We start from the raw sequence: 57671 nt of genomic DNA, 5'->3' as shown, positions 1-57671 counted from the left end.
GCAGCACGCCGGGCCCGCGCCCGAGTTTCACCGCCGCGAAAATCACGCCGAGCAGATACAGCATGACGAGGTTCGTCAGATCGATGCGCTCGTTCAGTTGGCTCGCCACCGCGGTGATGCCCGCGCATATCGCGAGCGCCCAACCGTACGCACGCGGCGGCGAGCGGCGCTCGCGCGCGGCGCTCAACGCGTCGCGCCATGCGTTGGCCGTCGTGCTCAGCAGGCGGCGCTCGTGGTCGCCGCCGCTATCGGACGAAGCGCGAATCAGCGTGACGTCCGCATGACCGCCGTGTTCGGCGAGACGCTCACCAAGCGGCCGGCGCAGCCAGCGCCGGATGCCGGTGCGTGCCGATGCGCCCGCCACCAGCTTCGACACATTGCGCGCCTGCGCATAACCGGTCAGCGCGGCCACCGCGTCAGCGCCCGCGAGCGTCGCCGTTTCCGCGCCGAGTTCCGCGGCGAGCTTCAATGCGTTGAGCGTGCGTTCGCGGCGCGCGTCGGGCAAACGCTGCAGCGCGGGCGTTTCGACATACACGGCGATCCAGTCGGCCTTGAGGCTCGCGGCAAGACGCGCCGCCGCGCGCACCAGCATCGGCGCTTCGGGACCGGGGCCGACGCACACCAGCAAGCGCTCACGCGCCTGCCAGATTCGCTCGATTGAACGGTCCGCGCGATATTCACGCATTTGCGCGTCGACGCGATCGGCCGTACGTCGCAAGGCAAGCTCGCGCAGCGCGATCAGATTGCCTTTGCGAAAGAAGTTGCGCACCGCGCGCTCGGCCTGCTGCGCGAGATACACCTTGCCGTCGCGCATGCGATCGAGCAATTCCTCGGCGGGCAGATCGACCAGCGTGACTTCGTCGGCGCGATCGAACACGCGGTCGGGCACCGTCTCCCACACGCGAATGCCGGTGATCTGCCCCACCACGTCGTTCAGACTTTCGAGGTGCTGAACGTTGACGGTCGTGTACACATCAATGCCGGCGTCGAGCAGTTCATACACGTCCTGCCAGCGCTTCAGATGCCGCGCGCCTTGCACATTCGAATGCGCGAGTTCGTCGACGAGTATCAGTTGCGGCTTGCGGGCCAGCGCCGCGTCGAGGTCGAACTCGCCGAGCTTGCGGCCGCGATACTCGATGTGCGCGAGCGGCAGCACGTCGAGACCTTCGAGCAGCGCCGCCGTTTCGCCACGCCCATGCGTTTCGGCGATGCCGACGACCACGTCCGCACCTTCGTCGCGACGGCGACGCGCCGCCTGCAACATCGCATACGTCTTGCCGACGCCCGCCGATGCGCCGAAGAAAATCTTCAGCTTGCCGCGCTGACGCTTTTGTTCGTCGCGCTGCAGCTTGTCGAGCAGTTCGTCAGGATCGGGGCGGTTCATGCGTGAATGCTTTGATGTTTTGATGGTGGGCGCGCGGCGGTGCGTGCAATGGTGGCACGGCGGCGGCCCGGCCGCAAATCAGATGCAAATGGGCTTGTGGCCGAAGCCGCGTGCAATCGCCGGCATTGTGCGTCAGCGACGCGCTCAGCCGCGCTTCATCTCATCCAGCGCAAGATTCAGTTGCAGCACGTTCACGCGCCGCTCGCCGAGCATGCCCAATTGCCGCCCGCTCGTATAACGGTCGACCAGCGCCTCTACTTCGTTCGGCGCAAGTCCGCGCGCTTTCGCGACGCGTCCGATCTGATACGCGGCAGCCGCCGGGCTGATCTCAGGATCGAGTCCGCTTCCCGACGATGTCACGAGATCGACCGGCACAGGTGCCGACATGTCGGTGCCCGCTGCCTTCAACGCGTCGATGCGGCCTTTGACTTCATCGAGCAACGCCGGATTCGTCGGCCCGAGGTTCGAGCCGCCCGAAGCCTGCGCGTTATACGGCATCGGGCTCGTCGCCGACAGCCGTCCCCAGAAGTACTGCGGCGCGTCGAACTGCTGACCGATCAGCTTCGAGCCGACGACCTTGCCGTCGCGCTCGATCAGACTGCCGTTCGCCTGGTCGCGAAAGAGCGTTTGACCCACTGCGGTCATCACCGCCGGATAAGCGAGACCGGTCACGGCGCTCAGCACCGCAAAAATAACGAGCAACGGACGCAACAAATTCTTCATGACGATCACTCCTTCAAGACAAGCCGCTTCAAACCCAGCCGAATGCGGCCAGCACCATATCGATCAACTTGATGCCGATGAACGGCACCACGATTCCGCCGAGTCCGTACACGAGCAGATTGCGTCGCAACAGAACGGCCGCGCCGAGCGCGCGATAGCGCACGCCCTTTAGCGCGAGCGGAATCAGCAGCACGATGATCAGCGCATTGAAAATCACCGCCGACATGATCGCGGACGCGGGCGTCGCGAGATGCATGACGTTCAGCGCATTGAGCGCCGGGTAGGTGGTCGCGAACGCGGCCGGAATGATCGCGAAGTACTTCGCGAGATCGTTGGCAATCGAGAACGTGGTGAGCGAGCCGCGCGTCATCAGCATCTGCTTGCCGATCTCGACAATCTCGATCAGCTTGGTCGGATTCGAATCGAGGTCGACCATGTTGCCCGCTTCTTTCGCGGCCTGCGTGCCGGTGTTCATTGCGACGGCGACGTCGGCCTGCGCGAGCGCAGGTGCGTCGTTGGTGCCGTCGCCGGTCATCGCCACGAGCCGGCCTTCGGCCTGGTGCGCGCGAATCGTCGCGAGCTTCGCCTCGGGCGTGGCTTCCGCGAGGAAATCATCGACGCCGGCTTCCGCCGCAATCGCCGCAGCCGTCAGCCGGTTGTCGCCCGTCACCATCACGGTCTTGATGCCCATTTTGCGCAGCTCGGCAAAGCGCTCCTTGATGCCGCCTTTGACCACGTCCTTCAACTCGATCACGCCGAGCACGCGCGCGCCCTGCTCGCCTTTCTCCGCGACCACGAGCGGCGTGCTGCCGCGCCGCGCGACCTCGGCCACCGCCTGACTGACTTCGTTCGGAAAACGGCCGCCGTTGGCTTCGACGTAATGCTTGACCGCGTCCGCGGCGCCCTTGCGAATCTCGCGGCGAGACGCATCGGCAGACGTGCCTTTTGGTGCAAGATCGACGCCGCTCATCCGTGTTTGCGCGGTGAACGCGAGAAACTCCGCGTGCAGCGAGGCCATATCGCGCTGCCGGATATTGAAGCGCTGCTTCGCCAGCACGACGATGCTGCGGCCTTCAGGCGTTTCGTCGGCCAGCGACGAAAGCTGCGCCGCGTCCGCGAGCGCTTCTTCCGTGAGTCCAGGCGCGGGAATGAAGAGCGACGCCTGACGGTTGCCGAGCGTGATCGTGCCGGTCTTGTCGAGCAGCAGCACGTCGACGTCGCCGGCCGCTTCGACCGCGCGGCCCGAGGTCGCGATCACGTTCGCCTGCATCATGCGGCTCATGCCGGCCACGCCGATCGCCGACAACAATCCGCCGATGGTGGTCGGAATCAGGCACACGAGCAGCGCGACCAATGCGGTAATCGTCACCACGTGGCCCGCCGAATTGGTCAGATGCGCGGCTTCCACGGAGAACATCGAGAACGGCAACAGCGTCGCGGTTGCGAGCAGCATCACGATCGTCAGCGCGACCAGCAGGATGGTCAGCGCGATTTCGTTCGGCGTCTTCTGACGCTTCGCGCCTTCGACCATTGCGATCATGCGGTCGAGAAACGCCTCGCCGGGATTCGCCGTGACGCGCACGACGATCCAGTCGGACAGCACGCGCGTGCCGCCCGTCACCGACGAAAAGTCGCCGCCCGACTCGCGAATCACGGGCGCGGATTCGCCCGTAATCGCCGATTCGTCGACGGATGCGACGCCGTCGACCACTTCGCCGTCGGCGGGAATCACGTCGCCGGTTTCGATCAGCACCACGTCGCCGCGGCGCAAGTCCGAGGCCGTGACAATGCGGATCGGCGACTTCGGATGCGGCTCGTTGAGCTTTTTCGCCATCACGTCTTTCTTCGCGCTGCGAAGCGACGCGGCCTGCGCTTTCGAGCGGCCTTCCGCGAGGGCTTCGGCGAAGTTCGCGAACAGCACCGTGAACCACAGCCACAGCGTGACCGCGAGAATGAAACCCGCGGGCGCCTCGGCCTGGCCGGCGAGCGCGGCGATCCAGAGAACCGTCGTCAGAATACTGCCCACGTACACGCAGAACATCACCGGGTTGCGGAATTGCGTGCGCGGCGTGAGCTTCCTGAATGAATCCGCGATCGCCGGGCGCAGCAGCGCCGGGTCGAACATGGACATCGTTGCATTGTGTTCAGTCATTGAATCCTCGAATGTCGCGTTGACTCATGGCCGCGTCAATGCGCGCCCATCATCATCAGATGTTCGACGCCGGGCCCGAGCGCAAGCGCGGGCACGTACGTCAGCGCGCCGACCAGCAGCACCGTGCCGAGCAACAGCACGACGAAAAGCGGCCCATGCGTCGGCAATGTGCCGCCCGTCACGCCGATGCGCTTCTTTGCGGCGAGCGAGCCGGCAATCGCGAGCACGGGAACGATCGTGCCGAAGCGGCCGAACCACATCGCGATGGCGGTCAGCCAGTTGTAGAACGGCGTGCCCACCGTGAGGCCCGCGAACGCGCTGCCGTTGTTGTTCGCCGCCGAGCTGAACGCGTAGAGGATTTCGGAGAAGCCGTGCGGGCCCGGATTGGCGATGCCGGCCTTGCCCGCTTCGCTCAGCACCGCGATCGACGTGCCCACCAGCACGAGCAGCGGCGTCAGCAGCACGACGATGGAGACCATCTTCATCTCATACGCTTCGATCTTCTTGCCGACATACTCGGGCGTGCGGCCGATCATCAAACCCGCGACGAACACCGCGAGCAGCGCGAACACGAGCATGCCGTAAAGACCCGAGCCCACACCGCCGAAGATGACCTCGCCAAGCTGCATCAACAGCAGCGGATAGAGGCCGCCGATCGGCGTCAACGAGTCGTGCGTATTCGCGACTGCGCCGCACGAAGCCGCCGTCGTCGCAATCGTGAAGATGCCGGATTGGGCGATACCGAAGCGCGTTTCCTTGCCCTCGGCGTTGCCGCCCGACTGCATCGCGTTCGCCGACTGATCGACGTGCAACGCGGCGAACGCCGGATTGCCGCTCTGTTCGGCGCCGATTTCACCGAACACGCAGACGCCGAATGCAATCGTCATCGCGGCCAGCACCGCGACGCCCTGCTTGCGATCCGCGATCATGCGGCCGAACACCAAAGCGAGCGCAGACGGAATGATCAGGATGGCGAAGATTTGCAGGAAGTTCGAGAACGGCGTCGGGTTTTCATACGGATGCGCCGAATTGCCGTTGAAGAAACCGCCGCCATTCGTGCCGATCATCTTGATCGCTTCCTGCGACGCAACCGGGCCCATCGCGATGGTCTGCGTTTTAACCGGCGTGTCGACCGTCAGCGCATTGCCCTTGGCATCCTTCAACGGATTGCCTTGCGCGTCGAGTTTCGGCGCGGCGTAGGTCGTCGTCTGCAACGTGGGAATGTCTTCGTAACTCTTGAAGTTCTGGATCACGCCCTGGCTCATCAGCAGCGCGGCAAACACGACCGACATCGGCAGCAGCACGTAAAGCGTCACGCGCGTCAGGTCGACCCAGAAGTTGCCGATGGTTTGCGCGGTATGGCGCGCGAAGCCGCGAATCAGCGCGATCACGACGACGATGCCGGTTGCCGCCGACAAGAAGTTCTGCACGGTCAGGCCAAGCATCTGCGTGAGATAACCGACTGTCTGCTCCGGCGTGTAGTCCTGCCAGTTCGTGTTGGTCACGAAACTGACCGCCGTATTGAACGCACCGTCGACGGTCATCGCGCCAAGCTGCTGCGGATTGCCGGGCAGCCAGCCCTGCACGCGCAACAGCGCATAGAGAAACACGACGCCCAGCGCGTTGAACGCGATCACCGCGACCGCGTAATGCTTCCAGCTCATTTCGCTCGACGGATCGACGCCGGCCGCGCGATACAACAGGCGCTCGATTGGTCCGCCGACGCGCAGCACGCGCGAACTCCCGTCCATCACGCCGCAGAGATAGCGCGACAGCGGCACGGCCGCAGCGAGCAGCACGACGATAAAGAGCCCGGCTTGCAGGACATTGTTCGAATTCATTCGATGTCCTCCGCGCGCAACAGCGCATAGACCAGGTACGCGAACAGCAGCGCGGTCGCCGCACCCGACATCCACAGCATCCAGTTCATGAGCGCGCCCCCTGTCTGCGGGAGAGCAGCAGCTTCTCGCAACCGGCGATCAATGCAAAGGTCAGCGCGGCAAAGAGCGCGATGGCTCCGACGTACAGCACATCCATTGTTGTTCTCCATTGACGGACTTTGGATAGCCGCAACGATAGGCGCGCGCGCGTAAAGGCCCGATCAAAGCTTGTACAGGCCGTATAAAAATCGCGTAAACGGAGAGACTCGCAATGCAAAAGGGCCGCTCCATCGCGAGATGGAGCGGCCCTTCCTGTGAAACGCGAAACTTCGGGAAAACTAAAACTACGGCAGCAGTATCGTCGAACCCGTGGTCTTGCGCGCCTCGAGGTCCGCATGCGCCTGACCGACGTCGGCAAGCGCGTAGCGCTGGTTGATGTTCGTCTTCACCTTGCCGGAAACCAGCACGTCGAAGAGTTCGGCGGCCATCGCTTCGTAGTCGCTGCGTTTGCCCATATACGTGAACAACGTCGGGCGCGTGAAGAACAGCGAGCCGCGTCCGGCGAATTCCGACGAGTCGATCGGCGGCAACGGCCCCGACGCATTGCCGAAGCTCACGAACATGCCGAGCGGCGCGAGGCAATCGAGCGAACCCGCAAACGTATCTTTACCGATGGAGTCGTACACCACCGGCACGCCCGCGCCGTTGGTGATCTCGCGCACGCGCTTCGTGAAGTTTTCGCGCGTATAGACAATCGCGTGGTCACAGCCGTGCGCTCTCGCGATCTCCGCTTTTTCGTCCGAGCCGACCGTGCCGATCACAGTCGCGCCGAGCGCCTTCGCCCACTGGCACACCAGCAGGCCGACGCCGCCCGCCGCGGCCTGGATCAGGATCGTGTCGCCGGCCTTCACCCGATACGTGCGGCGCAGCAGATACTGCGCGGTGAGACCTTGCAGCATCACCGAGGCGGCCTGTTCGTCGCTGACCGCATCCGGCAGTTTGATGACCTGCGCCGCCGGCAGCACGCGCTCCTGCGCATACGCGCCGGGCGGCCTCGCCACATACGCGACGCGGTCGCCGGTTTTCAGATCGCTCACGCCCGAGCCGAGCGCGATCACTTCGCCGGCGGCTTCCATGCCGAGGCCGCCCGGCAACGGCAGCGGATACAGGCCGGTGCGGAAGTACACGTCGATATAGTTGAGCCCGACCGCCGTTTGACGAATGCGAATCTCGCCGGGGCCGGGGTCGCCCACTTCGACGTCGACCCATTTCATGACCTCGGGACCGCCGGTTTGATCGAATCGGATTGCCTTGACCATTCACGTCTCCTTGATGGAATGCCGGCTATTTATGTTGCCGTTGAATGTTGCCGTTGAATGTTGCCAATGAGTGTTTGCCGATCAGCCACGCGCGTGCGGCGTCAAACCTGCTGCGTGATACGCAGCGTGAGCGCGTCGAGCACCATGCGCGCCGTCGAAATGTTCGTCGCGCACGGAATGTTGTGCACGTCGCACGCACGCACGAGCGCGTTGATGTCCGGCTCGTGCGGTTGCGGCGTCATCGGATCGCGCAGAAAGATCACCATGTCCACGCGCCCTTCCGCGAGTTGCGCGCCGATCTGCAGGTCGCCGCCGTGCGGGCCCGACAGCATGCGCTCGACCTGCAGCCCATGCGCGTCGCTGATGCGTCCGCCCGTCGTGCCGGTCGCGATGATGTCGCAGCGCCGCAGCGTGTCGACGTATTCGCCGGCCAGCGCGACGATGTCGTCCTTCTTGTGATCGTGCGCGATCAGCGCAATGCGGGTGGTCATGTCGTAAGACTCCTGAAACCGTTGTGATTGTCGTTGTTGTGATGCTGCTTGAATTGCTGACTGCTGGGCTGCTTGTCGGGCAGGCGCTGCGAAGAAGACGACTGCACGCGCCTAGAAAGTGCCCGGATACGCGCCGCCGTCGATCAACCAGTTCTGTCCCGTGATGTAGCCCGCATGCACGCTGCACAGAAACGCGCAGGCGCGGCCGAACTCGTCGCGCGTGCCGAAGCGGCCCGCGGGAATCGCTTTCATGCGCTGCTCGCGCGCCTGATCGACGGAAATGTTTTGCGATTTTGCCGTCGCCGCCATCGTGACGGCGATGCGATCGGTGTCGAACATGCCCGGCAGCAGGTTGTTGATCGTGACGCCGGTCGGCGCCATCTTGCGCGCGAGGCCCGCGACGAAACCGGTCAGGCCCGAACGCGCGCCGTTGGAGAGGCCCAGCACGTCGATAGGCGCCTTCACCGCCGAACTCGTGATGTTGACGATGCGCCCGAAGCCGCGCGCGCTCATCGAGTCGATGGTCGCGCGGATCAGTTCGATCGGCGTCAGCATGTTGCTTTCGAGCGCGCGAATCCAGTCGTCGTGCGTGAAGTTGCGGAAGTCGCCCGGCGGCGGGCCGCCCGCATTGTTGACCAGAATGTCCGGCTGCGGACAGGCGGCGAGCGCCGCGGCCCGGCCCTCGGGCGTGGTGATGTCGCACGCGACCGTGTTCACCTGCACGCCGCTTTGCCGGCGAATCTCGTCGGCCGTCGCCTCGAGCGTCTCGGCGGTGCGCGCGACGATCGTCAGGTTGACGCCTTCGGCGGCGAGCGCTTCCGCGCAGCCGCGCCCCAGGCCCTTGCTCGCCGCGCAAACCAGCGCCGTGCGTCCTGCGATTCCCATGTCCATGTGTGCGTTCTCCTCGCTGGCGTCTTGCCGATGGTTGCAAAGTTTCCCCCGATTCTAGAAGAATCGGTGCCAGGCTGCGCCGGCCCGCTGCAATCTTCGGTATCTTCGGGTGGCACTCTTTCGGTAAACTTGCGCCGTGGCGCGTTCGCCGGTCGTCGCACGTTGTGTTCGCCGGCCGGGCGAAGCGCCGAACCGATCTCCGAATCGGCCTCGAATCGATCTCTTACCCGCCGCGTGTGCCCCCGCCATGACTCAGGACAGCCGTTTCCCCAATCTTTTCATCCTCGATCACCCGCTGATCCAGCACAAGCTGTCGCACATGCGCGACCGGGACACGTCCACGCGCACGTTCCGCGAGCTGCTGCGCGAGATCACGCTCCTGATGGGCTACGAAATCACCCGCAATCTGCCGATGACCACGCGCCGCCTGAACACGCCGCTCGTCGAGATCGACGCGCCGGTGATCGCCGGCAAGAAGCTCGCGATCGTGCCGGTGCTGCGCGCGGGCATCGGCATGTCGGACGGTTTGCTCGAACTGGTGCCGTCGGCGCGTGTGGGCCACATCGGCGTGTATCGGGCCGAGGACCATCGGCCGGTCGAATACCTGGTGCGCCTGCCTGATCTCGAAGACCGCGTGTTCATTCTGTGCGATCCGATGGTCGCGACCGGCTACTCGGCCGTGCATGCGGTCGACGTTCTCAAGCGCCGCAACGTGGCCGGCGAGAACATCCTGTTCCTCGCGCTTGTCGCCGCGCCCGAGGGCGTGCAGGTGTTCCAGGACGCGCATCCCGACGTGAAGCTCTTCGTCGCGTCGCTCGATTCGCATCTGAACGAGCACGCGTACATCGTGCCGGGCTTGGGCGACGCGGGCGACCGGCTGTTCGGCACGAAGAACTGAGCGTTGTCGAAAAGCCGGTGTGCGGCGCCTGGTTCGCGCCGCGCACGCATAGTTTCCGTGCAATGTCGGGCAATCTCAGGCCACGCCCGCCGCTGCCGCACCCCCGCGGCGTGATAAAATTCGAATCCACTCGAAGCGCGGCGTCGCGCGCAGCGCGAGGCGCGGCGGGCGTTCCGGTGCGCCATGCAGCGCAGGCAATCAGCCAAAACCGGCGGCGCGCAGCCGGGCAGAACGGCCGGCACGAATTTGACATCGAGGCGCCTTGACGAGCGCCTGAAAAATCGCAACGACAATTGCACACTGCGCGCCCCGCTGGCGCGCGCGACGGAGAAAGGTATGGCGGGTCATTCGAAATGGGCCAACATCAAGCATAAGAAAGCAGCGGCCGATGCCAAGCGCGGCAAGGTCTGGACGCGGCTCATCAAGGAAATTCAGGTCGCGGCACGCATGGGCGGCGGCGACATCGACTCGAATCCGCGTCTGCGGCTCGCCGTCGAAAAGGCGTACGACGCCAACATGCCGAAAGACAACGTCAACCGCGCGATCCAGCGCGGCGTGGGCGGCGTCGACGGTGCGAACTACGAAGAAATCCGCTACGAAGGCTACGGCATCGGCGGTGCGGCGGTGATCGTCGACACCATGACCGACAACCGCACGCGCACGGTCGCGGAAGTGCGTCACGCGTTCTCGAAGAACGGCGGCAACATGGGCACTGACGGCTCGGTGTCGTTCATGTTCGACCACGTCGGCCAGTTCCTGTTTGCGCCGGGCACGCCCGAAGACAAGCTGATGGAAGCGGCGCTCGAAGCCGGCGCCGACGACGTGGTGACGAACGAGGACGGCAGCATCGAAGTGCTCTGCCCGCCGAACGATTTCCCGAAGGTGAAGACCGCGCTCGAAGCCGCGGGCTTCAAGGCCGAAGTGGCCGAGGTCACGATGAAACCTCAGACGGAAGTCGAGTTCACCGGCGACGACGCCGTGAAAATGCAGAAGCTGCTCGACGCGCTGGAAAATCTGGACGACGTGCAGGAAGTCTATACAAACGCCGCGATCGCCGACGAATGAAGCCGCTGGCCGGGCAAGCCGCCTTTGTGCGCATGCCGCCGGCCGGTTTCAACGTTGCTGCTGAACGGGCCTGGCCGGGACGGCGCTGAGGCGTCCTGTCGCGCTGCCCTCGTCCGGGTTCGCCATGCGTTGCGCCGCCACAACCGGCTGCGAACATGGCGGAACTCACTGTTATTGCACGGCTCGCCGCCGCACAGGGCGGCCGCCGTTTTTGGTTTTTAAGTCTCGGGGATTCACATGAAGTTACTCGTCGTCGGTTCCGGCGGTCGCGAACATGCGCTCGCATGGAAGCTCGCGCAATCGCCGCGGGTCCAGCTCGTCTACGTGGCTCCTGGCAACGGCGGCACCGCCCAGGACGAGCGCCTGCGCAACGTCGACATCACCGAGCCGGCTGCGCTCGCCGATTTCGTCGAGAAGGAACAGATCGCGTTCACGCTGGTCGGGCCGGAAGCGCCGCTCGCCGCGGGCATCGTCAATCTGTTCCGCTCGCGCGGTCTGAAGATTTTCGGACCGACGAAGGAAGCGGCGCAACTCGAAAGCTCGAAAGACTTCGCGAAGGCGTTCATGAAACGCCACGCGATCCCGACGGCCGAGTACGAAACGTTCGCCGATGTCGCCGCCGCGCACGCGTATCTCGATGCGAAGGGCGCGCCGATCGTCATCAAGGCCGACGGCCTGGCTGCCGGCAAGGGCGTGGTCGTCGCGCAGACGCTGGAAGAAGCGCATGCCGCCGTCGACATGATGCTGTCGGACAACAAGCTCGGCGACGCCGGCGCACGCGTCGTGATCGAAGAGTTTCTGGCGGGCGAGGAAGCGAGCTTCATCGTGATGGTCGACGGCAAGCATGTGCTGCCGCTCGCGTCGAGCCAGGACCACAAGCGTCTGCTCGACGGCGATCAGGGCCCGAACACCGGCGGCATGGGCGCGTACTCGCCCGCACCTATCGTCACGCCGCAACTGCACGCGCGCGTGATGCGCGAAATCATCCTGCCGACGGTGCGCGGCATGGAGAAGGAAGGCATCCGCTACACGGGCTTCCTGTACGCCGGTCTGATGATCGACGCGCAAGGCAATCCGAAGACGCTCGAGTTCAACTGCCGCATGGGCGACCCGGAAACGCAGCCGATCATGGCACGTCTGAAGGGCGACTATTCGAAGGTGGTCGAGCAGGCGATTGCCGGCACGCTCGATACGGTCGAACTGGAGTGGGACCGCCGCACCGCGCTCGGCGTGGTGCTCGCCGCGTACAACTACCCGGACACGCCGCGCAAGGGCGACCGCATCAACGACATTCCGGCCGAAACGGCGGATTCGGTCACCTTCCATGCGGGCACGACTTACGCGGACGGCAAGCTGGTCACGTCGGGCGGCCGCGTGCTGTGTGTGGTGGGTCTGGCCGATTCGGTGCGCAGCGCGCAGTCGGTCGCGTACGAAACGATCAACCAGATTTCGTTCGACGGCATGCAGTACCGGCGCGACATCGGCTATCGCGCATTGAACCGCAAGCACGACGCCAGGACCGAAGGCAAGCACTGAAGCGCCAGTCTGCCATGCCGCCCTGCCCGTGTGCCGCGCCAACGGCGCTACACTGCGGGTTGGCGGCGGCTCGTTGCCGCGCGGCGGCAATGCGCACTGAACGGCCGCACCTTTGCGGCAACCTCCGCCCCACCCAGCGCGGCGCTTCACGACGAACCCGCGGCACCGGCGTGCCGCCTTCAGCACCTGCATTGATGACCGATTCGAGCTACGACGCACAAGCCGTGCGCACCTGGCTGCAAGGCCTGCAAACGCAGATTGCGGACACCCTGGGCGCCTTCGACGGCAAGCCCTTCGCCACCGACGCATGGCAGCGCACGCCCGGCGAAAAGCTGCGCGGCGGCGGCTGCACGCGGATTCTCGAAGGCGGCGACTTCTTCGAGCGCGCGGGCATCGGTTTTTCGGACGTCGCGGGCGACGCGTTGCCGGGCTCCGCGAGCGCGGCGCGTCCGCAACTGGCCGGGCGCGGCTTCGAGGCAATGGGCGTGTCGCTCGTGCTGCACCCGCACAATCCACACTGCCCGACCGTGCATATGAACGTGCGCCTGCTGATCGCGACCAAGCCCGGCGAAGAGCCGGTGTTCTGGTTCGGCGGCGGCATGGACCTGACGCCGTACTACGGTTACGAAGACGACGCGCGGCACTTTCATCGCGTCTGCCGCGACGCGCTCGAGCCTTATGGCGCCGACCTCTATCCGAGTTTCAAGCGCTGGTGCGACGAGTATTTCTTCCTCAAGCACAGGAACGAGCCGCGCGGCATCGGCGGGATTTTTTTCGACGATTACTCGGCGCCGGGCTTCGATCAATCGTTCGCGATGATGAGAAGCGTGGGTGAGGGATTCCTCAAAGCCTACCTGCCGATCATCGAAAAGCGCCGCAGCATTCCGTACGGCCAGGCGGAGCGCGATTTCCAGGCTTACCGGCGCGGACGCTACGTCGAGTTCAATCTGGTCTTCGACCGTGGCACACTGTTTGGGCTGCAGAGCGGCGGACGCACCGAATCGATTCTGATGTCGATGCCGCCTGTGGCGAACTGGCGCTACAACTGGCAGCCCGAGCCGGGCACGCCGGAAGCGCGCCTTTATAGCGATTTTCTCGTGCCGCGCGAGTGGGTTTGAGTGCTGTGAGCGCCCCGCAATTCCGGAAGCCCGCACTGCCCGCCACCTGGCCACGACAAAGGATCTTTACCTGAAGCCGAACGCTCATCCCGTTGCGCTGCCTCGCCGGATCGGTCTGCTCGGCGGCACCTTCGACCCGATCCACGACGGCCACCTCGCGCTCGCGCGGCGTTTCGCCCACGTGCTGCGCCTGACCGAGCTCGTGCTGCTGCCGGCCGGCCAGCCGTGGCAGAAAGCGGACGTGTCGCCGGCCGAGCATCGGCTTGCAATGACGCGCGCGGCGGCGAGCGAACTGAAGTTGCCGGGCGTCGAGGTGCGAGTCGCCACCGACGAAATCGAGCACGAAGGCCCGACGTACACCGTCGACACGCTGCAACACTGGCGCGAACGCGAAGGCAACGAGACGTCCATTGCGTTGCTGATCGGCGCGGATCAACTGGTGAAGCTCGACACATGGCGCGACTGGCGGCGCCTGTTCGACTTCGCGCACATTTGCGCGGCCACGCGGCCCGGATTCGATCTCGCGTCGATTCCGCCCGCCGTCGCGCAGGAAATCGACGCGCGCCGCGCCGGCGCCGAGGTTCTGCAAGCCACGCCTTGCGGCCACTTGCTGATCGACACGACGCTCGCGTTCAACGTTTCGGCCACCGACATTCGCGCGCATCTGCGCGAACAGGTGAGCCAGCGGCTTGCCCATGTAGGCGGCGAACAGCACGGCGAGGCCGCAAGCCACGTCCCCACCGCGGTGTGGGACTACATTCTTCAACATCATCTGTACCACCGGTAACCTCATGGATATTCGCAAACTGCAACGCGTGATCGTCGACGCTCTCGAAGACGTCAAGGCGCAAGACATCAAGGTGTTCAACACCAGCCACCTGACCGCGCTGTTCGATCGCGTGATCGTCGCGAGCGGCACGTCGAACCGGCAAACCAAGGCGCTCGCCTCGAGCGTGCGCGAAGGCGTGAAGGAAGCCGGCGGCGACATCATCAGCACCGAGGGCGAGGACATCGGCGAATGGGTGCTGGTGGATTGCGGCGACGCGATCGTCCACATCCTGCAACCGGCGCTGCGCCAGTACTACAACCTCGAGGAAATCTGGGGCGACAAGCCGGTGCGGCTGAAGCTGTCGACGCCTGATCCGTTCGGCGGCGCGCGTTCGAGCGAGCCCGACGAAGAAGACGAGGACGACGAAGCGCCGGCCGTCAAGAAGCCCGCGCGCAAGACCGCCGCGCGACGCAAGTGAGCGGGCTTTGCCCTGTTCTCTTCGATCCGTTCACTGTAGACGTCCGCGAGCAGCGCTCTAAAGCTCGATGAAACTGCACATTCTCGCCGTCGGCCACAAGATGCCGGACTGGATCGCGACGGGCTTCGACGAATACGCGAAACGCATGCCGCCCGAGTTGCGCATCGAACTGCGCGAGATCAAGCCGGAGCAGCGTTCGTCGGCGCGCTCGGCCGAAAGCGTGATGGCCGCCGAGCGCGTGAAGATCGAAGCCGCGCTGCCGAAGAACGCGCGCATTGTCGCGCTCGACGAACGCGGCAAGGACTGGACCACCATGCAGCTTGCGGGCGCCCTGCCCGGCTGGCAGCAGGACGGCCGCGACGTCGCGTTTCTGATCGGCGGCGCTGACGGACTCGACCCCGAACTGAAGGCGCGCGCCGACCTGCTGCTGCGCGTGTCGAGCCTCACGTTGCCTCACGCGATGGTGCGCGTGCTGCTCGCCGAACAGCTTTACCGCGCGTGGACCATCACGCAAAATCACCCCTATCATCGCGTGTGAGCAGACGCGGACGGTGACGCGCCACGTCCCGCGCCGCATCGTATTGCATCACCACTCGGCGCACGCGACGCATTGCTTCAATGGCGTCCGTCCCCGCGCCTTTGCACGCGAGCGCAGCGCGATAACGCCTGTCCGCACTTCGCGCCCGACATCATCGCGCTACCGCTAATCCGTTCCAACGAGACTCGTTATGCCAACGTCCGCTGCCTCGCTGCATCCTTTCGTCTATCTCGCGTCGCAGAGTCCGCGCCGTCAGGAGTTGTTGCAACAGATCGGCGTGCGCTTCGAGTTGCTGCTGCCGCGCCCCGACGAAGATGCCGAAGCGCTCGAAGCCGAACTGCCAGGTGAGCGTGCGCGCGACTATGTGCAGCGCGTGTGCGTGGCTAAAGCGCGCGCCGCGCATGCGCGTCTCGTAGCCGGCGCTCATGCCGCGCGACCGATTCTGGTTGCGGATACAACGGTCACCATCGACGACGCGATTCTCGGCAAACCGCTCGACGCCGACGACGCCGCCGCGATGCTCACGCGCCTCGCGGGCCGCGATCACGAAGTGCTGACCGCGGTTGCCGTCGTCGATGCACAGGGCGAGTTGTTGCCGGCCGCGCTGTCTGTGTCGAAGGTGCGCTTTGCTGCGCTGCACGCGGACGCGATTCGCCGCTACGTGGCGAGCGGCGAACCGCTCGGCAAGGCGGGCGCCTATGGCGTGCAAGGGCGCGCCGCGGAGTTTATCGAGCATATCGACGGGTCCTATTCAGGTATCATGGGTTTGCCGCTTTTTGAAACCGCTGGCCTTCTGCGTGCAGCGCGCATCGACTTCTAGAACAACACCATGAATGAAGAAATCCTGATTAATGTCACGCCGCAGGAAACGCGCGTCGCGCTCGTCCAGCAAGGCGCCGTCCAGGAACTTCACGTCGAACGAACGCTGTCGCGGGGCCGCGTCGGCAACGTCTATCTCGGCAAGGTCGTGCGCGTGTTGCCGGGCATGCAATCGGCGTTTATCGACATCGGTCTCGAACGTGCCGCGTTTTTGCATGTCGCGGATATATGGCATCCGCGCATTGCCGGTGAGCCGCAACATCAAACGCCGCATCAGCCCATCGAAAAGATCGTGTTCGAAGGTCAGACGCTGATGGTCCAGGTGGTGAAGGACCCGATCGGCACGAAGGGCGCGCGGCTTTCCACGCAAGTGAGCATTGCCGGCCGCACGCTCGTGTATCTGCCGCAGGAACCGCATATCGGCATTTCGCAGAAGATCGAGAGCGAAGCCGAGCGCGAAGCGGTGCGCGCGCGTTTGACCGCCGTGCTGCCCGCCGATGAGAAAGGCGGCTACATCGTTCGCACCATTGCCGAAGATGCGACGAGCGAAGAGCTTGCCGCAGACGTCGCGTATCTGCGCAAGACATGGGCGACGATTCTGTCGCAAGGTCAGCGCATGCCGCCGACCAGTTTGCTCTATCAGGATCTGAATCTCGCGCAGCGGGTGCTGCGCGATTTCGTCAACGACGAGACGTCGCGCATCCAGGTGGATTCGCGCGAGACGTATCAGATGCTGGCCGATTTCGCTGCCGAATTCACGCCTGCCGTGTCCTCGAAACTGCACCACTACACGGGAGAGCGGCCGCTCTTCGATCTGTACAACATCGAGGCGGAAATTCAGCGCGCGCTATCGCGCCGTGTCGACCTGAAGTCGGGCGGCTACCTGGTGATCGACCAGACCGAGGCGATGACCACCATCGACGTGAATACGGGCGGCTACGTCGGCGCGCGCAATTTCGACGACACGATCTTCAAGACCAACCTCGAAGCGGCGCATACCATTGCGCGCCAATTGCGGCTGCGCAATCTGGGCGGCGTGATCATCATCGACTTCATCGACATGGAAAACGTCGAGCATCGCGACCAGGTGCTGAGCGAGCTGAAGCGAGCGTTGTCGCGCGACCGTACGCGCGTGACGGTGAACGGTTTTTCGCAACTCGGGCTTGTCGAGATGACGCGCAAGCGCACACGCGAGTCGCTCGCGCATGTGCTGTGCGAACCCTGCCCCGTTTGCCAGGGCAAGGGCCAGGTGAAGACGCCGCGCACGGTCTGCTACGACGTGCTGCGCGAGATTTTGCGCGAGTCGCGGCAGTTCAATCCGCGCGAGTTTCGCGTGGTGGCGTCGCAGCAGGTGATCGATCTTTTCCTCGAGGAAGAGTCGCAGCATCTGGCGATGCTGATCGACTTTATCGGCAAGCCGGTGTCGTTACAGGTGGAGTCGAATCTGAGTCAGGAGCAGTACGATATCGTGCTGATGTAGCTTCGCCTAAGGCCGAGGCGTTCCGCGCAGACATCGAAAAACTGCGCGCACTGCGGCCAGCGCAGCAGTTCCAGCAAGGCTGCCCGCTCGCGAGCCTTCACACAGACACACTGTGCCGCGTTTCAATCGTCGGTCAGAAAGTCCGGATGACTGGTGCGAATCTGCTCGATCTGATGCAGGGTTCCCGACAGATGCCCGCGCAGCGCCGCCTGCGCGGCGGTCGCGTCGCCGCGTTCGATAGCATCGACAATTTCTGTGTGTTCCTGCACCACCGCCATCGTCTTGCCCTCGACGGGCAAATGCAAACGACGCAGCCGGTCGATATGGCCGCTCAGCCTGCGCACCAGGTCCCACAACTGCGGCACGCCCGCGGCCTCGTACATCTGACGATGAAACGTCTGGTCGAACAACGCGAACCGCTCGTAGTTGTTCAGGTCCAGTAGTTCGGTTTGCCTCGCGATGGTGGCGCGCAACGCCGCGATAAGCGCGGCATCGTGCTGCTCGGCGAGGGTCCGCACCACTTCCAGTTCTATCGAACGGCGCAGGAAATGCGCCTGCAACGCGGAGCTCACGTTGATCTGACTGACGACGGTCGCGTGCTGGGGAAAGATGTCGACGAGGCCTTCTTCACCGAGCTTCATCAGCGCGTCGCGCACCGGCGTCTGGCTCAAACCATAGCGATTCGCGAGCTCAGCGCGCGAGAGCACCGTGCCCGGTGTCAGTTCGAGTGAAAGAATCATTTCGCGCAGTCGTTCGAATACTTGCGGCGCGGCATGGCGGGACCGGTCGAGCCGGGTCACCACGGAAGAGCTGGCGTTGTTTTTCATGGCAAACCGAAGCGCTAAAAGCGGGAAAGCGGGCGCAGCCGGCAAAGGACACTCGCTAAGACATTAGTACTATAGCCGACGCCCGCCCCTTCCAGTAAGGCCTCGGCGCGTTGCCGCGCCGGCCGCCTGAGTAGTTACCCTACTGACGCACTAATACATTAGTGCTTTACCATCGCGTCACCTTGTTCGCTTTCTTCATTGAAGACCTTCACGCCATGACTCGCGACATCACCATCACGCAGGTTCGAATCACTCCGATCGCCTTTCGCGACGGCCCGCTGCTGAACGCCGCCGGGATTCACGAACCTTGGGCGTTGCGCGCCATTCTGGAACTGGAAACGAGCGACGGCCGCGTCGGCATCTCCGAAACTTACGGCGACGAGCCCATGCTGCGCGTGCTCGAAGAGGCCAGGGCGCTCGTGACCGGCCTCTCGCCGTTCGACCTGAACCGCATGGAAGAACGCGTGCGAGGCGCGATCAAGGCGAGTCCCGGCGCGGTTGAGTTCGAACTGGCGCCCGGCTCCCATTCGGCGAAGAACGCGCCAAAAGTAATCAGCGCGCTCGAAGTCGCCATGCTCGACCTGCAAGGGCAGATTGTCGGCGCGCCGGTCGTGGATCTGCTGGGAGGCAAGGTTCGCGATGCCGTCCCATACAGCGCCTACCTCTTCTTCAAGTACGCGGAGCACGTCGATAAACCCTATGCGCCCGACGCCTGGGGCGAAGGCCTGAGCCCGGAGCAGATCGTCGCGCAGGCGCGCCGCATGATCGGCCTGTACGGTTTTCAGAGCATCAAGCTGAAGGGCGGCGTATTCGAGCCGAAGCACGAAATAGCATGCATGCGCGCGCTGCACGACGCGTTCCCCGGCATGCCGCTGCGGCTCGACCCGAATGCGAACTGGACGCTCGAAACGAGCATCGCGGCCGCGCCTGAACTCGACGACCTGCTCGAGTATTACGAAGATCCGTGCCCCGGCCTCGCCGGCATGGCGGAACTCGCCAGGCACACGCGCCTGCCGCTCGCGACCAACATGGTGATCACGACCATGGAAGATTTCCGGCTCGGCGCCGAAATGGGCTCGGTCAAGGTGCTGCTGTCGGACCATCACTACTGGGGCGGGCTGCGCGCAACCCAGACGCTCGCGCGCATGTGCAAGCTGTGGGATCTCGGCATGTCGATGCACTCGAACTCGCATCTCGGCATCAGCCTGATGGCGATGACGCATGTCGCCGCCAGCATCCCGAACCTGACCTACGCGTGCGATACGCACTATCCGTGGCAGGAAGAAGAAGTCATCAAGGGCGGCCGCGTGAAGTTCGATAACGGCACGGTCCGCATACCGGACACGCCGGGCCTTGGCGTCGAACTCGACCGCGAGCGGCTCGCGGAGTTGCACGCGCAGTACCTGTCGTGCGGCGTGCGCAATCGCGACGACCTGGCGCAGATGCGAAAGTACGACCCGGCCTTTAGCGGCAAGAACCCGCGCTTTTAAAGGACCGTTCGCACCGCGCATTAAGCGGCTTTCCCGACCGCGCGCCGGCGCAACCATCCTCAAGACCTCCGGAGACACAATGAAAATAATGGAAGCCCAAGCCGCCGGCGCGCAAAGCGCGGTCGGCCGCTATAGATGGACGATCTGCGCGCTGATCTTCTTTGCGACGACGATCAACTACATGGATCGTCAGATGCTCGGCCTGCTCGCGCCGCTGCTGCAGAAGGACATCGGCTGGAATCAGGTTCAGTATGCGCAGACCGTCATGGTGTTCACTGTCGCCTATGCGGTCGGCCTCGCGATTTTTGGCCGGATCGCGGACCGCTTCAGCACGAAGGCCGTGTACGGCAGCGCAATGGCAATGTGGAGTCTCGCCGCAATGCTGCACGCGGTGGCGTCGAGCGTACCGGGCTTTGCGGCTGTGCGAGGTCTGCTCGGTTTTGGCGAAGCGGCCAACTTTCCGGTCGCGATCCGCACCACGGCCACGTGGTTTCCGAAGAAAGAGCGCGCGTTGGCGACGGGCCTCTGGAACATGGGCGCCACCATCGGCGGAATCGTCGCGCCGGCTTTCGTGCCGATCGCCGCGGTAATGTGGGGCTGGCGCGCGACCTTCATCGCGGGCGGCGCCACGGGTTTCATCTGGCTCGCGGTGTGGCTGTTCGTGTACCGGCAGCCTGCGCAGCATCCGTCGGTGTCGAAGAGCGAACTCGATTACATCAATTCGGACCGCGACGAAGCCGTCGAACAATCGGTCAGTTGGCTTTCCGTGCTGAAGTATCGGGAGACGTGGGCTTTTATCGTCGGCAAGCTGCTGACCGATCCCGTGTGGTGGTTTTATCTGTTCTGGCTGCCCAAGTGGCTCAATGAATCGAGGCACATCGACATCCGCAATCTGGGCTTGCCGCTGATCGCGATCTACACGATGGCGTCGGTCGGCAGCGTGGCCGGCGGGTGGCTCTCGTCGCACCTGATGGCGCGATATAACAAGCCCAACTTTGCGCGCAAGATCTCGATGGGAATCTGCGCGGTGTGCGTCGTGCCGATTGCCACCCTCTCACATTTCCAAAGCCTTTGGTACGCGGTCTTCGCAGTCGGTCTGGCCGCCGCGGCGCACCAGGGATGGTCGGCGAACCTCGTCACGCTGGTAGGCGATGTGTTCCCGCGCCGCCTGGTGGGCACGGTGGTCGGCATCGGCGGCGTCGCGGGCATGGTCGGCTCGTTCTTCTACTCGGGCGTGATCGGCGAGACGCTGCAGCGCACCGGCCAGTATTGGGCGCTCTTCGCGGTTGGCGCATCGGCCTATCTGGTCGCGCTCGGCATCATCCATCTGCTCATGCCACGCATGGCGCCGGTGAAATTGCGCGATTGAAAAACCCTTTGCAGTAAAACGCGGAGCCTGTGCGGCGTGTCGATTCCCGCACTGGTTCCATTTCGTGACTGATCGGCACGCGGCGCGCATATCGAGCGTGCGCGCCGTCGCCTGAATGAATGAGTGAATGAATGGCAGCGTCAGATCGCGAGCCCGCCTGACACCTCGATGCGTTGAGCGTTGATCCAGCGATTGTCCTCCGACAGAAGCGAGGCAATCATCGGGCCGATGTCGTCGGGCACGCCGGGGCGGCCGAGCGCGGTCATCTCCCCGATGCGCCGGTTCATCTCCGGGTTGTCACGCACGATGCCGCCGCTGAAATCCGTCTCGACAGCGCCCGGCGCGACCACATTGACCGCGATGCGGCGCGGCCCGAGTTCCTTCGCCAGATACCTGGTCAGCGTTTCGACGGCGGCCTTCATCGAACCGTAAGGCCCGCTCTCCGGTACGATGATGCGCGTGAGTCCGCTCGAAACATTGACGATTCTGCCTCCATCGCGAATCAGCGGCAGCAGCTTCTGCGTCAGAAAGAACACGCCCTTGAAGTGGATGTTGTAGAGTGCGTCCAGCTCGGCTTCAGTCGTGTTTTCGATGCGGTTATGATGCGAGTTCCCTGCATTGTTGACGAGGTAGTCGAAGCGGTCGGCGCCCCATTCCCTCAGCGTGTCGCGCAGCGTCGTGACGAATGCGTCGAACGCACTGGCGTCGCCGGTATCGAGCTGCAAGGCCGCCGATCTGCTCCCTGTGGCGCGGGCTCTGGCGAGCACTTCGTCGGCGGCCGCGCGATTCACGTGATACGTGAAGACAGTGTCGATGCCGCGCTCCGCGAGCCTCAGCACTGTGTTGCGGCCTAGACCTCGGCTGCCGCCGGTGACGATTGCGATCTTACTTGCTGGCATGGCGATTCCTCCATTGAACATGCGTCGATCGTAATGACCGGCATGCCGGACGATAAGCCTGCGCACACCGCACGGGCTGTGCGGAATAGGCGAACAATGACCATTGCACCGAACATCAAGGATTTGACGGCGTTCGTCGCCGTGATAGAAGCTGGCGGTTTCCGCGACGCTGCACGCGCCATCGGCAGCAGTCCGTCCGCCGTCAGCGAAGCGGTGCGCCGCCTCGAAACGCGCACCGGCGTGCGGCTGCTGCATCGCACGACGCGCAGCGTCGCTGCGACTGAAGCGGGCACGCGCCTGCTGTCTCAGCTCAAGCCAGCGCTCGACGGACTGGAAGCGGCGCTCGACGTGGTCAATCAATTCCGCGACAAGCCGTTCGGCAAGCTCAAGCTGAACGTACCGGTGGTCGCCGCGCGGCTCATCCTGCCGCGGATACTGCCGGCGTTCCTGTCGATGTATCCGGAGATCGAACTGGAAGTCGTCGCTGACGACAGCTTCGTCGATCTGTTGTCCGCAGGCTGCGACGCGGGCATCCGGTACGGTGAAAGCCTCCAGCAGGACATGATCGCGGTGCCTATCGGCCCGCGCGAGCAGCGCATGGCGCTCGGCGCCTCACCGGCGTATCTGGCACGGCACGGACGGCCCGAACATCCCGACGATCTTGTGCGGCATGCCTGTCTGCGGCACCGCTTCTCAAGCGGCGCAATAGCCGAATGGCTCTTCGAACGCGACGGCAAAACCGTGCGGATCGAGCCGCAGGGGCCGTTGATCGTGCGCACGGGGAGCTCCGCAGAACTGTCGGTCGACGTCGCGCTCGCGGGCAACGGCATCGTGCAGTTATTCGACGACTGGCTCCGTCCGCACTTTGAAAGCGGCGCCCTCGAACCGGTGTTGGAGCCGTGGTGGTTGCGCTTTCCCGGACCCTATCTTTACTATCCGGGACGCCGCTACCTGCCCGCGCCGCTGCGCGCGTTCGTCGACTTCGTCAAGGCCGAATGCGAGCGCGCATGAATGTAGTTGATGGTTCGATGAACCGTGAACGCGGCGACCGAATCGGGCTCGCCATATCGCCCGAGATATTGCGGAGATGCGCAGGTCGCATCTAAAACTGAACAGTACGATATCGTGCTGATATAGCTCCGCCCGACCAATAGTTCGCGATTTCCGAAGCCAACAGGACTACACTTGAGGTACTGAATTCCGGGAGCAGCGCAATGGACGACTCTACCTCTCGAGGCACCTTTCGCGGTCTCCCATTGACTCCCGAGCAGGACGCGGAAGTCAGGCACTATATAAAGACGAAAAGCCGGCGAGGCGAGCCGTGGGACACGCCGGAGCTGGAGCTTCTACTCAAAGACATGCTTGTGCCGCCGTTAGACGAAGACACAGAAGCCGGTGCGACGGTGGACGAAGTGAGATCCGCCGCCGAACGCGCGACAACCTTTTCCGACGAGACAATGGACCCGATTGAAGCAAGCGAGGAGCGCAATGCCGCTATGGAAGCGGAGGGAATGAAAGGCCCGAGGCACTGATCCTGGCTCACGCCGGTAATGCGCGTGGCAATTAAATTGGTGAATCGACAGATGCCTGCATATTTGCACGCGTCGAGTCGAACACTGTGAAAGTCTTACATAAAAAAGGAAGTCATCATGAGCAAAGCCCACGACGCGAAAAAGACGGAAAAGAAAGTCGCTACAAAGACGCCGAAGGAAAAGAAAGACGCGAAGAAGCTGAAGAAGGAGGCTTCGAAGCGTCAATAAGTATGACTATGTCAGGAGCACCGCTGAACTCACACTCACGGCGAGTTGAGCGGGCGCTCCTGCCAGCGATCATGCCACGACGGTAAAAAAACAACAGCATGCGTTACGGTCGCCTGGGCGGTGTACTGCCACTCTGCGAGCCGCGATTGTAGGGCTGTGGTTGGGACGATCGGCCGTCCGCTCCTTCGTCCTTGCGCGTGCTGTTATCGGCGGCATTATTCTTTTTGTTTGGCGCAGCAGTCGGGGCCGTGCGGTTCAAGGTTTGCAGTTGCAGCAGCTTCAAGAGGCGGTCATCCGCGTGCGCAGTGGCCGTAGCGGCCATGCAGCTCGCGACGAGCAGTCCCATCGTCACTCGTGATTTAAGTATCGTAGTCATCGACGTCTCCCATCGAACGGCAATCGCCAGCGTATTCATCAGGAATGCCGCGCATGAACCGCGCCTGCCCGCCGACGACCGTTTGCCAGTTCCGCTTTCCATAGTACTCGCTGATGTAACCGGTACAGCAGCACCGCGGAAATTCATCGCTTGCTGTTAATCACATAGCCGATGCCGCGGACCGTCTGAATAGCATGTGGTCGACATGTGAGGCAAAAAACACGCGGGCATTTTCACGTGCATGTTTTGTTCGTGACAGACATTGCCGTCGTAATCGACGATCTGTCCGCGAGTCACCGGATCGCGCGTCGCCGGATGCTTCATATCCTGTGCCGCGCAACCAGTCAGGATCACTACGCATTGCAGCGTGATCAGGAAGCGCTTCATCTCGTGTTTGGTAACTCGCGGCTCTTATTGAGCGTGAGCGCCCGACGCAATGCGGGCTGACGGCGCGGCGGTGCCCGGCACGCCCTGCACCATCCCGTCATACTGTTCCTTCGATACCCCGCGCTCGGCGTAGATAAACGCCGCCACCTGCCAGAGCGTCTGGTCAGACTGCGTCTTGCCGAACGACGGCATCGCCGTCATGTTGACGCCATGCTTGATGACCCAGAACATCAGCTCCGGCTTATTGCGGCGTTGCGCAGCCAGCAGCGAGGGCGCGGCCGGCTGAATGCCTCGACCCACCGCGCTCAGCGGACGGTCCGGCGCGCCGTGACAGGTCGCACAGTTGGCGTCGTACATGCGCGCACCGGCCCGAACGTTTTCGAGCGACAGTAGATCGCCAGGTGCGATGTCGCGTCCCCCATGCCGGTGCAGAGACGCTTCGTAGGTCGCATGCAGCGTCGCGGCCAGGTACGGATTGTCTTTCGAACTCGCCGATACGTCGTAAATTCCCGAACGGACGAATGCAAGCGCGCCGCCGCCGATCAGCACGAGCAGACCGACGGCGGTGGCAACAATCTTTGCAAGCGTGGAATGAAGAAAACGCATGACGTGTCTGCCGATAAAGGTTCGAAGACCTCTCATTATCGGCAGCGTTCCTTGCCGAACGCCGTCGCCTGTATTACCGATTTGTCATCAAACCAGCGCGACCGGCCCGATTACTCCACGTCGTCATACACTGCGCCGCTGCGTCACCGCGTCTTCCCAACCCGTGCGCGCCTCGACCCATTCCGCCAACGCCAGCAAGCCGGCGTCATTCTGCGCGGCGCCCACCAGTTGCGCGCCGAGCGGCAAGCCCGACGGCCCAAATCGCATCGGCACCGTCACAGCGGGCACGCCGAGGAAAGTCCACGGCGCGCAGAACGAGGCATCGCCCGTATAGTCGAGGCCGCGTGGCGGCTCGCCGGTAGCGGGCGCGACCAGCAGCGCGTCGAGCATCATGGTTTGCGTCAGCCATGCATGAAAGCGCTGCGCCATCGGCACCTGCGCCGCCTTGATCCGCGCGTAGGTGGTGGCCGGCAACTTGCGCCCTTCATCGACGAGACCGCGCATCGCCGGACTCACGAGTTCGGGCGTGCGCTCGACCAGTTCGCCATGTGTGATCGCGGCTTCCACCGCCATCAGTTGCAGCGCATACGCGGGCGTCGCGAAGACTTCCTCCGGCAAATCCACCGCGACGATCTCCGCGCCGTCGCGCGCGAGTTGCGCCGCCAGCACGTCGAGCGCGGCTTGCTGCGCCGGCTCTATCACGCCGCCGGCCTGCTTCGACAACACGCCGATGCGCCGCTTGCCTGCGCTATGCGCGACGGCGGCCACATGCGACGCGTGCGGGTCCGCGACGTCGACGCCCGCGACGAGCTTCAGCACATACGCCACGTCGGCAACGCGTCGCGCGAACAGTCCAACGTGATCGAGCGACCACGCCAGCGGCAACACCCCGGTTCGCGCAATCGTGCCATACGTAGGCTTGAATCCGACGATGCCGCAATAAGCCGCCGGACGGATCACCGAGCCCTGCGTCTGCGTACCGAGCGCGAGCGGCACGATACCGGCCGCCACCGCCGCCGCCGAACCGCTGGACGATCCGCCCGGCGTGAACGCGCCATTCCACGGATTAACCGTCGGTCCCGGATGGCGCCACGCGAACTCGGTCGTCACCGTCTTGCCGATAACCGTCGCGCCGGCGGCCCGCAAGCGCGCCACCACCCACGCATCGCGCTCGGGGCGCCGTCCCTTGTACGCCGCCGAGTTGAATTCGGTGGGCATGTCGGCGGTATCGATGACATCCTTCACCGCGACCGGCACGCCGGCGAGCGGCGCGGTTGCATCGGCGAACGTATCCGGCGGCGTGTCCGGCAGATAACAGAACGCGTGCAACGTCGCTTGCGAATGCCGCGCGGCCTCGTAAGCGTCCGAAACATATTGCGCAGGCGTGGCGTCACCGGCGGCGAGCGCCGCGCGTATTTCGCCGATGGTCGGTGCTTGATTGAATAGGGTCATGAGAGCGTCGGAAAGCAGTTTATTTCGCGGCAAGCGCGGGCTGGATATAACTGTGGACGACGAACGTATCGTACTTCGGCTGCTGCTTCAGGTTGCCGAGCGCGATTTGCGTATCCATTGCAACGGCCAGCGCTTTCGGCGTGATGTCGACGCTCTTCGGATACACGCCTTCGGTCAGCATGCGCTTGACGGCCGCATCCACCACGGCCGCATCGAGCGTCGGGAATTCCTTGCGCGCGATCGCCTGGGTTTCGGCCGGATTGCTTTGCATGTAGCGCAGCGCGTTTTGCAGGCCCTTCACGAAGCGTGCGGCCGCATCGGGATCGACGCCGCGCTTCGCCGAAATCGACGAGAACGCGTACTCGCCATAAAGCTTCGGAAAGCCGAGCACGACTTTCATGCCTTTTGCCACGGCCTGGTCGAGGCCCGGCTCATACATCACCGCGATCTTCGACTGCCCGGCCACGAGCGGTCCAATCTCCGAACCGAGCGGCACCTGAATCAGCTTGACGTCGCTCTGCGACATGCCGTTTTCCTTCAGCAGCTTGAAGAACAAAGAGGTGCTGGTGGTCGGCATCTGTCCGGACACGACGACCTGGTCCTTCACGTCCTTGATGCTGTCGAATTTGACGCCGGGCGCGGTGGCAATCCATACCGCCGCGCCGTTCACGACGTTGGCGATGATGTCGACATCGGCGCCCTTCTCCGCGGCGACCGCCGTCCACTCCGGTCCGTGCAGCGAGAAATCGGCGCTGCCCGACAGCACGGCCGAAAGCGCCGCGCTCGGGCTGCCCGCCGTTTGCTTCGTGACGTCGAGTCCTTCCTTCGTGAAGAAGCCGCCGTCGATCGCGACATAGAGCGGCAGATAAAGCATCGACTGGAACGCCTGCGAAATCGTCACTTTCTTGTCGGCGGCAAATGCCGGCGATGAAACGGATGCAACGCTCAGCGCGAAAACCGTGGTCAGCGCGGCGAGCGCTTTTTTTGCTGTGAATGCCATCGTCCTGTCCTGGGATAAAAGTGATTGGACTGCGGGAATGCGTTTAAACCTTCAGCGTGCTCGTATTCGACGCCTGCCGCCAGGGCAGCAACTTGCGCTCGACGAGATCGATCAGGAAGTACAGCACGAAGCCGATCGCCATCAGCACGAAGAGCCCTTCCCATACGGTGTTGAGGTCGTACAGGCTCGACGCGGTGAAGATCATGTGCCCGAGCCCTTTCTCCGACGAAATGAATTCCCCCACCACGGCGCCGACCAGACCGAAGCCGACGTTGATGCGAAACGTGGAGATCACATACGGCAGCGTGAACGGCACCACGACTTTCATGAACACGTCGTTCTTGTCGGCGCCGAGCGTGACGAGCAGCGCCTGCAGATCGGGATCGGCGTCTTTCGCGGCCTCGTAGGCGGCAATCAACGCGACGATCGCAGTCAGCGAAATCGCCAGCGCGACTTTCGATATCAAGCCGGTGCCGAACCACAAGATCACGATGGGCGCGAACGCGATCTTCGGCACGCTATTGATCGCGACGATGAACGGCTCGATCAGCCGCGCGACGAATGGCGAGTACCAGAGCGCGAGCCCGCACACGGAGCCGACCGCGGTGCCGAACACGAAGCCAAGAATGGCTTCGAAGAGCGTATAGCCGGTATCGATGAACAACTGATACGAGCGGATGTCGCGCAGCAGCGCGTCGAAAATTTTCGCCGGCGAGCCGACCAGAAAATTCGATACCCAGCCAACGCGCGCCGCCCCTTCCCAGATCGCGAAGAAAGCGACCACCGCCGCGAGTTGCAGCAGCGAGCGGCCCCAGCCGCTGTCGAGCACGAGCCGCCGCGCGCGTGCGCGAGGCGCGCGCCGCGCCGCAGCGCTTTTATCGATGGAAACGGATTGCGTCATGCCGCCCTCACCTCGGTCTGAATATCCAGTTCGCCGCACAACGCGTGGAAATAGCCCGCGAAGTTCGGATCGCTGCGCGCGCCGATCGGCGAACGCGCGGCAATGTCGATGTCGTAGACCTTCTTCACCTGCGAAGGCCGACCGCCGAGCACGACGACGCGCTTCGACAACGCGACGGCTTCGTCGATATCGTGCGTGACCAGCACCACGGTCTTGTGGAACGTCTCGACCGCTTCCATCAGCACGCCCTCCAGATACAGACGCGTTTGATAGTCGAGCGCGGAGAACGGCTCATCGAGCAGAATGATGTCGGGATCGTTGATCAGCGTGCGGATCAACGCCACGCGTTGGCGCATGCCGCCCGACAACATGCGCGGATAAGCGTTCTCGAAGCCGGCAAGGCCATACGTGTTGAGATACTCCATCGCCATTTCATGCGCCTCGGCCGCCGGCATGCCGGAAAGCTCGGGGCCGATCAGCACGTTCTGCAACACCGTGCGCCACGGCAGCAACAAATCGCGCTGCATCATGTAGCCGACCTTGCCGCGCAATCCGTCCACGGCTTGCCCGCGATAGACGATCTCGCCGCTGTCCGCCTCGAGCAGCCCGGCGATCACATTGAACACCGTCGTCTTGCCGCAGCCCGACGGTCCGATGATGCTGACGAAATCGCGTTCGTGGATGTCGAACGTGAGACCGCCGAGTACGTCGACCGAACCCAGTTTGTTCGAAAACGATTTACGGATATTGCGTAACGCGAGTTGAACTGACATGCATGCTCCTCGATCACGATTCATGGTGCGTCGGCAGAAGCCGCGGCCGTCGCGTCACACACCCTGCGGCGCGGCAAGAAAACGGCGACGCATCGGCTTGAGCACGGCAATCGCGAGCAGCGCGGTCACGATGTCGAGCGTGATCGCCGTCGAGAACACCGGCACCCAGCTTCCCGCGTGTTGATGCATCAGTGCCGCGAGCGGCCCGCCGAAGATCGAGCCGATGCCCTGCGAGATGTACAGCCAGCCGTAGTTCTCGGTGGCATGACGGGTGCCGAAGGTGTCGGTGAGCGTCGACGGGAACAGCGAAAAAATCTCGCCCCAGCCGAAGAACACCACGCCCGACAGCAGCACGAACAGCACCGCGTTATCGCGCGTGAAAAGCCACAGCGCCATCGCGACGCCTTCGAGCGCGAATGCGATGAACATCGTGTTTTCGCGGCCCAGCTTGTCGGACACCCAGCCGAACAGCGGCCGCGTGAGGCCGTTCGTGAAGCGGTCGATGGTCAGCGCGAGCGGCAGCGCCGCCATGCCGAATACAAGCACCTGGGTCACGCCGAAGTCGGCGGCGAAGGTGGCCATTTGCGAGGTGACCATCAGGCCCGATGTGGACATCATCGTCATCATCGCGAACATCAGCCAGAAGACGGGCGTCTTCAGCGTTTGCGACGGACGCAAATTCGCGACCGCCGAAACGCCGGACCCGGCTGCGCTCGCAGCGACGCTTTCGTGCGAAGGCGGCACGCGCAATCCTTGCGAGGCCAGCAAGCCGACCAGCGCGAACGCAATGCCGAATATCCACAACGTGGCGTCGATGCCGCGAGCCTGCAACGACGTCGCAATCGGAAACGTCGTGACGATCGCGCCCATGCCGTAGCCGGCCGCCACGGCGCCCGCCGCGAAGCCGCGCTGCTTCGGGAACCAGCGCACCATCAGACCCACGACGCCAACATAGACGATGCCGGTTCCCAATCCGCCGACCACGCCATACGTCAGGTAAAGCATCGGCGCGCTGTGCACCTGCGAAGCCAGCACCCAGCTCAAACCCGACATGACCGTGCCGATGGAGATCAGCACACGCGGACCGAAGCGGTCGATCAGCTTGCCCTGGAACGGCGAGAAGAAAGTTTGCAGAATGATCAGCAGCGAGAACGTCACCTGCAGTTCGGGCAGCGCAACGCCCAGCTTCGCGGCGAGCGGTTTGGTCATCAGCGTCCAGACGTATTGCGGGCTCGAGATCGCCATCATGCAGACGAGACCGAGTCCAAGCTGTAGCCAGCGGTTGTGCGCGGCGGACGTCGAGACGTTCCCGATTTCCGCGGATGTCATGGGTTGAGAGCGTGTGTTCATCGTGACTCCGGTTACTGAGCGAATGCCCGCCGGCGAGCGGCAGACGTGCAGCGTCCTCCGGGCCGATAGGCCGGACCTGCGGTTCGATTGAAAAAACGCCTGTAGGCTTACCAGCCCGCGGCGGCGCCGTCACTGCGCGGATCGTGGCCCGCTTCGATCAATCCATTGGGATACCGAACGATTGCGCCCGCGTGTCCCATTGCTTCGTCGTAAGGCTGCATCGTCTCGACCTCGTGGCCCAGCGCTTCGAGCTTCGCCACGGTGCCCGGTGCGAAGCGCGCCTCCAGCTTGAGCGTGTCAGTCGATTGGCCCCATGTGCGGCCGAGCAGCCAGCGCGGCGCGTCGATCGCGGCCTGCGGATTCCAGCCGAAGTTGGCGATGCGCGAAAACACCGCGCTCTGCGATTGCGGCTGACCGTCGCCGCCCATGTTTCCGTAGACCATCGTGCGGCCGTCGTCGAAACATGCGAGCGCCGGATTCAACGTATGAAATGGCCTGCGCAACGGCGTCAGCGGATTGAGCGCGCCTTCGTCGAGCGAGAAACTGCAGCCGCGGTTCTGCCAGTTGACGCCCGATTCCGGCAGCACGATGCCGCTGCCGAACTCGTGATAAATGCTCTGGATGAAGCTCACCGACACGCCGTCGCTATCGGTGACGCCAAGCCACACCGTGTCGCCCGGCCCGCGGCCGGCGCCCCACGGCGCGGCCTGCGTCGGCGAGATGCGCGCGGCCATTGCGTCGAGCGCGGCGGGTTCGAGAAACGCGCGCGGATCAGCGCGCATGTGGTCCGGATCGGTGATCGCGGTGTCGCGCACGGCGAAGGCCAGCTTCGTCGCCTCGACGCACGCATGCACGAACTCGGGACCGAGCGGGTCCATGTCGTTCGTCAGCACGCGGTCGAGCATGCCGAGAATCAGCAGCGACACGAGTCCTTGCGTGGGCGGCGGCATGTTGTAGATCGTCCCGAGCGAGTGCTTGAGCGCAAGCGGCGTACGAAACCGCGCCTCGTGCCGTTCGAGATCCGCGAGCGTGAGCAGCGAGCCGGCCGATTGCAGATCGCCCGCCATGCTGCGGGCGAGATCGCCGCGATAAAAATCGTCGAGGCCGGCATCGGCGAGACGCTCCAGGGTCGCGGCAAGGCGCGGCGCAATGAACAGCTCGCCGGTGGCCGGCACGTGCTCGCCATGCAAAAACGTTTCGGCGAAGCCGGCAACCGGACGCAATTCATCGAGCCGGCTCGCGACGCACTGCGACTGGCTGCGCGTGACCGGCACGCCGTGTCGCGCGTAATGGATCGCGTCTTCGAGCAGACGCTTGACCGGCATCTTGCCGCCGAGCGTGTCCGCCGACCAGCGATGCGCGAGTTGCCAACCCGACACGGTGCCTGCCACGGTATTGGCCGCGAGCGGTCCGCGCGTCGGAATCGCTGTGAGCCCGCGCGAACGGTATTCGTCGATGGTCGCGGCAAGCGCCGCCGCACCGCACGCCTCGATCGCAACCGGCGCCGCGCCTGGGCGCGAGATCAGCCAGAAACCGTCGCCGCCGATGCTGTTCATGTGCGGATAGACCACGGCGATCGTCGCGGCGGCGGAGATCATCGCCTCGACCGCGTTACCGCCGTCGCGCAGGATCGCGAGCGCGCTTTGGGCGGCGAGCGCGTGCGGCGCGACCGCCATGCCGCGAGTCGCGCGCGTTGAATTCAGTTGTTCGGACGACATGTTTTCCCGGCAGATTTGCTTGTATACATGCAGATCAGATATGCGAGAACCATGCCAATAAGCGCCGCGGAGTGAAACGTCCGCTACATAAGGCTTCGAGCGAATCGGCGCTCAGTAGGTGATGACTAGGTGATGACCCTAGGTAGTGCGGCGCGACCTGGGTGGTGCATACGGAGCGCCGTGCGGCTCCATTGCGGTGCGCGCATGTTGCAGGCGTTCGGCAGTCAGGCCGCGCACTTCCGAACGGCTGCCTTCTATATGACGGCCGACCAACGCGACGCTCAGCTCCGTCTCGCGATTGCGGATCGCGTCGAGAATCGCAATGTGTTCGTCGTAGGTTTCGTCGATGCAGTCGCCATAGACGAGATCAAGCCGCCGCATCACGCGGATGCGATCCGTTACGCGCTGCATCGCGGCGCTCAGTTCCGCGTTGTCGGCGGCGGTCACAAGCGCCTGATGGAAGGCTTCGTCGAGCGCGACCATCTCGCGTCCGTCGCGGATACGCTGTGCATGAGGCACTTTCCAGATTGCATCGAGCCGATCGAGCACTTGCTGCACGCTGTCCGACAACGACGAATCGGCGGCAACCAGCCGGCCCACCGCGAAGGTTTCGATCAGCTTGCGCATCTCGTACAGATCTTCGAAGCGCTTGAGATCGATCGGCACGACTTCCCAGCCGCCACGCACATAGCCGCGCATGAGGCCGTCGCTTTGCAGACGCTGCAGCGCCTCGCGCGCGGGTGTGCGCGACACGCCGAAGCGTTCGGCGATGCTGCCTTCCGTGAGCCGGTCGCCCGGCAACAGACGCATCTCGAAGATATCGTCGCGCACGCTGTAGTAGACGTGATCAGCGCGCGATGAGGAAGAGCGGGTTGTGTCGTTCACGCACGGAGCCTGGAATTAACGGATCTTTTGGGCCCCGACTATCGGTCAGCGGGGAAAGATTCGTCAATAGAAAATAAAATCGGCCGCCGGCGTGATCGTCATGCTCCAGTAGATCTTACGAATCGGCTTTGGATACACTCATCGTCGGCGCCGTTCGACGCACGACACTCGCGCCCGCCTGCCTCCGCCGATAGTGGCTGTCGCGCGAAGCGAGCCAATAATACAGCGGCGACGTCAGCAACAAACCGATCAGCCAGGACAGATCCGCGCCGTCCAGGTACTTCGGCACGGGGCCCGCATACATCGGCGTGTTCATGAACGGAATCTGCACGACGATGCCCACCGCGTACGCAATCAGCGCCTGTGGATTGAAGCGGCCGTAGATGCCGCCGTCCACCTGGAAGATCGACTGAATGTCGTATTTGCCCTTGTGAATGACATAGAAGTCGATCAGGTTGATTGCCGTCCACGGCACCAGCACCACCAGAAGCGCGAGCACGAGGTCGACCAGGTTGCCGACGAAGTTCGTCGAAGCGCCAATCGCGCCGTAGCAGCATGCAAGCAGAATCACAATGGACAACACCGCGCGCGCCTTCGCCGTGGGAACCCAGCGATAGGCAAACGACTGCATCGACGTAATCGTAGCCAGCACCGCGCCGTACAGATTGAGTGCGTTGTGGCTGATCACGCTCAACAGGAACAGCACGAGCATCGGCAAGCCGAGCGGGCCGGTGGCCTGCTTGACCGCGTCCATTGCGTCGACGCCGGGCGGCACCGCGAGCACCGCCACCGCGCCGAATGCAAACGCGAGCGTCGAGCCGATCGTGCAGCCGAGGTAGGTCGCCCAGAACGTCGACGCGACTCGCACGTTCGCCGGCAAATAGCGCGAATAGTCGGACACGTACGGAGCAAAAGCAATTTGCCAAAGAGCCGATAGCGACACAGTCGCGAGCCAGCCGGCGAAATTGAATCCGCCGCGAGTCAGAAAGTCGCCAGTGGAAATATGCGTGAAGATATAGCCGAAACCGATAACAATGCCGACGCCGAGCACCCACGTTCCAATGCGGTTCAGGATATGAATGAACCGATAGCCGATGATTCCGATCAGCCCCGAACCCACCGCGCCAATCACAATGCCGATGGGCACCGGCACGCCGGCTTCAATGCCATGCAGGGACTTTCCGGCAAGCACGATATTGGATGCGAAGAAGCCGACGTACATCACACCTGCAATCACAGTGACGAGCAGCGCGCCCCATGAACCGAATTGCGCGCGGCTCTGGATCATCTGCGGAATGCCCATTTGCGGACCTTGCGCGGAATGCAGCGCCATCAGCACGCCGCCCACCGCCTGGCCGACGATAATCGCCACGATGCCCCACACCAGGTTCAAGTGGAATATCTGCACGCCGAGCGCGCCGGTCACGATCGGCAACGGAGCAATGTTGCCGCCGAACCATAGCGTGAAGAGATCGCGCACCTTGCCATGACGTTCTTCAGGCGGCACATAACCAATGGTGTGCTTTTCAATCAACGGTGATGCGTTCGCTTGCGAAGTATTCAAGTTTGTCTCCTAAGCGGCGGAAAGATGGTCCGCGAGGCGGGTCAACATTGCGTCGCAGGCGCTCAGTTGCTCGCTCGTGATGAATTCATCGGGCTTGTGTCCCTGGTCCATGCTGCCGGGTCCGCAGACCACGGTCGGAATGCCCGCCTCGTCGAAAAGTCCGCCTTCGGTGCCGAACGCGACCGTGCCGAATTCGTTCGATCCGCTAATCAATGCGAGAAGACGCGCCGCTTCGCTATCGGGCGAAGTAGCGAGGCCCGGATAAGCGGACAGCGAATGAAAGCGGATGTCCGCGTCTGACTTCACGGCACGCATTTTCGGCAGCAGTTCGCCTTCGGCGTAGGTCTGCAATTCGTCGGCTACCTGGTGAGCATTGAAGCCCGGCAGCGCGCGCACTTCGAAATCGAATTCGCACTCCGCCGGCACGATGTTCAGCGCGCGGCCGCCTTTGATCACGCCTGTCTGCACGGTTGAAAACGGCGGATCAAAGCGCTCGTCGTGATGCTCGGGCTGCGCCAGTTGTTCGCCAATTTCTTCGAGACGGCCGATCATGCGCGCCGCGTACTGAATGGCATTGACGCCGTATGGCGCATACGCCGAATGGCACGGTGCGCCCTTCACATGGCAGCGCATTGCGAGCTTGCCTTTATGGCCGAGCACGGGCTTGAGTTCCGTTGGCTCACCGATCAAACACAAGGCCGGCTTGGGCGTACGCCGTTCGAGTTCCGCGAGCATCGGCCGCACGCCGAGGCATCCGACTTCCTCGTCGTACGAAAAGGCGAGGTGTACGGGCAGCGTCAATTCGCGTTCGACAAACGTGGGCACTGCCGCCAGTACCGACGCGATAAAGCCCTTCATGTCGGCCGTGCCGCGACCATACAGCCGTCCATCGCGCTCGGTGAGACGGAAGGCATCCACGGTCCACGCCTGGCCTTCCACGGGTACCACGTCAGTGTGGCCGGACAGCACGATGCCGCCTCGCTCGCGCGGTCCGATGGTCGCGAACAGATTGGCCTTGGTGCGCTCGGCGTTGTAGAAAAGCTCGCTTTCGACGCCGAGTTCAGCGAGGTATTGTCGAACGAACTCGATCATGTCCAGATTCGATTCGCGGCTGACCGTGTCAAAGCCGATCAACTCGGCGAGCAGCGCGCGGCTGGATCTGTCATTCATTGCCGGGCACTCCGTAGCTCGGCGCGGCGGTCGGGTTCAACGCCCGCGTCAGGTAGTCCTGCATTTGCGGCCGATATGCGCGCCACAAACCGTCGAGTTGACCGATAGGATCGTCGTCGGCCCAATCGACACGCAAGTCGACCATCGGCCAGCTCACGTCGCCCACTATCTTGAGCGCCGCCGAATGCACGGGCCCCGCCTCGCCGCCGGCGGCCATCGCCGCATGCATCGCGGCGAGCAATCTGTCGGCAAGCGCGCCGGAGGTCTGCTCGAACGCCGGGACCATCGCCTCGATCACGTGGACGCCGGCGAGCATGTTGCCCGCGGCGACGCATTGCATTCCCGCGACGGCGTGATACGTGCCCAACGCTTCCTTGCCGCTGAAGAACGCGACGCGGCCCTGGCTATCGACCACCGTCACCTGCCGGTATTCGCTCCACTCGCTCGCGCCGAGCGCGCGGTCGAGCGCGGCGGCGGGATCGAATTGTCCGCTCGCGAGAAGATCGAGAACCTGCGGGCCAAGAGCGGGCAGCGTGACGTTCTGCGTCGCCACCGCGCCGACGCCGGCACGCACCCACGGGCAGCGCGCGCCTACCGCGATGCTCGATGAACTGATCGCGATACCGAGTTGCCCCGTTTGCTGACAACGTCCGACAATAGAGAATGTCATGTCCCGCTCCTTACGCTTGCGGCCGCGTCCATCCATCCGGAATCACGGCGATGACGTCGATTTCCATCAGCCATTGCGGTTGCCCCAACGCGACCACGACGAGGCCTGTCGAAATGGGAAACACGCCTTTGAGCCACTTCCCGACTTCCTGATAAACCGGCTCGCGATAGCGGACGTCGGTTAGATACGTCGTCGTCTTGACGACGTGGGACAGATCGCTGCCGGCTTCTTCCAGCAATTGCTTGAGGTTCTTCATCGCCTGCTCGGCTTGCGCGCGCGGATCGCCGAGTCCGACGAGGCGCCCTTCGAAATCCGTGCCGACCTGGCCGCGTACATAGACAGTGTTGCCGGCGCGCACAGCCTGGCAAAGATCGTTATCGAGCGTCTGGTTCGGATACGTGTCCTTCGTGTTGAACATGCGGATACGGGTATGCGTCGGTTGGCTCATCAATGCACCTTTGAATGCTGGAAATGCAGGGAGAAATGGATCGCGGGTCGGCGTTGGCGTAGCGATCAGCTCACGCCGATCTCGCTGACTTTATGGACGCGTGAAGCGGCGGATGCATCGTTCGAACTATCCGCATCATCCGCGTTGCCGATCGAAGCCTGAGGTTGCGGCCCATCGTAATACGCCAGATATTTGCGCTGCGTGGCGATGTGATCGGCGATGTGCTTCGCGTCGTGCCACACGCCCCAGATAAACGCCGAGCCGCGGCGCGACAACCACGGCAAGCCGAGAAAATAGATGCCCGGCTCTTTCGATACGCCGCGCTGATGCGTCGGCTTACCCTTTTCATCGAACGCGTTGACCTTCAGCCAGTTGAAGTCCACTGCATAGCCGGTCGCCCACACGATCGACGTCACGCCCGCTTCAGCCAGAGCCAGATCGTGCAGCGGATGCGTGACGCACTCCGGGTCGGCCGGAATGATGCGCGCCTCCGGTTCTTGCGGAAGATCGAGACCGTTGCGCTCGGCGTACGCGTCGGCGGCGTCGAGCAGCGACAGATAGTTTTCGTCGCCACGTCTGATGTTTGCTGCGAGATCGTCTTCGAAGGTCACGACGCCGTCGTTGAACGACTTCGTCAGACCAACCAGCGTGACGCCCTGATGCGCGAGACGCCGGAAGTCGACGGTATGACCGCCGCGCGAGCCGCTCACCGCAATCGTGACGTGTTCCCTGCCGGGCTTCATCACTTCGGCGTCCCATTCGCCGAGCACGCCCAGCCACCAGCAGAAGTCGCGGCCGCGATAGGCGCGCGGCGGACGATCATGCGCGCCGACCGACAAATAGACGCGCCGGCCCGCACGCTGCAATTCGTCCGCGATCTGTACGCCCGACGATCCCGCGCCCACTACCAGCACGCCGCCTTCGGGCAATTGCGCGGGATTGCGATAGTCGGCGGAATGAATCTGCGTGAGCGCAGCGTCTTGCGGCGCGATCGGCGGAATGACGGGGCGCTGAAACGGGCCCGTGGCGACCACCACGCGGTTGGCCTGAATGATTCCGTCCGACGTTTCCACGGTGAAGCCAGGCCGCCCCGCATTGCGCACGACCTGCTTCACTTCGACGCCGGTGCGGATCGGCGCGTCGAACTTCTTTGCATATGCAACGAAATAGTCCGCGACCTGCTCCTTGCCCGCGAACGCGTCGGGGTCGACGTCGGCGAACTCCATATTAGGGAAACGATCGTGCCACGCGGGACCGTTGGCAACCAGCGAATCCCAGCGTCCTGTGCGCCAGCGCTCGGCGATACGCGCACGTTCCAGCACCAGGTGCGGCACGCCGAGCTTGCTCAGATGTTCGCTCATCGCGACGCCGGCCTGTCCGGCGCCGACCACCAGCGTATCGATTGACGTTGTTTCCACTGTCATGACTGTGTCCTTCTGAAGAGGCGGAAATACTTTCGTGAAAATCTACTCGCCGGATCAGAATCTGAAAAACATATTAAAAAAATGCAGCGCATCGGTTTTCCCTATGCAGTACTTTTTGACGACCTCACAATCGGACGATTGAGAATCTTGAAGAGAGGGAGTGTTGTCGATGGAGAGTCACCCGTTGCGCTACTCATTGCGCCAGTTGCGCTACTTCGTCGTCACGGCGGAAGCGCTGTCTTTCACGGCGGCCGCGAAGCGTCTGCACATCTCGCAACCGTCGATCTCGACGGCGCTCGCGGACCTGGAAGTGTCGTTCGGCGTGCAACTCTTCATACGGCATCACGCGAGCGGTTTGTCGCTCACGCAAGCGGGGCGCGACCTGCTCGGGCAAGCGCGCAATCTTCTGAAGATCGCGGAAGAACTGCAAACCACCGCGAAGGAAATGGACGGCGGCATGACCGGCGCCATCGCGCTCGGCTGTCTCGTGTCGCTCGCGCCGCCGCTGATGCCCGGACTGATCAGCCGCTTTACCGGCGAGCATGCGGGCATTTCGTTTCGCACGGTCGAGGCGCATCAGGACGGGCTCTTGCGGGGACTGCACGACGGTTCGCTCGATATCGCCCTCACCTACAGCCTCGATCTGACCGAAGACATCGCCTTCACGCCGCTGCTCTCGCTGCCGCCTTACGCGATCCTGCCGCGGACGCATCGTCTTGCACGCGCACGCAAGGTGTCGCTCGCCGACCTGCTGCCCGAGCCTTATGTGATGCTCGATTTGCCGCACAGCCGCGAGTATTTCGCCGCCCTCTTCGACGCGGTGGGCAGCCGCCCGGTGCCCGCGTTCCGCTCGTCGCAGCCGGAAGTGGTGCGCGGCATGGTGGCCAACGGTCTTGGCTACAGCCTGCTCAACTTTCCGCTCAAATCGAATCGCACCGTGGATGGCGAAGAGTTTGTCATCAAGCGCTTCAAGGACAACGTCAACGCAACGATGCTCGGCATCGCGCAATCGCGCACGATGAAGCCGCGCCAGGTCGTGCATCGCTTCGCGTCGTTCTGCGAAAACTACATTCGCCGGCTGCACATCGACGCATGATTTGAAGCACACAATCGCCGCCTTCCAGTACTGCGCGCGTTGCATAGTCAAAACCTTTGCTTTGTATCTGAAAACAATATTTCGGCTTCCAAATTGGCTTGATAGATTGATGTCCATGTCGAGCGCAACACCGCGAGAACCCGCACCGGCGCGCTCTTATCGTGACAAACCGATGGGAACACCATGACCGACCCGGCAACGACGATCGCAGTGCAAGCGCTGGTCGACGACCTGCAAGCGGGTTGCGAAAGGCCCTTCGGCGATGCGCATTCAATGCCGCCCGGCGTCTACACGTCGCCCGAATTTCTCGCGCTTGAAGAGCGCGCGATCTTCCAGCGCGAATGGCAATGCGTCGGCCGCGCGAGTTCGCTCAAAGCGCCAGGCGATTACCTGACGGCGCGTCTTGGCGCACAACCTGTCGTCGTATTGCGCGACGATCAGATGCAGCTCAAGGCGATGTCGAATGTGTGCCTGCACCGCATGTCGGTGCTGCTCGAAGGACGCGGCAACGTGCGCCGAATCGTCTGCCCTTATCACGCGTGGAATTATTCGCTCGACGGCGCGCTGCAAGGTTCACCGCTAATGGACCGGCAACAGGGCTTCTGCAAGGAGAGCTACCGGCTTCCGTCCGTGCGTTGCGAGGAATGGCAAGGCTGGCTCTACGTGACGCTCGATGCCAACGCGCCGCCCGTGCACACGCAACTCGCCGGCCTGAACGAGCTGATCGGCGCATACGGCATGTCGGACTACATCGAAACCTTCCATGAAGAGCACGTGTGGGACACGAACTGGAAGATTCTCGCGGAAAACTTCATGGAGAGTTATCACCTGCCGATGCTGCATCGCGCGACGGTGGGTCCGCATTCGCGGCTGGACGAAATGGAGTGCCCGCCCGGCAGTCCCGCTTTCAACTATCACTGGATCACGAAGGAAGCGTCCTTGCCCATCGGCAACGCGCATCCGGACAACACGCGTCTCACCGGACACTGGCGCAAGACGACGGCGCTGCTCGCGATCTACCCGACGCATCTCGTCACGCTGACGCCCGGTTACTTCTGGTATCTCGTGCTGCAACCGCAAGGCGTGGGGCGCGTGCATATCCGCTTCGGCGGCGGCCTCGCGCCGGAGTTCATCGCGGACCCCGAAGCGAACGCGCACATGAGCACGCTGAAAAAACTGCTCGACGAAGTCAATGCGGAAGACAAACGCGGCGTCGAAGCGGTCTTTCGCGGCGTGCATGCGCCGCTCGCGAAGCCGGGCCACCTGAGCCATCTCGAGCGCCCCAACTATGACTTCGCGCGCTACCTCGCCGGCAGGATCGCCGCGGCGAAGCTCGCACCTTGATGACGACGCAACAAAGACAGGACGCGATCACGATGTCAAACCCTTCCTTCATCTCGCTCTCGCGCGTGAGCAAAACGTATGACGGCGTTCAGCTTGTCGTGGACGACCTGAATCTCGACGTGAGCAAGGGAGAATTCGTGTCGCTGCTCGGGCCTTCGGGGTCGGGCAAGACGACCACGCTGATGATGCTGGCGGGCTTCGAGTCGCCCACTCACGGCGAGATTCGTCTCGACGGCCGCCGGCTCGACGACAAGCCGCCGCATCAACGCGACATCGGCATGGTGTTTCAGAACTACGCACTGTTTCCGCATCTGACGATTGCCGAGAACGTCGCGTTTCCGCTTTCCGTGCGGCACGTAGGCCGCGCGGAGCAGAAGGCGCGTGTGAAGCGTGCGCTCGAGATGATCGAATTGCCGCATCTGGCGAACCGTCGTCCGGCGCAGCTTTCCGGCGGGCAGCAGCAGCGCGTCGCGCTGGCACGCGCACTCGTGTTCGAGCCGAGCGTGGTGCTGATGGACGAGCCGCTCGGCGCACTCGACAAGCGCCTGCGCGAAACCATGCAATACGAAATCATGCGGCTGCATCGCGAGCTGTCGCTCACGATCGTCTACGTGACGCACGATCAGGCCGAGGCGCTCACCATGTCCGACCGCGTCGCCGTGTTCTCCGATGGACGCATCCAGCAAGCCGCCACACCGAGCGAACTGTACGAGAACGCGCAGAACGCATTCGTCGCGAACTTCGTCGGCGAGAACAATGGCTTGACCGGGCGCGTCGTGAATGCGCACGAAGGCTGGGCCACGCTTGCGCTGTCGAACGGCAGCATGATTCGCGGCCGTTGCGAAAACGGCCTGCACGCCGGCGACGAAGCGATGCTCGCGCTGCGCCCCGAACGCGCGCATATTCCGGGCGCCGAAGGCACGCAGCCGACTGAACATGACAACGTCGTGCGCGCGCGCGTCGACGAACTGGTGTATTGCGGCGATCACCATCGCGTACATCTGACGCTCGGCTCGCGCGATTCGATCGTCGTGAAAGTGCCCAATACGCAGCGTCACGCGTTGCCGACACCCGGCAGCGAGATCGACGTCGCCTGGCGCCATGACGACTGCAAGATTCTCGCGATGAGCGCGCGCAGCAGCGCGCCGGCGATTCACGTATCCACACCGCCCTCCCCTTCCATCATCACGACCGCACCAGCAGGAGCCAACTGACATGCGCACTATCATCAAAGCACAATGCGCCGCACTCGCCGTACTCGCATTCGCCACCGTGACCACGCAGGCAGCGGAGACGCTCTCTGTCGTGACCTTCGGCGGCGCGTACGAAGCAGCGGCGAAGAAAGCCTATTTCGAGCCGTTCACGCAGGCGACGGGCGTCGGCTTCTCGACCGAATCGTATGACGGCGGTCTCGCGAAACTCTCCGCGATGGAGCAGGCGAAGAACACCACGTGGGACCTGATCGACCTCGAAACCAACGACGCGATCACCGCCTGCGACGAAGGCCTGCTGCAGAAGTTCGACAAGAAGACGATCGGCAAGACGAGCGACTTCATCCCCGGCTCGATCAGCGATTGCGCGGTCGCGAGCATGGTCTGGTCCACGGTCTATGCGTACGACGCGAGCAAGATGAAGACCGCGCCGAGCACCGTCAACGACTTCTTCGATCTGCAGAAATTCCCGGGCAAGCGCGGCCTGCGCAAGTCGCCGAAGGTATCGATGGAATGGGCGTTGATCGCGGACGGCGTCGCTCCGAAAGATGTGTACAAGGTGCTGGGCACGCCCGCGGGCGTCGACCGTGCGTTCAAGAAGCTCGACACGATCAAGAAGAACATTGTGTGGTGGGAGTCCGGCGCGCAGGCGCCGCAGTTGCTCGCGGACGGCGCGGTCGTGATGACGCAGGCCTACAACGGCCGCATTTCCGATGCCGCGCAGAAGGACAACAAGCCCTTCAAGACCGTGTGGGACGCGCAGGTTTATGACTTCGACTGGTGGGGCGTTCCGACCGGCGCGAAGCATGCCGATCTGGCGGCAAAGTTCATCGCGTCGGCTTCGCAGCCGAAGGCCTATGCGGACCTGTCGAAGTACATCGCGTATGCGCCGCCGCGCAAGGACGCGATCGCGCTCGTCGACAAGCAGCGCCTTGCCGATCTGCCGACCGCGCCCGATAACTTCAAGCGCGCATTGCAGATCAACGCGAACTTCTGGGCCGACAACGCCGACCAGATCAACAAGCGCTTCCAGGTGTGGCTGACGCAGTAACACCATCGCATCGTCCGACGAGAGCCCAACGTGACCACCAGCATGCCCACTGCCGCCCGAGCCACGGCCCCCGGCTCTCCGACGAAAGGCGACGGCCGCGCGTCGTTTAACAAGGCGCGCCGCCGCGCATCCATGCAGGCGCTGCTGCTTGCGTTGCCGCTGCTCGTCTTTCTGCTGTCGACGTTCATCGCGCCGATCACGCTGCTGCTTGCACGCAGCGTTCAGAATCGCGAAGTGCCCGACAGCATGCCCGCGCTCACGCGTGCGCTGAATGCGTGGGACGGTAACGGCGTGCCGGACGAACACATGTTCGCGCTGCTCGCCGCGGGGCTCGCCGAGGCGCGGCAAAGCGGACAGATCGGCACCGTCGCGCGGCGGCTGAACTTCTCGATGCCCGAGTTTCGCAGCCTGTTGATGCGCACCGCCCGGCAACTGCCAACGGACGCCCCGCCCGCGTGGAAGCCCGCGCTCGTCGAACTTGACGAACGCTGGAATTCGCCGGAGACGTGGCGTTTGCTGAAGCGAGCCGCCGCGTCGCCGACGCCCGACTATCTGCTCGCCGCCGTCGATGCGCAGGTGACGCCGCAAGGCGCCGTCGCGTTCGTGCCGGACAATGCGTCCGTCTATCGGGCGGCGTTCGTGCGAACGGTTTCGATCAGCGCGACGGTCACGCTGCTATGTCTCGTGCTCGGTTATCCGGTCGCGTGGCTGCTCGCGAATCTGCCCGAGAAAAGCAGCAACCGGCTGATGCTGTTCGTGATCGTGCCGTTCTGGACTTCGCTGCTTGTGCGCACGACCGCGTGGTATGTGTTGCTCCAACCGGGCGGCGTGATCAATAGCCTGGTGATGAGTCTCGGGCTCGCGACGCATCCGCTGCCGCTCATCTTCAATCGCACGGGTGTCCTCATTGGCATGACGCATGTGCTGCTGCCTTACCTGATCCTCGCGATTTACTCCGTGATGAAGGGCGTGTCGCCGGTGTATATGCGCGCGGCGCAATCGCTCGGCGCGCATCCGTTCACCGCGTTCATGCGGATCTATGTGCCGCAGACGCTGCCTGGCGTCGGCGCCGGCTGCTTCCTCGTGTTCGTGCTTGCGCTCGGCTACTACATCACGCCGGCGCTGCTCGGCGGCGCGGGCGACGAAATGATCAGTCAGCTCATCGCGATGCAGACCAATACGCAGTTGAACTGGGGCCTTGCCGGTGCGCTGTCGGCTTATCTCGTGATCTTCACGGCGATCTTTTATTTCCTGTTCAACCGCATTGTCGGTATCGACCGCCTGCGCTTCGGTTGAGTCGATGAGTCGAACAATCGACGACTCGATCGAAAAAACAGGCACACGACGAAGGAACGACATGCAAGATCAACGCAACAAGATGCTGACCGAACGCATCGCCGCGCGCTGGGTACGGGTGCATACCGCGCTCGTGCTGCTCTTTCTCGTCGCGCCGATTCTCGCGATCATTCCGCTCTCGTTCAATTCCGGTTCGTACTTCTCGTATCCGATGCAGGGCTTCTCGCTGCGCTGGTACGAGCAGGCGCTGACAAGCCCGGACTGGCAGCGGGCGCTGCTTAACAGCATCGGCATCGGCGCGGCTTCCACGCTGATTGCCACCTGTCTCGGCACGCTCGCGGCGCTCGGTCTTTCGCGCGCGCAGTTTCCACTGCGCTCGCTGATCATGCCGCTCATCATCTCGCCGATGATCGTGCCTATCGTGGTTGTCGCCGCCGGCTTCTATCTGATCTTCGCGCCGCTCGGCCTGGTGAATTCATATCCAGGCGTGGTGCTCGCGCATGCGGCGCTCGGCACGCCGTTCGTCGTGATCACGGTGACCGCCTCATTGCTTTCGTTCGATCACAGCCTGTTGCGCGCGGCGTCCGGGCTCGGCGCGCGCCCCTGGGTCGCGTTCAGACGCGTGACCTTGCCGCTCATCACGCCGGCGGTTGCGACCGGCAGTGTGTTCGCTTTCGCGACCTCGTTCGATGAAGTGATCGTCATTCTGTTCATCGGCGGCCCGGATCAAACGACGGTGCCCCGGCGCATGTGGAGCGGCATTCGCGATTCCATCGACCCGTCGATTCTCGCGGTCGCGACCATGCTGATCGTGTTCGCCGTGTTGCTGCTCGCGAGCATCGGCTGGTTGCGCGGGCGCCATGCCGCGGCCGGCGAAGGGCTTTCGTGATGCAGCGTTCCTTTTCAGCGTGACACGCGATACCGCAGGTCCGCCGCGCCCCGCCGCCATCAATGGCCGAAGAAGATCGACTTGCCGTTGCCCGATGAATGGCCCGACGAATGGTCCGACGAATTGCCCGATGAAGCGCGCGCGGTCGTCGCGCCCGACTGCGACGAGCCCTCCATTGCAACGCCGCCCTTCGACGTCATGCTGAGCGCCGAATCCGCTGCGGCCACTTTCGCATCGGCAGCCTGAATGTCGGCAGGATAGGACGCATCGGAAGCGACCGGCTGGTAGCCTGCCTGTTCGACACGCGTGAGATCGGCGCGCACTTCGGCGCGTGTGACGGGACCATTGGTGGTTTGCGCAAATGCAAGAGCGGGTGCGGCCAATACGCAGGAGACGAGGACAGCGTTCAGAAGTGCTTTCATGATGGTTCACCTATCGTTGAGTAGCGGCTGCGTTCACGATAAACGGAGCCTTTGAAACCTTCACCGCTAGTCGTGAAGGAGTGGTTGCATTCTGCGCAACCGCTGCTGACTCAATGGTGACTCCCGCATTACATGCTTGTCATCTTTAGCCCTTTATCGGGTTCATACGGTTATCCCAACGCCGATCCATTCGTTACGGCGCTCTCATCTGCATAGATGACGGACTTGTAATGTGTCCGTCACTCGCGAGTAAGTGCCTGCCCGGCACACTGCCTCCCATTACGAAGCCCCGTTTGCGTCGCTTTCGCACAGGGCATTCCGACCGCCATCGTCCAGGAAAACGTTATGTGGATTGTCAGACTCGCGCTGCAGCGGCCGTACACCTTCATTGTTCTGGCCGTGCTGCTATTTATACTCGGGCCACTTGCGATCATTCGCACGCCCACGGACATCTTTCCGAACATCGACATTCCCGTCGTCAGCATTGTCTGGTCGTATAACGGCTTCTCCGCCGAAGACATGGCGCGTCGCATCACGTCGAACTACGAGCGCGCGCTGACTTCCGACGTGGACGACATCGAGCACATCGAATCGCAATCGTTGAACGGCGTGTCGGTCGTGAAGATCTTCTTTCACCCTGGCGCCGACATCAATCGCGCGATCGCGGAAGCAGCGTCGAACTCGGCGTCGATTCTGCGCGTGCTGCCGCCCGGCACGTTGCCGCCGAACATCATCACGTACAACGCATCGACGGTGCCAGTGCTGCAGCTTGGCCTTTCCAGCGATACGCTGCCAGAGCAGTCTCTTTATGACCTCGGCAACAGTTTCATCCGCACACAACTCGCCAGGGTTCAGGGCGCCGCGGTGCCGCTGCCATTCGGCGGCAAGATTCGCCAGATCATGGTCGAACTCGATCCGCGAGCGCTACAGGCAAAAGGACTCGCACCGATCGACGTGGTCAACGCAGTCAACGCGCAAAACCTGATACTGCCGGGCGGCACTGCGAAGATCGGCTCGCGCGAATATAACGTCGAGATGAACGGCAGCACCGACACGGTCGCGAAGCTCAACGATCTGCCGATCAAGACGGTGAAAGGCGGCGTCGTGTATGTGCGCGACGTCGCGCATGTGATCGACGGCTATGCGCCGCAAACCAACATGGTGCGCAGCGACGGCAAGCGTGCCGCCTTGCTGCAAGTCGAAAAAACCGGAAGCGCGTCGACGCTGACGATCATCCAGCAGGTCAAGGCGATGCTGCCCAGGATCGCCGCGGGTCTGCCGAAGGCCTTGAACATCGTGCCGCTGTCCGATCAGTCGGTATTCGTGAAGGCCGCGATTTCCGGCGTTGTGCGCGAAGGTCTGATCGCCGCGTGTCTCACAGCCGCGATGATCCTGCTGTTTCTCGGCAGTTGGCGCGCGACGCTCATCATCGCCGTGTCGATTCCGCTCGCGGTATTGACGTCGCTGATCGCACTGGCCGCGCTCGGGCAAACCATCAACATCATGACGCTCGGCGGACTCGCGCTCGCGGTCGGCATTCTCGTCGACGACGCGACCGTCGCGATCGAAAACATCACGCATCACCTTGAAAAGGGCGCGCCGCTGCATGACGCGATTCTGAACGGCTCCGGCGAAATCGCGGTGCCCACGTTCGTGTCGACGCTGTCGATCTGCATCGTATTCGTGCCGATGTTTCTGTTATCCGGTGTCGCCCGTTACCTGTTCGTGCCGATGGCCGAGGCCGTCGTCTTCGCGATGTGCGCGTCGTACTTTTTTTCGCGCACGCTGATCCCGACGCTCGCCATGTATCTGATGCGCGCGCCTTCGAAAGCGGGTGACTCCGCGCAGCGCCGCAAGAACGTGTTTGCCGGCTTCCAGGCGCGCTTCGAGCAGCGCTTCGAAGCGCTGCGCAATCGCTATCGCTCGGTGCTGCAACGCGCGATCGCAAACCGCCGCCGCTTTCTGCCGATTTATCTCGCGCTCTGTCTCGCTTCGCTCGCGCTGATTCCGTTCGCGGGACGTGACTTTTTCCCCGCTGTCGATACCGGAGAAATCCGTCTGCATCTGCGTGCGCCGACAGGCACGCGCATCGAGGAAACCGCACGCCTGACCGATGAGGTCGAAGCAAAGATTCGAACCGTGATTCCGCAGTCGCAGCAGGCTGCCGTGCTCGACAACATCGGCGTGCCGGTGAGCGGCATCAACCTGACGTACGACTCGTCGGACCCGATCGGCTCCGAAGACGCGGACATCATGGTCACGCTGAAGCCGGATCACAAACCCACCGCGCAATATGTCGCGCAACTGCGCGACGTACTGAACACGGCCTTTCCCGGCGTGACATTCGCGTTCCTGCCCGCCGACATCGTCAGCCAGATTCTGAACTTCGGTTTGCCCGCGCCGATCGACGTGCAGATTGTCGGCAACAAGCTCGCGGCGAATCGCGTGGTCGCCGACCATCTGTTGGCGCAACTGCGCGGCGTGCGCGGCCTCGTCGACGCGCGTATCCAGCAGCCCGGCGACGCGCCGGCCATCAACGTCGACGTGGATCGCACGAAAGCGATGCAGGCGGGCCTCACGCAGCGCGATGTCGCGCAGAACCTGTTGATCGCGCTGTCCGGCAGTTCGCAGACCACGCCGAACTTCTGGCTCGACCCGAAGAACGGCGTCAGCTATCCGCTGCTGGCCGAAGTGCCGCAATACGACATTCATTCGCTGCAAACGCTGTCGAACATTCCGTTGACGACGAATCAGGTCGGCGTCGATCCGCAAAACCAGCTCGGCACGCTCGGCACGATGTCGCGCGGTTCGCAACAGGCCGTCGTCTCGCACTACAACGTGCAACCGGTGCTGGACATTTTCGCGTCGACGCAAGGACGTGATCTCGGCGGCGTCGCTGCGGACGTCACGAAGCTCGTCGATGAAGCGCGCGCGCAATTGCCGCCCGGCTCGTCCATCGTGATCCGCGGCCAGGTGCAGTCGATGAACGAATCGTTCGCGGGCCTTGGCGCAGGACTCGTGTTCGCGATCGCGCTCGTTTATCTGCTGATGGTCGTGAACTTTCAGTCGTGGCTCGATCCGTTGATCATCATCAGCGGTCTGCCTGGGTCCCTGGCCGGCATTGCATGGATGCTGTTCGCGACGCACACGACCTTGAGCGTCCCCGCGCTGACAGGAACCATTCTTTGTATCGGCATCGCGACGGCGAACAGCATTCTGGTGATCAACACCGCGCGCGAGTCGTTGCAAAACGGCATGGAGCCGCTTGCGGCCGCGCTCGATGCGGGCTTCAACCGCTTTCGTCCTGTGTTGATGACGGCGCTCGCGATGCTGATCGGCATGCTGCCGATGGCGCTCGGTCTCGGCGACGGCGGCGAACAGAACGCGCCGCTCGGACGTGCGGTGATCGGCGGCCTCGCGATCGGCACGCTGTCCACGCTCATGTTCGTCCCCGTCGTGTTCGGGATGGTGCATGCGTGGCTCGCCAAGCGCCGCGCGCACCGTGCCGCCGATGCGTCGCTGACACCACACGCTCAATAAGGAACCGCCATGAGTACGTCCGATCTGCCGCCGAGGCCCGATGCGGCCACGCGCACGAACGCCCTGCCCGTTTCGCGCGCCGCTGCGAATAACGAAGCCGTGAAGCGCCGTCGCTTCCTGTTGCCCGCTGCGCTCGCCGCAGTCGCCGCTGCATTGCTGGCACTCGGCATCGTGCCGCGTTTGCATGCAAGCACCGCGCTCACCGAGCAGGTCGACGCGCAGCGCGAAGTGCCCGTCGAAACAGTCGCGCCGACGCGCGCACCGGCATCGCAGGAACTGTTGTTGCCGGGCTCCGTGACGCCGTACGCCGACGCGTCGATCTATGCACGCACGAGCGGCTACGTCCAGCACTGGTACGCGGACATTGGCACGAAAGTCAAAGCCGGGCAGACGCTCGCAGACATCCAGACGCCGGAACTCGACGCGCAACTAAAACAGGCGCGCGCCGACGAAGCCACGGCAAAAGCAAATTACGCGTTCGCGAACAGCACCGCTCAGCGCTGGCAAACGATGCTGAAAACGCAGTCCGTTTCGCAGCAGGACACCGATGCGAAGACGAGCGACAGCGAAGCCAAACTCGCGGCGTTGCAATCCGCGCAGGCGAACGTCGCACGGCTCACCGAACTGGTGTCGTATGAAAAAGTCACCGCGCCGTTCGACGGCGTGGTCACCGTACGCAACGTCGATGTGGGCGCATTGGTGACGTCGGGTGGATCGCCGGGGCTCGCGGGGATGCCTGGCGAACTCTTTCATATCGAACAGACCGACCGCCTGCGTATCTTCGTCAACGTGCCGCAGGACGACGCGAGCAGCATCTCAACGGGCACGCAGCTTTATCTGACGACGCAGCAATATCCCGGACGCCGCTTTGCAGCCACCGTCGCGCGCTCGGCCAATGCGATCGATCCCGTGAGCCGCACGCTGCGTGTCGAAGTCGATGTCGACAATCACGACGGCGCGTTATTGCCAGGTGCGTATGCGCAGGTGCATCTCGCGTTGCAGACCGCGCATCCCGCGCTCGAACTGCCCGTCAGCGCATTGCTGTTCAGGCCCGACGGCGTGACCGTCGCGGTGATCGGCAAGAGCAGTACGGTGCAGCTAAAGACGGTGACGATCGGCCGCGATTTCGGCACCTATGTGGAAATCGCTACGGGCGTCGAAGCAACGGATCGCGTGATCAACAATCCCGGCGACGCCATCAGCAACGGTGAAGCGGTACGCGTCGTGGCATCCGCTGCGCTCCACGGCTAAGCGAGGCGCATGATCATGCTCAACGTACCCGTCGCATCCATTCGCAGGAATCTCGCAATCGGCGTTGCGTGCGCGCTGACTGCGTGCTCGACGCTGCCTCGTTACACGAATCCCTCTGTCGATGTGCCCGATCACTATGCAGGCACGGCCGCGCCCGGCTGGGCTGTCGCGGCTCCGGCCGATGCACAGCCGCGCGGCCCCTGGTGGACGCTCTTCAACGACGAAGAATTGAACCGTCTCGAAGCCCGCGTCGATGTGTCCAATCAGACCGTGGCCAAGGCAGTGGCGCAGTTGCAGGCAGCGCGCGCGATGGTCGACTATCAACGCGCAGGCTATGCGCCGACGATCACCGCCGGCGCCGCGCAATCGCGCGCGCGTTTGTCGCAGAACGTCCTCGGCCATTCGCTCGCGGGCAAGACGGTGCCCGATTATTCGGTGGGCGTGTCGGCGAGCTGGGAGCCGGACCTGTTCGGCCGCGTGAAGGATGCAACGGTCAACGCACGCGACAATGCGCAGGCAAGCGAGGCCGATCTGGAATCGGTGCGCCTCTCCATCGCAAGCGATCTCGCGCTCGACTACTTCGATCTACGCTCGCTCGACCGGCAAAAGAAACTGCTGGACGATTCCGTCACGGCGTACACCGCTGCATTGAAGATCGTGCAGCAGCAGTTGAACGACGGAGCCATCGATGCCTCCGCCGTCGCGCAAGCTCAGACCCAACTCGAAAGCACGCGCACGATGGACAGCGATATCGACGTGCAACGCGCGCAGTTGCAACACGCGATTGCGACGCTGATCGGCGTGCCCGCTTCGTCGTTCGCGCTGCCGCAACAGGTGCGCGACATTGCGCTGCCGCAGATCCCCGCGGGACTGCCGTCGCAATTGCTCGAACGCAGACCCGACATCGCCGCCGCCGAGCGGCGCGTCGCAGCGGCCAATGCGCAGATCGGCGAGGCGCATGCGGCCTTCTATCCGGATCTGACGCTCTCGGCCACTGCGGGACTCGAAAGCACGTTCTTCGCACCGTGGCTTACCGCGCCGAGCCTCTTCTGGTCAATCGGCTCGCAACTCGCCGGCACGCTATTCGACGGCGGCCGCCGCAATGCCGCGCTCAAAGGCGCGAACGCACAGTACGACGGCGCGGTCGCCGATTACCGTCAAACGGTGCTGGTTGCGTTTCAGCAAGTGGAGGACAACCTCTCGGCGCTGACCACGCTCGCCAGTGAAGCGGATAGCGAGCAGCGTGCGACATCAGCGGCGGAACTCGCGCTGAAGCTCACGACGAACCGTTATCAGGCGGGCGCCGTCAGCTATCTCGATGTCGTCACGGCGCAGACCATCGCGCTCACCAACGAGCGCACGGCCGAGCAGATCGACGCGCGCCGCGTCGATGCGAGCGTGCAGTTGCTGAAGGCGCTAGGCGGCGGCTGGGATCGCCCGACGCTTACCGATGCGCAAAGGTCAGAATGAAGCGCGTGCTCTGTGCGTCGCTTTCGGCGTGCGCTGAGCCGCCGTGCAACTCCATGATCGTGCGCACGATGGCGAGCCCGAGTCCCGTCGAACCCGTCGACTCGGGATCGCTCTTGCGCGAAGGATCGATGCGATAGAAACGGTCGAAGATGCGTTCGAGCAACGAAGGGTCGATCGGCGCACCCTGATTCGCGACGGTCACGCGCAAGCCGTGCGGCGTATCCTGCGCGTCGAGTGTGATCGTGCCGTTACGCGGCGTATAGCGGATCGCGTTCGCGAGCAGATTGCTGACCGCGCGGCGGAACAGCTCGGCGTCGGCATGGACGCGGCCGCCGCCCGTCACTTGCAGATGCACGCCGGCATCGTCGGCGACGCCTTCAAAGTACTCGGCGATGCGCGCGAGTTCCTTCGCGGCATCCAGTTCGCTCAACGTCGTGACGAACTGCGGATGCTCGGCGCGCGCGAGAAACAGCACGCTTTCGATCATGCGCGAGATCCGCTCGCATTCCTCGAGATTCGATGCGAGCAGCGACTGATACTCGTCGGCGGAGCGCGGACGTGCGAGCGCGACTTCGGTCGAGCCGCGCAGATTGCCGAGCGGCGTGCGCAGATCGTGAGCGAGATCGGCCGTGTATTGCGACATGCGTTGAAAGCCGCCATGCAGCCGGTCGAGCATCGCGTTCAGCGAGACGACCAGCGTGGCGAGTTCGCTCGGTACGTTATCGACTTTTATGCGCGTGTCGAGCTTGTCGACGGTGATCGTCGCGGCCTTGCCCGCCATCTCGCGCAAAGGCTTCAGCGACTCGCGCACCAGCATCCAGCTCATCAGGAACGCGAGCAGCATGCCGGCCAGGCCCGCGCCACAAAGACGCTCGCGATAGTAATCGAGCAGACGCCAGCGGTCCGTCATATCGCGCGCGATGACCAGCGTGACGGGCGTGCCGTCGCCCAGCACCGCATCCGCTGCGAGCCCGCGCACAGGCACGCCGCGCGCGTTGTGCCATTCCACGATGCTGGTCTCAGCGATACGCTGCGACGCGCCAAGCGGATTCGCCAGGGTCGGCGACGGCACGGCCGGATCGGCGATGCCCGCCGTGTTGTGCTCGAACACGAGCTTGCGGTCGGGGCCGCGCACTTCCATCGACATCGCGAGATTGCCCAGCACCTGGCTCGTCAGCCGGTCTTCATGGGCGCGCAAATCGGCAAGCGTCGCGATTTCCTGCGCGAGACGCCGCGTATGGCGCGCGATCAGCACGATGTCGAGATCCTCCTGCTGCTTGACCTCGCGGTCGAGCGCGAAATACAACACGCTGCCGACCAGCGCAAACACCATCAACGTCGTTCCGGCGAAGGCAAGCGCAAGCGTGGTGGTCAGCGAGCGCGCCGCCATCAATCGGTCTCTTTCAATTCGATCACGTAGCCGACGCCGCGCACCGTTTGTATCAGCTTGACCGGGAAGTCGTCGTCGATCTTCGCACGCAGCCGGCGAATCGCCACTTCGACCACGTTCGTGTCGCTGTCGAAGTTCATGTCCCACACATACGACGCGATCTGCGTGCGGCTCAGCACTTCGCCCTGACGGCGCGCGAGCAGTTGCAGCAGCGAGAATTCACGCGGCGTCAGATCGATGCGCGTGTTGCCGCGGCGCACGCGCCGACGGTTCACGTCGATTTCCAGATCGCCCACTTTCAGCAGTTCGCTTTCGCGCGGCGGGCCGCGCCGCGCCAGCGTGCGCACGCGTGCGAGCAGTTCGACGAACGCGAACGGCTTGACGAGATAGTCGTCGCCGCCGAGTTCGAGACCGCGCACGCGGTCGCTCACGTCGTCGCGCGCGGTGAGGAACAGCACCGGCGTGGTGCGCGTGGCGCGCAGGACTTTCAGCACGGCCCAGCCGTCCATGGTCGGCAGCATCACGTCGAGCACGATCACGTCGTAGTCCTGCTCCTGCGCGAGCAGCAGACCATCGGCGCCGTCGTTGGCGACGTCGACGGAATAGCCCGATTCTTCAAGGCCCTTTTTCAGGTAGGCGCCCGTTTTCGGTTCGTCTTCGATAATCAGTATTCGCATGACAGCCTCCGGCGCTTTAACGCACTTCAACGCACTTGGACGCGCTTTAACCGCGCTGAATGCGCGGTGGCGTAGTCGTGCCTTGTGGCGGTTTGACGCCGAGCGCTTCGGCCTTCAGCACGAAATCGGCAAGCGAGCGCGACTCCATCTTCTTCATCGCCTGACCGCGGTGAATCTTGACGGTGATCTCACTCAGGTTCATTTCGGCGGCAATCTGCTTGTTCATCAGGCCGCTCGCGACGAAGGCCATCACTTCGCGCTCGCGCGGCGTGAGCGATGCGTAGCGGCGGCGCAGGTCCGCGACCGAGCGGTCCGCTTCGCGCCGTTCCTCGTCCTTGCCGAGCGCACTCGCCACGGCGTCCAGCATGTCCTGATCGCGAAACGGCTTGGCGAGAAAGTCCATTGCGCCGGCCTTCATTGCCTTGACCGACATCGCGATATCGCCGTGCGCGGTCATGAAGATAATCGGCACGCGCAATTCGCCCGCGGCAATCTGTTCCTGCACGGCGAGGCCGCTTTGCCCTTTGAGCCGTACATCGAGAATCAGACAGCTCGGCACGTCCGGTCTCGGGAACGCAAGGAATTCCTGCGCGGACGCGAACAGTTCAACGCGCAAGCCGACGGAGCGCAGCAACATGCTGACGGCTTCGCGCATCGACGCGTCGTCGTCGACGACATAAACCATCGCGCTAGTCGCGTTGACCGGTTCAGTGCTCATTGCGCTTTGCCTCATCGAGCGGCAGAACGAACTGCATCACGGCACCCTTTCCCCCTTGAGATTCCGCCCAGATCCGGCCGCCGTGCGCCTCGACAATCGAGCGGCAGATCGACAGTCCCATTCCCATGCCTTCCGCCTTCGTCGTGAAAAATGCGTTGAAAAGCCGCCCGGCGTTCTCTTCGCTGATGCCCGTGCCGGAGTCTTCCACGACCACCAATGCGTGCCGCGCGTCGAAAGAGCGCGTGCGAATCCGCAATTCCCGCGGCCGGGCCGTGATGCCCGACATGGCCTGCACGCCGTTCATCACGAGGTTGATCACGACCTGCTGCAACTGCACGCGGTCGGCGCAGACCGACGGCGGGGGACTCGCGTAATCGGCATCCACTTCGACGCGGTGCGCATCCAGCTCACGCCGCACGAGTTCGATGGATTCTCTCACTATAGCGTTCAGATCGAGCACCGCGTGGCTAGGATCGCGCTTTTGCGCCATCGACCGTATCTGGCGGATCACATCGCTCGCGCGCCGCGCGTCGTGAATCATCTGGTTAATCGACTGGCCGACTTCCTTCAGATCGGGCTGCGGACGGTTCAGCCAGCGCAGCGCGGCGTCGCCGCACGTGGCGATCGCCGCAAGCGGCTGCGTGACCTCGTGCGCGATCGACGCGGCCAGTTCGCCGAGCATCGTCACACGCGTGACGTGCGCGAGTTCGGCCGTCGAGCGGTCGAGCGCTTCCTGCGCCGCCCGCCGTTCGGTCACGTCCATCAGCGCGCCGACGTATTCGGGATTCGCCGATTGCGGTGCGGCGAGACGCGCGACGTAGTGCACATGTTTGACGCTTCCATCGGGCATCGCGAGGCGATGTTCGAGATCAATCAACGGCACGCCCGCGAGACTCTGCTGATAAGCCTGCCTCATCAGCGCGATGTCTTCCGGATGCGCGCGCGCGAGGATCAATTGGAAGCTGGGCGCGACGTCTTTCGAATAGTCGAAGATCCGATACGTTTCGTCGGACCACCACATCTCGCCGCCGGGCAGTTTCGTCGCGATGCTGCCGGTGCGGCTCAAACGCTGCGCGTCGGACAGAAACGCCTCGCTGCGCGCGAGCGCCTGCTCGGCCTGTTTGCGTTCTTCGATATCGGTGTTCACGCCATACCAGCGCAAAATCTTGCCGGCGCTATCGCGCAGCGGTTCCGCGCCGATATGCATCCACCGGTAGACGCCATCGCTGTGCCGGATGCGGGACACGCTTTCGAACGGCGCGCCCGTTGCAATGGCTTCGTGCCAGGCGTGCTGCATCGCGCCGCAGTCGTCGGGATGAACGATCGAGCGCCAGATGTCGCCGTCGTTCTCCACGCACGTCACGCCCAGTTCGTTCCAGCGACGGTTGATGAAGACGAGCCGCCCATCGCTCGACGAACTCCAGACCATGCCTGGAATCGCGTCGATGGTCGCGCGCAATTCGTCCTTCTGGCGCCGCAACTCGCCTTCCATCTGCTTGCGGACGGTAATGTCGTTGTTGGTGGCGAGCACGGCGCGCGGCTTGCCTTTCGCATCGCGCCACAGCGCCCAGCGGCTCGAAATGACGACCGTTGTGCCGTCATTGCGCACATGCTGCAGTTCGCCTTGCCAGCGCCCGGAACGCAACAACTCGCGGCGAATTTCGTCGAGCGAGACCGACGAGCGCGTTTGCGTCAGCTCATGCACCGGCTGACCGATCGCCTGTTGCGTAGTCCATCCATAGAGTTGTTCCGCGCCCTGATTCCAGAACGTGATCAGATCGTTCATGTCGTACACGACAATCGCGTCATGCGTCAGATCGAGTAACTGCAACTGCTCCTGCAGCGTCGCCGTGCTCTTCTGATTGCGCAGCGCGAGCACCGACGCCGTCGCGATGGCGAGCAAGCTGACGAGACAGCGCGCGACCGGGCCGCCCGAGTAGTGCTCGTCGTGGGACATTGCAAAGGCGATCACCGTGAGCGCCACGCAACCCCATGACGTGAGAATCGCAGCGGGCCGCGAACTCGTCGAAGCGACGAGCAATACCACGACCACGTACAGCACGGCGATCGCGATATCGAGTGGCGTGAATGCGTCGATCAGGAATACGACCAACGCGACTGCCGCCGCGAGAACGTACAAAACGCGTGGGTCATGCCGCATCGGTTCGTCGGCGCGTGAGCGGAATATCATGTCGGCGATTGAGCGCGCCGCGCGAGAAGGAGGGAGACGAAACGAGGCGATGCTGGCATAGGCATTCGAGGTAAACGTTCGTTGACGAGTACCGGGGACCCTGTCTCGCGCCGCCATAACGGCGCATCGAAGTCAGACACGCGGGACGCCGACCCATTTAATCCGGCAGTTATCTTATCTGAGTTTTTCGGTATCCAACCGTTAAGTCCCTTCCCGACGAAGCCTTAATCAAGGCTCGCCGCGTTCCGCCTGCAGCGTTTCGAGGCAACGCAATATGGCCGCGCCATCGACGGGTTTGCTCAGCACGCACAGCGCGCCATCGTCCAGCGCCTGGCGGCGCACCGCGTCCGATGCGAACGCGGAGATAAAGATGACCGGCAGCGCGATTCCGTCGTCGATCAGACGGCGTTGCAACTGAAGCCCGCTCATGCCCGGCATCTGGACATCGGAGATGACGCACGCGACATCCGCGATCTGGCCGGAGGCGAGAAAATCTTCGGCCGACGCATAGAGCC

52 protein-coding genes (2 of these 52 running past the window's edge) are annotated in these 57671 nt (G+C 63.5%); 22 read left to right on the top strand and 30 right to left on the bottom strand.

The genetic code is table 11. The annotated features are described in order from the left end of the window. From CUJ91_RS05715 to CUJ91_RS05675, 9 genes are all read right to left on the bottom strand, one after another. Nucleotides 1-1384: the start of a sensor histidine kinase gene (locus CUJ91_RS05715; RefSeq protein WP_029969825.1), read on the bottom strand. The gene continues 1505 nt to the left of window position 1, outside the view; 1384 of the gene's 2889 nt are visible here — the first part of the coding sequence; its start codon is at nucleotides 1382-1384; its stop codon lies off the left edge, out of view. Between the two features lie 144 nt (nucleotides 1385-1528). Further along, on the bottom strand, nucleotides 1529-2107 hold the full coding sequence (gene kdpC, locus CUJ91_RS05710; protein WP_006048240.1) for a potassium-transporting ATPase subunit KdpC: 579 nt from the start codon (nucleotides 2105-2107) through the stop codon (nucleotides 1529-1531). Nucleotides 2108-2135: 28 nt separating this feature from the next. Continuing rightward, complete coding sequence (gene kdpB, locus CUJ91_RS05705) at nucleotides 2136-4259, bottom strand: potassium-transporting ATPase subunit KdpB (RefSeq protein WP_114156015.1); 2124 nt, start codon at nucleotides 4257-4259, stop codon at nucleotides 2136-2138. Between the two features lie 35 nt (nucleotides 4260-4294). Then, nucleotides 4295-6100: a potassium-transporting ATPase subunit KdpA gene (kdpA, locus tag CUJ91_RS05700; RefSeq protein WP_114156014.1), complete on the bottom strand. Its 1806-nt coding sequence runs from the start codon at nucleotides 6098-6100 to the stop codon at nucleotides 4295-4297. After that, nucleotides 6097-6189: a K(+)-transporting ATPase subunit F gene (gene kdpF / locus CUJ91_RS05695; RefSeq protein ID WP_006048244.1), complete on the bottom strand. Its 93-nt coding sequence runs from the start codon at nucleotides 6187-6189 to the stop codon at nucleotides 6097-6099. Before kdpF ends, kdpA begins: the two co-directional genes overlap by 4 nt. Continuing rightward, a complete protein-coding gene (locus CUJ91_RS05690; protein ID WP_006048245.1) occupies nucleotides 6186-6296 on the bottom strand; it encodes a hypothetical protein in 111 nt (36 codons plus the stop codon). Before CUJ91_RS05690 ends, kdpF begins: the two co-directional genes overlap by 4 nt. A 187-nt stretch (nucleotides 6297-6483) precedes the next feature. Beyond that, a complete protein-coding gene (locus tag CUJ91_RS05685; RefSeq protein ID WP_029969831.1) occupies nucleotides 6484-7458 on the bottom strand; it encodes a quinone oxidoreductase family protein in 975 nt (324 codons plus the stop codon). Between the two features lie 101 nt (nucleotides 7459-7559). Then, nucleotides 7560-7949, bottom strand: coding sequence for a methylglyoxal synthase (locus CUJ91_RS05680; RefSeq protein ID WP_006048247.1), 390 nt, complete (start codon nucleotides 7947-7949; stop codon nucleotides 7560-7562). Between the two features lie 111 nt (nucleotides 7950-8060). Next, the gene (locus tag CUJ91_RS05675) at nucleotides 8061-8840 is read right to left on the bottom strand and encodes an SDR family oxidoreductase (RefSeq protein WP_006048248.1); all 780 of its coding nucleotides are present in this window, start codon (nucleotides 8838-8840) and stop codon (nucleotides 8061-8063) included. 247 nt (nucleotides 8841-9087) lie between these two features. Here CUJ91_RS05675 and upp point away from each other — a divergent pair, with 247 nt between their 5' ends. The 9 genes from upp (at nucleotide 9088) to rng (ending at nucleotide 17541) form a co-directional block, all read left to right on the top strand. After that, entirely contained in the window at nucleotides 9088-9738 is a 651-nt protein-coding gene (gene upp / locus CUJ91_RS05670) for a uracil phosphoribosyltransferase (protein WP_006048249.1), read from the top strand. A 336-nt stretch (nucleotides 9739-10074) separates the two neighbouring features. After that, nucleotides 10075-10803 (top strand): YebC/PmpR family DNA-binding transcriptional regulator, encoded by a 729-nt coding sequence (locus CUJ91_RS05665; RefSeq protein WP_027776629.1) that lies wholly within the window; start codon nucleotides 10075-10077, stop codon nucleotides 10801-10803. A 237-nt stretch (nucleotides 10804-11040) separates the two neighbouring features. Continuing rightward, the gene (gene purD / locus CUJ91_RS05660) at nucleotides 11041-12339 is read left to right on the top strand and encodes a phosphoribosylamine--glycine ligase (RefSeq protein WP_006048251.1); all 1299 of its coding nucleotides are present in this window, start codon (nucleotides 11041-11043) and stop codon (nucleotides 12337-12339) included. A gap of 194 nt (nucleotides 12340-12533) precedes the next feature. Further along, nucleotides 12534-13457: an oxygen-dependent coproporphyrinogen oxidase gene (gene hemF, locus CUJ91_RS05655; protein ID WP_114156013.1), complete on the top strand. Its 924-nt coding sequence runs from the start codon at nucleotides 12534-12536 to the stop codon at nucleotides 13455-13457. 70 nt (nucleotides 13458-13527) lie between these two features. Then, a complete protein-coding gene (locus tag CUJ91_RS05650) occupies nucleotides 13528-14244 on the top strand; it encodes a nicotinate-nucleotide adenylyltransferase (RefSeq protein ID WP_107710161.1) in 717 nt (238 codons plus the stop codon). 4 nt (nucleotides 14245-14248) lie between these two features. Then, complete coding sequence (gene rsfS, locus CUJ91_RS05645) at nucleotides 14249-14704, top strand: ribosome silencing factor (protein ID WP_053857798.1); 456 nt, start codon at nucleotides 14249-14251, stop codon at nucleotides 14702-14704. 67 nt (nucleotides 14705-14771) lie between these two features. Then, nucleotides 14772-15242, top strand: a complete 471-nt coding sequence (gene rlmH / locus CUJ91_RS05640) for a 23S rRNA (pseudouridine(1915)-N(3))-methyltransferase RlmH (RefSeq protein ID WP_006048255.1) — start codon at nucleotides 14772-14774, stop codon at nucleotides 15240-15242. 190 nt (nucleotides 15243-15432) lie between these two features. Further along, on the top strand, nucleotides 15433-16062 hold the full coding sequence (locus CUJ91_RS05635) for a Maf family protein (protein ID WP_114156011.1): 630 nt from the start codon (nucleotides 15433-15435) through the stop codon (nucleotides 16060-16062). A 9-nt stretch (nucleotides 16063-16071) separates the two neighbouring features. After that, a complete protein-coding gene (rng, locus tag CUJ91_RS05630) occupies nucleotides 16072-17541 on the top strand; it encodes a ribonuclease G (protein ID WP_029969842.1) in 1470 nt (489 codons plus the stop codon). Nucleotides 17542-17663: 122 nt separating this feature from the next. On the opposite strand, the gene CUJ91_RS05625 is transcribed toward rng, so the two are convergent. Continuing rightward, nucleotides 17664-18368, bottom strand: a complete 705-nt coding sequence (locus CUJ91_RS05625; RefSeq protein ID WP_006048258.1) for a GntR family transcriptional regulator — start codon at nucleotides 18366-18368, stop codon at nucleotides 17664-17666. Nucleotides 18369-18583: 215 nt separating this feature from the next. Between CUJ91_RS05625 and CUJ91_RS05620 the strand changes: the two genes are divergently transcribed. Beyond that, on the top strand, nucleotides 18584-19858 hold the full coding sequence (locus CUJ91_RS05620) for a glucarate dehydratase family protein (protein WP_114156689.1): 1275 nt from the start codon (nucleotides 18584-18586) through the stop codon (nucleotides 19856-19858). A 79-nt stretch (nucleotides 19859-19937) separates the two neighbouring features. Further along, nucleotides 19938-21227: an MFS transporter gene (locus CUJ91_RS05615; protein ID WP_006048260.1), complete on the top strand. Its 1290-nt coding sequence runs from the start codon at nucleotides 19938-19940 to the stop codon at nucleotides 21225-21227. Nucleotides 21228-21367: 140 nt separating this feature from the next. Here the strand turns inward: CUJ91_RS05615 and CUJ91_RS05610 are convergent, their stop codons facing one another. Next, nucleotides 21368-22126 carry an SDR family NAD(P)-dependent oxidoreductase gene (locus CUJ91_RS05610; protein ID WP_114156010.1) on the bottom strand — a complete coding sequence of 253 codons (759 nt, stop codon included), beginning with the start codon at nucleotides 22124-22126 and terminating at the stop codon, nucleotides 21368-21370. A gap of 96 nt (nucleotides 22127-22222) precedes the next feature. Between CUJ91_RS05610 and CUJ91_RS05605 the strand changes: the two genes are divergently transcribed. Then, nucleotides 22223-23137: a LysR family transcriptional regulator gene (locus CUJ91_RS05605; protein WP_006048263.1), complete on the top strand. Its 915-nt coding sequence runs from the start codon at nucleotides 22223-22225 to the stop codon at nucleotides 23135-23137. 203 nt (nucleotides 23138-23340) lie between these two features. Beyond that, a complete protein-coding gene (locus CUJ91_RS05600; protein WP_006048264.1) occupies nucleotides 23341-23658 on the top strand; it encodes a hypothetical protein in 318 nt (105 codons plus the stop codon). 1015 nt (nucleotides 23659-24673) lie between these two features. On the opposite strand, the gene CUJ91_RS05585 is transcribed toward CUJ91_RS05600, so the two are convergent. The 13 genes from CUJ91_RS05585 to CUJ91_RS05525 form a co-directional block, all read right to left on the bottom strand. Then, nucleotides 24674-25255 carry a c-type cytochrome gene (locus CUJ91_RS05585; RefSeq protein ID WP_114156008.1) on the bottom strand — a complete coding sequence of 194 codons (582 nt, stop codon included), beginning with the start codon at nucleotides 25253-25255 and terminating at the stop codon, nucleotides 24674-24676. Nucleotides 25256-25378: 123 nt separating this feature from the next. Then, entirely contained in the window at nucleotides 25379-26707 is a 1329-nt protein-coding gene (locus CUJ91_RS05580; RefSeq protein WP_114156007.1) for an amidase, read from the bottom strand. A gap of 19 nt (nucleotides 26708-26726) precedes the next feature. Then, entirely contained in the window at nucleotides 26727-27707 is a 981-nt protein-coding gene (locus CUJ91_RS05575) for an ABC transporter substrate-binding protein (RefSeq protein WP_114156006.1), read from the bottom strand. Between the two features lie 43 nt (nucleotides 27708-27750). Continuing rightward, on the bottom strand, nucleotides 27751-28608 hold the full coding sequence (locus tag CUJ91_RS05570) for an ABC transporter permease (RefSeq protein ID WP_114156005.1): 858 nt from the start codon (nucleotides 28606-28608) through the stop codon (nucleotides 27751-27753). Beyond that, on the bottom strand, nucleotides 28605-29381 hold the full coding sequence (locus tag CUJ91_RS05565; protein WP_006048271.1) for an ABC transporter ATP-binding protein: 777 nt from the start codon (nucleotides 29379-29381) through the stop codon (nucleotides 28605-28607). Before CUJ91_RS05565 ends, CUJ91_RS05570 begins: the two co-directional genes overlap by 4 nt. 54 nt (nucleotides 29382-29435) lie before the next feature. Beyond that, nucleotides 29436-30731, bottom strand: a complete 1296-nt coding sequence (gene oxlT, locus CUJ91_RS05560; protein WP_114156004.1) for an oxalate/formate MFS antiporter — start codon at nucleotides 30729-30731, stop codon at nucleotides 29436-29438. A gap of 107 nt (nucleotides 30732-30838) precedes the next feature. Beyond that, complete coding sequence (locus CUJ91_RS05555) at nucleotides 30839-32449, bottom strand: gamma-glutamyltransferase family protein (RefSeq protein WP_114156003.1); 1611 nt, start codon at nucleotides 32447-32449, stop codon at nucleotides 30839-30841. A 138-nt stretch (nucleotides 32450-32587) separates the two neighbouring features. Next, complete coding sequence (locus CUJ91_RS05550) at nucleotides 32588-33334, bottom strand: GntR family transcriptional regulator (RefSeq protein ID WP_114156002.1); 747 nt, start codon at nucleotides 33332-33334, stop codon at nucleotides 32588-32590. Nucleotides 33335-33449: 115 nt separating this feature from the next. Next, nucleotides 33450-34898, bottom strand: a complete 1449-nt coding sequence (locus CUJ91_RS05545) for a purine-cytosine permease family protein (protein WP_114156001.1) — start codon at nucleotides 34896-34898, stop codon at nucleotides 33450-33452. 9 nt (nucleotides 34899-34907) lie between these two features. Further along, nucleotides 34908-36068, bottom strand: coding sequence for an acetylornithine deacetylase (gene argE, locus CUJ91_RS05540; RefSeq protein WP_114156000.1), 1161 nt, complete (start codon nucleotides 36066-36068; stop codon nucleotides 34908-34910). Then, entirely contained in the window at nucleotides 36061-36738 is a 678-nt protein-coding gene (locus CUJ91_RS05535; protein WP_114155999.1) for a DUF1028 domain-containing protein, read from the bottom strand. Before CUJ91_RS05535 ends, argE begins: the two co-directional genes overlap by 8 nt. A 10-nt stretch (nucleotides 36739-36748) precedes the next feature. Further along, nucleotides 36749-37186: a RidA family protein gene (locus tag CUJ91_RS05530; RefSeq protein ID WP_006048278.1), complete on the bottom strand. Its 438-nt coding sequence runs from the start codon at nucleotides 37184-37186 to the stop codon at nucleotides 36749-36751. 65 nt (nucleotides 37187-37251) lie between these two features. After that, nucleotides 37252-38610, bottom strand: coding sequence for a flavin-containing monooxygenase (locus CUJ91_RS05525; RefSeq protein ID WP_114155998.1), 1359 nt, complete (start codon nucleotides 38608-38610; stop codon nucleotides 37252-37254). A gap of 169 nt (nucleotides 38611-38779) precedes the next feature. Between CUJ91_RS05525 and CUJ91_RS05520 the strand changes: the two genes are divergently transcribed. The 6 genes from CUJ91_RS05520 to CUJ91_RS05495 all read left to right on the top strand — a co-directional run bounded on the left by CUJ91_RS05520 (nucleotide 38780) and on the right by CUJ91_RS05495 (nucleotide 45497). After that, nucleotides 38780-39706 (top strand): LysR family transcriptional regulator, encoded by a 927-nt coding sequence (locus CUJ91_RS05520; RefSeq protein ID WP_029969870.1) that lies wholly within the window; start codon nucleotides 38780-38782, stop codon nucleotides 39704-39706. Nucleotides 39707-39889: 183 nt separating this feature from the next. Beyond that, nucleotides 39890-41050 (top strand): SRPBCC family protein, encoded by a 1161-nt coding sequence (locus tag CUJ91_RS05515; RefSeq protein ID WP_114155997.1) that lies wholly within the window; start codon nucleotides 39890-39892, stop codon nucleotides 41048-41050. Between the two features lie 32 nt (nucleotides 41051-41082). Beyond that, nucleotides 41083-42264 (top strand): ABC transporter ATP-binding protein, encoded by a 1182-nt coding sequence (locus tag CUJ91_RS05510; RefSeq protein ID WP_107710311.1) that lies wholly within the window; start codon nucleotides 41083-41085, stop codon nucleotides 42262-42264. 1 nt (nucleotide 42265) lies between these two features. After that, nucleotides 42266-43312: an ABC transporter substrate-binding protein gene (locus CUJ91_RS05505; RefSeq protein WP_114155996.1), complete on the top strand. Its 1047-nt coding sequence runs from the start codon at nucleotides 42266-42268 to the stop codon at nucleotides 43310-43312. A gap of 42 nt (nucleotides 43313-43354) precedes the next feature. Continuing rightward, nucleotides 43355-44608, top strand: a complete 1254-nt coding sequence (locus tag CUJ91_RS05500; protein ID WP_053857785.1) for an ABC transporter permease — start codon at nucleotides 43355-43357, stop codon at nucleotides 44606-44608. Between the two features lie 61 nt (nucleotides 44609-44669). Further along, on the top strand, nucleotides 44670-45497 hold the full coding sequence (locus CUJ91_RS05495; RefSeq protein ID WP_006048286.1) for an ABC transporter permease: 828 nt from the start codon (nucleotides 44670-44672) through the stop codon (nucleotides 45495-45497). Nucleotides 45498-45556: 59 nt separating this feature from the next. Here CUJ91_RS05495 and CUJ91_RS05490 read toward each other — a convergent pair whose 3' ends face one another. Continuing rightward, entirely contained in the window at nucleotides 45557-45919 is a 363-nt protein-coding gene (locus tag CUJ91_RS05490; protein WP_114155995.1) for a DUF4148 domain-containing protein, read from the bottom strand. A 345-nt stretch (nucleotides 45920-46264) separates the two neighbouring features. Here CUJ91_RS05490 and CUJ91_RS05485 point away from each other — a divergent pair, with 345 nt between their 5' ends. Genes CUJ91_RS05485 through CUJ91_RS05475 form a run of 3 tightly spaced genes read left to right on the top strand, consistent with a single transcriptional unit; the run spans nucleotide 46265 to nucleotide 52180 of the window. Continuing rightward, the gene (locus CUJ91_RS05485) at nucleotides 46265-49459 is read left to right on the top strand and encodes an efflux RND transporter permease subunit (RefSeq protein WP_114155994.1); all 3195 of its coding nucleotides are present in this window, start codon (nucleotides 46265-46267) and stop codon (nucleotides 49457-49459) included. Nucleotides 49460-49468: 9 nt separating this feature from the next. After that, nucleotides 49469-50710 (top strand): efflux RND transporter periplasmic adaptor subunit, encoded by a 1242-nt coding sequence (locus CUJ91_RS05480; RefSeq protein WP_114155993.1) that lies wholly within the window; start codon nucleotides 49469-49471, stop codon nucleotides 50708-50710. A 15-nt stretch (nucleotides 50711-50725) separates the two neighbouring features. Further along, nucleotides 50726-52180 carry an efflux transporter outer membrane subunit gene (locus tag CUJ91_RS05475; RefSeq protein WP_114156688.1) on the top strand — a complete coding sequence of 485 codons (1455 nt, stop codon included), beginning with the start codon at nucleotides 50726-50728 and terminating at the stop codon, nucleotides 52178-52180. Here the strand turns inward: CUJ91_RS05475 and CUJ91_RS05470 are convergent. From CUJ91_RS05470 to CUJ91_RS05450, 5 genes are all read right to left on the bottom strand, one after another. Further along, on the bottom strand, nucleotides 52155-53570 hold the full coding sequence (locus tag CUJ91_RS05470; RefSeq protein ID WP_114155992.1) for a heavy metal sensor histidine kinase: 1416 nt from the start codon (nucleotides 53568-53570) through the stop codon (nucleotides 52155-52157). The two genes, CUJ91_RS05475 and CUJ91_RS05470, sit on opposite strands and share 26 nt — an antisense overlap. Further along, nucleotides 53570-54247, bottom strand: a complete 678-nt coding sequence (locus CUJ91_RS05465) for a heavy metal response regulator transcription factor (protein WP_006048292.1) — start codon at nucleotides 54245-54247, stop codon at nucleotides 53570-53572. Before CUJ91_RS05465 ends, CUJ91_RS05470 begins: the two co-directional genes overlap by 1 nt. 46 nt (nucleotides 54248-54293) lie before the next feature. Continuing rightward, on the bottom strand, nucleotides 54294-54965 hold the full coding sequence (locus CUJ91_RS05460) for a response regulator transcription factor (RefSeq protein WP_006048293.1): 672 nt from the start codon (nucleotides 54963-54965) through the stop codon (nucleotides 54294-54296). After that, nucleotides 54955-57126 (bottom strand): sensor histidine kinase, encoded by a 2172-nt coding sequence (locus CUJ91_RS05455; protein ID WP_244230975.1) that lies wholly within the window; start codon nucleotides 57124-57126, stop codon nucleotides 54955-54957. The genes CUJ91_RS05460 and CUJ91_RS05455 overlap by 11 nt, the downstream gene beginning before the upstream one ends. A 258-nt stretch (nucleotides 57127-57384) precedes the next feature. Next, nucleotides 57385-57671, bottom strand: partial view of a response regulator transcription factor gene (locus CUJ91_RS05450; RefSeq protein ID WP_114155990.1) — the 3' portion only. It continues 94 nt past the right edge of the window; 287 of the gene's 381 nt are visible here — the last part of the coding sequence; its start codon lies beyond the right edge, outside the window; it ends in the stop codon at nucleotides 57385-57387.

It is taken from the genome of Paraburkholderia graminis, assembly GCF_003330785.1.
In the GTDB taxonomy this organism is placed as follows: Bacteria; Pseudomonadota; Gammaproteobacteria; order Burkholderiales; family Burkholderiaceae; genus Paraburkholderia; species Paraburkholderia graminis.
The sequence above is the reverse complement of the archived record's forward strand: the minus strand, read 5'-3'. Positions and strand labels throughout refer to the sequence as shown.

Coding starts and splice junctions, on each gene's coding strand:
- kdpC (WP_006048240.1), bottom strand. CDS start 2,107: ATGAAGAATTTGTTGCGTCCGTTGCTCGTTATTTTTGCGGTGCTGAGC.
- kdpB (WP_114156015.1), bottom strand. CDS start 4,259: ATGACTGAACACAATGCAACGATGTCCATGTTCGACCCGGCGCTGCTG.
- kdpA (WP_114156014.1), bottom strand. CDS start 6,100: ATGAATTCGAACAATGTCCTGCAAGCCGGGCTCTTTATCGTCGTGCTG.
- kdpF (WP_006048244.1), bottom strand. CDS start 6,189: ATGAACTGGATGCTGTGGATGTCGGGTGCGGCGACCGCGCTGCTGTTC.
- CUJ91_RS05690 (WP_006048245.1), bottom strand. CDS start 6,296: ATGGATGTGCTGTACGTCGGAGCCATCGCGCTCTTTGCCGCGCTGACC.
- CUJ91_RS05685 (WP_029969831.1), bottom strand. CDS start 7,458: ATGGTCAAGGCAATCCGATTCGATCAAACCGGCGGTCCCGAGGTCATG.
- CUJ91_RS05680 (WP_006048247.1), bottom strand. CDS start 7,949: ATGACCACCCGCATTGCGCTGATCGCGCACGATCACAAGAAGGACGAC.
- CUJ91_RS05675 (WP_006048248.1), bottom strand. CDS start 8,840: ATGGACATGGGAATCGCAGGACGCACGGCGCTGGTTTGCGCGGCGAGC.
- upp (WP_006048249.1), top strand. CDS start 9,088: ATGACTCAGGACAGCCGTTTCCCCAATCTTTTCATCCTCGATCACCCG.
- CUJ91_RS05665 (WP_027776629.1), top strand. CDS start 10,075: ATGGCGGGTCATTCGAAATGGGCCAACATCAAGCATAAGAAAGCAGCG.
- purD (WP_006048251.1), top strand. CDS start 11,041: ATGAAGTTACTCGTCGTCGGTTCCGGCGGTCGCGAACATGCGCTCGCA.
- hemF (WP_114156013.1), top strand. CDS start 12,534: ATGACCGATTCGAGCTACGACGCACAAGCCGTGCGCACCTGGCTGCAA.
- rsfS (WP_053857798.1), top strand. CDS start 14,249: ATGGATATTCGCAAACTGCAACGCGTGATCGTCGACGCTCTCGAAGAC.
- rlmH (WP_006048255.1), top strand. CDS start 14,772: ATGAAACTGCACATTCTCGCCGTCGGCCACAAGATGCCGGACTGGATC.
- CUJ91_RS05635 (WP_114156011.1), top strand. CDS start 15,433: ATGCCAACGTCCGCTGCCTCGCTGCATCCTTTCGTCTATCTCGCGTCG.
- rng (WP_029969842.1), top strand. CDS start 16,072: ATGAATGAAGAAATCCTGATTAATGTCACGCCGCAGGAAACGCGCGTC.
- CUJ91_RS05625 (WP_006048258.1), bottom strand. CDS start 18,368: ATGAAAAACAACGCCAGCTCTTCCGTGGTGACCCGGCTCGACCGGTCC.
- CUJ91_RS05620 (WP_114156689.1), top strand. CDS start 18,584: ATGACTCGCGACATCACCATCACGCAGGTTCGAATCACTCCGATCGCC.
- CUJ91_RS05615 (WP_006048260.1), top strand. CDS start 19,938: ATGAAAATAATGGAAGCCCAAGCCGCCGGCGCGCAAAGCGCGGTCGGC.
- CUJ91_RS05610 (WP_114156010.1), bottom strand. CDS start 22,126: ATGCCAGCAAGTAAGATCGCAATCGTCACCGGCGGCAGCCGAGGTCTA.
- CUJ91_RS05605 (WP_006048263.1), top strand. CDS start 22,223: ATGACCATTGCACCGAACATCAAGGATTTGACGGCGTTCGTCGCCGTG.
- CUJ91_RS05600 (WP_006048264.1), top strand. CDS start 23,341: ATGGACGACTCTACCTCTCGAGGCACCTTTCGCGGTCTCCCATTGACT.
- CUJ91_RS05585 (WP_114156008.1), bottom strand. CDS start 25,255: ATGCGTTTTCTTCATTCCACGCTTGCAAAGATTGTTGCCACCGCCGTC.
- CUJ91_RS05580 (WP_114156007.1), bottom strand. CDS start 26,707: ATGACCCTATTCAATCAAGCACCGACCATCGGCGAAATACGCGCGGCG.
- CUJ91_RS05575 (WP_114156006.1), bottom strand. CDS start 27,707: ATGGCATTCACAGCAAAAAAAGCGCTCGCCGCGCTGACCACGGTTTTC.
- CUJ91_RS05570 (WP_114156005.1), bottom strand. CDS start 28,608: ATGACGCAATCCGTTTCCATCGATAAAAGCGCTGCGGCGCGGCGCGCG.
- CUJ91_RS05565 (WP_006048271.1), bottom strand. CDS start 29,381: ATGTCAGTTCAACTCGCGTTACGCAATATCCGTAAATCGTTTTCGAAC.
- oxlT (WP_114156004.1), bottom strand. CDS start 30,731: ATGAACACACGCTCTCAACCCATGACATCCGCGGAAATCGGGAACGTC.
- CUJ91_RS05555 (WP_114156003.1), bottom strand. CDS start 32,449: ATGTCGTCCGAACAACTGAATTCAACGCGCGCGACTCGCGGCATGGCG.
- argE (WP_114156000.1), bottom strand. CDS start 36,068: ATGAATGACAGATCCAGCCGCGCGCTGCTCGCCGAGTTGATCGGCTTT.
- CUJ91_RS05535 (WP_114155999.1), bottom strand. CDS start 36,738: ATGACATTCTCTATTGTCGGACGTTGTCAGCAAACGGGGCAACTCGGT.
- CUJ91_RS05530 (WP_006048278.1), bottom strand. CDS start 37,186: ATGAGCCAACCGACGCATACCCGTATCCGCATGTTCAACACGAAGGAC.
- CUJ91_RS05525 (WP_114155998.1), bottom strand. CDS start 38,610: ATGACAGTGGAAACAACGTCAATCGATACGCTGGTGGTCGGCGCCGGA.
- CUJ91_RS05520 (WP_029969870.1), top strand. CDS start 38,780: ATGGAGAGTCACCCGTTGCGCTACTCATTGCGCCAGTTGCGCTACTTC.
- CUJ91_RS05515 (WP_114155997.1), top strand. CDS start 39,890: ATGACCGACCCGGCAACGACGATCGCAGTGCAAGCGCTGGTCGACGAC.
- CUJ91_RS05510 (WP_107710311.1), top strand. CDS start 41,083: ATGTCAAACCCTTCCTTCATCTCGCTCTCGCGCGTGAGCAAAACGTAT.
- CUJ91_RS05505 (WP_114155996.1), top strand. CDS start 42,266: ATGCGCACTATCATCAAAGCACAATGCGCCGCACTCGCCGTACTCGCA.
- CUJ91_RS05500 (WP_053857785.1), top strand. CDS start 43,355: ATGCCCACTGCCGCCCGAGCCACGGCCCCCGGCTCTCCGACGAAAGGC.
- CUJ91_RS05495 (WP_006048286.1), top strand. CDS start 44,670: ATGCAAGATCAACGCAACAAGATGCTGACCGAACGCATCGCCGCGCGC.
- CUJ91_RS05490 (WP_114155995.1), bottom strand. CDS start 45,919: ATGAAAGCACTTCTGAACGCTGTCCTCGTCTCCTGCGTATTGGCCGCA.
- CUJ91_RS05485 (WP_114155994.1), top strand. CDS start 46,265: ATGTGGATTGTCAGACTCGCGCTGCAGCGGCCGTACACCTTCATTGTT.
- CUJ91_RS05480 (WP_114155993.1), top strand. CDS start 49,469: ATGAGTACGTCCGATCTGCCGCCGAGGCCCGATGCGGCCACGCGCACG.
- CUJ91_RS05475 (WP_114156688.1), top strand. CDS start 50,726: ATGCTCAACGTACCCGTCGCATCCATTCGCAGGAATCTCGCAATCGGC.
- CUJ91_RS05470 (WP_114155992.1), bottom strand. CDS start 53,570: ATGGCGGCGCGCTCGCTGACCACCACGCTTGCGCTTGCCTTCGCCGGA.
- CUJ91_RS05465 (WP_006048292.1), bottom strand. CDS start 54,247: ATGCGAATACTGATTATCGAAGACGAACCGAAAACGGGCGCCTACCTG.
- CUJ91_RS05460 (WP_006048293.1), bottom strand. CDS start 54,965: ATGAGCACTGAACCGGTCAACGCGACTAGCGCGATGGTTTATGTCGTC.
- CUJ91_RS05455 (WP_244230975.1), bottom strand. CDS start 57,126: ATGCGGCATGACCCACGCGTTTTGTACGTTCTCGCGGCGGCAGTCGCG.